Source organism: Streptomyces sp. SAS_270, from assembly GCF_052543295.1.
In genome coordinates, this window is the sequence record NZ_JBMNDS010000084.1 from 1 (window position 1) to 43,433 (window position 43,433).

Consider the following 43,433-nt stretch of genomic DNA (forward strand, 5'->3'; position numbering starts at 1 on the left):
GTCTGGTCGATGACGTCATCGACCCCGCCGAGACCCGCGAGGTGCTGATCAAGTCCCTGGCGATGCTCCACACCAAGCACGCAGAACTGCCCTCCCGCAAGCACGGCAACCCCCCGCAGTAACCCAGCGGATCCTTCGCGGTACCCCCGCGGAAACCTCTCTCACGGAGACTGAGACCTATGAGTACCCCTGACATTCGTGTCGAGAAGGGCCACGCCGAGCCCGAGGAAGTCGCCGCCATCACGGCGATCCTCCTCGCCCGTGCGGCGACCCAGCCCTCCGCCCCGGCCCACCGCGGCCGCCCGAAGGCCGGCTGGCGCCGCCTGGAGCGCGAGCCCGGCTTCCGCGCACCGCACTCCTGGCGCTGAGTCCGTAGCGACCGCAAGGGCCCGCCTCCACCGGAGGCGGGCCCTTGCGGTTCATCACCGTGCCGGACTAAGCGATGGTCCACTGCTCCGGCCCGCATGTCTGGTGCGTGCCCTCGACGATGCACAACCGGACCGCGAGGTACGTGTTCTCCGTCATGTTGTCCGTGATGTCCCCAGTGCAGTACCCGGCGCTGTGGCCCCGGGTGGATGCCATGACCTTCCACGTCGCGGTGGAGCCGTTGAACTTCCGATGGACCTCGATGCCCTTGCCGTCGGCGTTTCTGTCGCACGCCGAGAAGGAGTCACCGGGAGCTCCGTTGACCGGGTCGGCTCTGAAGTAGCCCTGGCCACGCATGGAACCGTCACGGATCAGGTCCAGGTAGACGTCGTCCTGCAGCAGGTCCGTTCGCCACTGGTCGGCCGCGAAGGCCGGGCTGTTCGTGACGAGCACAAGGCCGAACGCTCCCGCGGCGGCCATCAACACCGTCGTCGTCGACCTGAGTGCGCGCTTCATGTGATCCCCTCCCTGGGCGGCGCAACAGCCGCCCTTCGAAGAGGGATCGTATGAGTGAGCGATTGCCGTGGCTAGAGTGATCACAGGGCAGTTGAGGCACCAACTGAGACGGAAGGGGCCCCTCCGAGCAGGAGGGGCCCCTTCCGTTCGTCCTGGCCGGCTTCTAGCGCAGACGCGCCATCAACGCGTGCTCCACCAGCGTGATCAGTGCCGACTTGGCGTCGGCGCGGTGCCGGGCGTCCGTCGTGATGATCGGGGTGTCGGGGCCGATCTGGAGGGCTTCACGGACCTCGTCCGGGTTGTACGGCTGGTTGCCGTCGAAGCCGTTCAGCGCGATGACGAACGGCAGGCCCGAGTTCTCGAAGTAGTCGACCGCGGGGAAGCAGTCGGCCAGACGCCGGGTGTCCACCAGAACGATCGCGCCGATGGCGCCGCGGACCAGGTCGTCCCACATGAACCAGAAGCGGTCCTGACCGGGGGTGCCGAACAGGTACAGGATCAGGTCCTGGTCGAGGGTGATGCGGCCGAAGTCCATGGCGACGGTGGTCGTCGTCTTGTCTCCGGTGTGGGTGAGGTCGTCGATGCCCGCGGACGCGGACGTCATGACGGCCTCGGTGCGCAGCGGGTTGATCTCCGAGACGGCCCCGACGAACGTGGTCTTGCCCACGCCGAAGCCGCCCGCCACCACGATCTTCGCGGACGTGGTGGAGCGGGAAGGCCCTCCGCTAGAGCTTGCGAAGTCCACTGAGCACCCTTTCGAGCAATGTCACGGCTGGCTGGCCGCCGGCGCTCTCGTCGCCGCCGGGCTGATGAATGGCGACCAGGCCCGCCTCCGCCAAGTCGGCGACGAGAATCCTGGCCACACCGAGAGGGATCGTCAGCAGGGCCGAGATTTCGGCCACCGACTTGATCTCCCGGCAGAGGTTGCAGATCCGCTGATGCTCGGGCAACTGGCCCTGCATCTGGTGCGGCTGTGCGGTCGTGTGCACCAGCGCCTCGATGGCGAGCTGGTAGCGGGGCCTGGTGCGGCCGCCCGTCATCGCGTACGGGCGCACCAGAGGGTTGTTCGACGAACCCGCGGGCGCGGCCTCGGGCGTACGTCGCTGCGGCTGCACGGGCTGGATACGCGGCGCCGGCGGCTGGTCGTACGGCGACGGGCCGGGGCCCTGCGGTGCGTACGGCTGCTGGCGACGGTGGCTCGGCGCGGAGGGGAAGTTGTACCGGTTCGGGTTCTGCGAACCGTCACCCTGGCCCTGGCCGGGGCCATAGGACCAGTTGCCCGAAGACGAACCGCCTGGGGGTGTTGCCACTTTCTCCTCCTCCGACTGTGCCGTGCACCCATCACTGTGGGTCCGCGTCCCGAAACCTTATGGCCTCGGGACGCCAAAACGCACCGTCTGTCTGTTAGTTGAGAAGGCTTCCCTGGAGCTCCGCACGGAGATCCGGGGTCAGGACCGTACCTGCACGGTCCACCAGAAGAGCCATCTCGTACCCGATGAGACCGATGTCCGCTTCGGGGTGTGCAAGGACTGCGAGCGAGGAACCGTCTGACACGGACATGATGAAGAGGAATCCCCGCTCCATCTCCACAACTGTCTGGTTCACGCTGCCACCCTCGAAGATGCGGGAGGCACCCGCGGTCAGCGAGGTCAGTCCGGACGCGACGGCCGCCAGCTGGTCGGCGCGGTCACGGGGAAAGCCTTCGGACATAGCCAGAAGGAGTCCGTCGGCGGAGACCACCACCGTGTGCGACACCCCGGGGGTGTTGTCCACGAAGTTGGTGATCAACCAGTTCAGGTTCTGTGCCGCCTGGCTCATCGGGCTCACACTAACGCTCCTGGTTGTAGGTGCTGTCAGAGCCGAAGCCCTGACCGTTCGTGTCACTGCTTGCATTGCGTCCCCGCTCCACGCCGCGACGCAGGTTGCTCAGCCTGCCCCGGACGTCCTCGGGAGCGCGGGAGACCTGTGGGCCCCCCTGGGGAGTCGACTCCGCGGTTCCCTCGACCAGGTTGGCCTTGGGCACCCGCCGCGGCAGACCGGAGGAGGTGACCCCGCCCGCCTTGGGCTTCTTGAGCTGCTCGGCGCGCTGCCAGCGGTCGTCGTTGGACGAACGCCAGTCGTCGCTGCCGCTGCCGTTGCCATTGCTCTCCGCGGTCGCCGGGGGAGTCTGCACTCCCCGGTCCGCGGGCCGCTGGCCGTTGCCGTTCACGGCGGCGGAGCCATTGCCGCTCGCGGTGGATCCGCGGCGGGGCAGCCCTGCGTCGGTCAGCGTGTGGCCGGCGGCGGGAGCGGGTCCCGGCCGGTCGAAGCCTACGCGGTCCCGCTCACCCACGTCAGCGACCTGCGCGGGTTCCGCTTCCGGAGCGTACTCGGACCGGTACGCCGTCTGGTACGTGTCCTGCTGCGGCCAGTCGTCCTGGTAGGACGGCTCTTCGAAGCCCGGATACGTCTCCGAGGCGGCACTCTGCGCCGAGGCGTGCTCCTCCTGGACCGGCTCCGCATAACCGGGCTCCGGGTAGCCGCCGTTGGACGGGAAGTACGTCTCGTCGTACGACGGCTGCCGGGGCTCCTCGTACGCCGTCTGCTGGTCGTACGCCGCAGGCTGCTCGGAGTAGGTGCCCTGGCCGTCGTCGTACGCGGGCTGCTGCTGCGCCCCGAAGTCGTCGCGGTAGCCGCTGGGGGCCTCCAGGGCCTCCTGCTGGGGGCCCGCCTGGGCCTCCAGGGCCTGGCGGCGCTCCTCGCGCATCAGCGAGCGGCCCACGGGGTCCAGCTCACGGATGTCGTCCGGGACCTCGTAGCGGCTGTCGTCGAAGCCGAGTTCGGCGGCCGTGCGCATCGGCTGCTGGGACGTGAAGCTCTCGGCCTGGAAGGCCGGCTGCTGCGGCTCGGGGACGATCTGCGAGACGGTGAAGTCGTCGCGCTGGATCTCGCCGCCGCCGCCACCGTGGGTGATGGCGTCGGGGAGCATGACGAGCGACGTCGTACCGGCCTGCTCGCCCGAGGGGCGCAGCTGGACGCGGATGCCGTGCCGGTCCGACAGGCGGCCGACCACGAACAGACCCATGCGCTGCGAGATCGCGGCGTCCACGGTCGGCGGGTTGGCCAGCTTGTGGTTGATGTCCGCGAAGTCCTCGGCGGTGAGACCGATGCCCTTGTCGTGGATCTCGACCATGATGCGGCCGTCGGGCAGCCGGGTCGCGGTGACGCGGACCTTGGTCTGCGGGGAGGAGAACGTGGTGGCGTTCTCCAGGAGCTCGGCGAGCAGGTGCACGAGGTCGGTCACGGCGCGGCCGTGGATCTCGGCCTCCGGGACGCCCGACAGCTCGATGCGCTCGTACTGCTCCACCTCGGAGGAGGCGGCACGCAGCACGTCCACGAGGGGCACCGGCTGGTCCCAGCGGCGGCCGGGCTCCTCGCCCGCGAGGACGAGGAGGTTCTCGCCGTTGCGGCGCATACGGGTCGCGAGGTGGTCCAGCCGGAAGAGGTTCTCCAGCTGGTCCGGGTCGGCCTCGTTGTTCTCCAGGTCGGTGATCAGGGTCAGCTGGCCCTCGATCAGCGACTGGTTGCGGCGCGAGAGGTTGGTGAAGATCGCGTTGATGTTGCCTCGCAGGAGGGCCTGCTCGGCGGCCAGTCGTACGGCCTCACGGTGGACCTGGTCGAAGGCGCGGGCGACTTCGCCGATCTCGTCCGTGGTGGTGATCGGGATGGGCTGCACACGGGTGTCGACGCGGCCCGGGTCGGTGCGCGAGAGCTGGTCGACCAGCATCGGCAGACGCTGCTCGGCCACGCCGAAGGCCGCGTTGCGCAGCTGGCGCATCGCGCGGCTCATCTGGCGGGCGACCATGCCGGCCAGGATGAACGCGGCGAGCAGGGCGACCACGACTACGGCACCGGTGACGAAGGTGGACTGCTTGGCGTCGTCGGCGATGCCGGCGGCCTCGGTCACGGCCTTGTCGGCGAGATCCGACTCGATCTGGCGGTAGGCGTTGTACTTGGCCGTGTTGACCGCCCACCAGTTGTCACGGGTGACGCCAAGGGTGGCGATCGCGGCGCGGTCCGCGGGAGCCGTCGTCTTGAGGCCCGCGAGGTACTTGACCATGGTGGCCGGGTCGGCGGGCGGCGCGACGTAGGACGGGTTGGCCTTCTTGGCGGCTGCCGCCTGGGCGGCGCCGTCCTCCTTGATCTTCAGCGCGGCGGCGTCGAGCTTGTCCGCGTCGGCCTGGGTGCCACCGCCGCGGTACTCCTCGATGGCGATGCCCTCGAGGTAGGCGTACGAGGCGAGGGCGGTGCGCTGGGTGGCGAAGCTGCCTTCACCGGGGCCGGGCTTGGTCAGCAGGTGCATACCGATGGACCGCTCCAGCGACAGGCCCGCCTTGGCGAGCGAGATCGCGTAGACGGTACGGCCGTAGCTGGTGATGTTTCCGGTGCCGAGTCCGAGCTCGTTGGAGAACTCCATCAGCGGGTGCTGGATGGCGACGTAGCCCTCTTCGGTCTGCACACCGGGAAGGTCGCTGGTGTACGCGCGCTTGCGGAGCGTGTCGAGGCCGGGCTCGACCTTGCGGAAGACGGCGAGACGCCGCACCAGGTTCGCCTTGTCCGGCATGCTCTGGGCGGCTTCGTCGAAGGCGTCGGCGGCCGCGTCCGTGGCCGCGCGGGCCTTGACGACGGTCGCGTTCTTCTGGCCCTTGCCCTCCAGCAGGGGAGCGGCGGTGATGTCACGCTCCTGGTAGAGGCGGTCGCCGTAGTCCAGGGCGGCGCGGACCAGGCGCGCGGTGTTCTCCGCGTCCTGCGCTTCCTGCCAGGTGTCGATCGAGCCCTTCACCTGGAAGCCACCCATGACAAGGCCGACCACCACGGGTATGAGCAGGATCGCGTTCAGCCGGGTCGGTACGCGCCAGTTGCGCGGGGAGAAACGGCTGCCGCTGGGCGCGGGCGCCGCCATGGGCTCCGGGCCGGGCATCTGTGCGGGCGCCGCTCCGCGCGGCGGCGGGGTGAAGTTGCCCCGTGCCGACGGCTCGGGACCGTTCTTGCTTCGCCTCACTCGACCAACAACCTCTCGGCGTCGGCACCTACGTTGTGCCGCGGTGTCTGCCAGCGCCCTTGTCTTCCGGGCCGATCAGCCGCCCTAGCTACTGGGCAGTTCAGCGCATTCCAGCACGTCAGGCGGCGCCGTTCCAAACACTCGGAACCGAGGATTCCGAGTGACGTAAGCCCTAGATAAAACGGTCATAAAGAGCGAGCCCCGCCAAAAGGCGGGGCTTTTGTGAGCACAGCGACACCGGGTGACCGCGATGCGTGTCTGTGCCAGTGAAATTCTCTGTCGAAATGTTATGAACACTGTGGCCGACCGTGTCAAACGACACAGCCGGCTCCAGTGCGTCTACGACAACTGCCGTATGGCGCTGCCGACTTGGCTGACGACTCGGACGAGAGCTGGGTGCGGGCTATCTCAGACGAGCCATGAGGGCGTGCTCGACCAGCGTGATCAGGGCACTCTTCGCATCCGCGCGGTGCCGGGCGTCCGTCGTGATGATCGGGGCGTCCGGACCGATCTGGAGCGCCTCGCGCACCTCTTCGGGGTTGTACGGCTGGTGTCCGTCGAAGCCGTTGAGGGCGATGACGAAGGGCAGGCCCGAGTTCTCGAAGTAGTCGACCGCGGGGAAGCAGTCGGCCAGACGCCGGGTGTCCACCAGGACCACCGCGCCGATGGCGCCGCGGACCAGGTCGTCCCACATGAACCAGAAGCGGTCCTGACCCGGCGTGCCGAAGAGGTACAGGATCAGGTCCTGGTCGAGGGTGATGCGGCCGAAGTCCATGGCGACGGTGGTCGTCGTCTTGTCTCCGGTGTGGGTGAGGTCGTCGATGCCCGCGGACGCGGACGTCATGACGGCCTCGGTGCGCAGCGGGTTGATCTCCGAGACGGCGCCGACGAACGTGGTCTTGCCCACGCCGAAGCCGCCCGCCACCACGATCTTCGCGGAGGTGGTCGCCCGACCTCCGTCAGAGCTTGCGAAGTCCACTGAGCACCCTTTCGAGCAGTGTCACGTCCGGTGCACCGCCGTTGTTCTCGTCGCCGCCAGGCTGGTGAATGGCGACGAGTCCGGCCTCGGCGAGGTCCGCGACAAGGATCCTGGCCACGCCCAGGGGCATGGACAGGAGGGCCGACACCTCCGCGACCGACTTCACTTCGCGGCAGAGATGGCAGATGCGCTGGTGCTCGGGGAGCAACCCCATCAGCTGGGCCGGGTCGGCCGTGGTGCTGATCAGCGCCTCTATGGCGAGCTGGTATCGCGGCCGGGTCCGGCCGCCGGTCATCGCATACGGACGTACCAGCGGCTGGTCGCCCTCATCCTCGTACGTATGCGCGTACGGATCATGAGAGGCGTTGGGCGGGGTCATGAATCCTCCGGGCGGGACAGCAAGTCGGTCAGTCGTGCCGTCTGTTGAGGCCGGTGGGGGGATTGTGGCGGCCGGACGGTGATTTCGTGCTGTGGGTAGAACCCAGGAGCGTCAGTGGAGCAGACTTCCCTGTAGTTCGGCGCGCAGGTCCGGCGTGAGCACTGCGCCCGCGCGGTCGACGAGCAGTGCCATCTCATAGCCGACAAGGCCGATGTCGCACTCCGGGTGGGAGAGGACCGCGAGGGACGATCCGTCCGAGACGGACATCAGGAAGAGAAAGCCGCGCTCCATCTCGACGACCGTCTGCGCCACCGTGCCGCCCTCGAAGATCCGGGAGGCCCCGGCCGTCAGCGAGGTCAGACCGGAGGCGACGGCGGCGAGCTGGTCGGCGCGGTCACGGGGGAAACCTTCGGACATAGCCAGAAGGAGTCCGTCGGCGGAGACCACCACCGTGTGCGACACCCCGGGGGTGTTGTCCACGAAGTTGGTGATCAACCAGTTCAGGTTCTGTGCCGCCTGGCTCATCTGGCTCAACTAACGCTCCTGCTGGTGAGTGGGGCTGGGGAAGCTGCCGGTCTGGCCGGTACCGGCCTGGCGACCCTGCTGGATGCCCCTACGGAGATTGGTCAGCCGGCCGCGTACGTCATCAGGCGCACGCGAGACCTGCGGACCGGGTTGGTGCTGTTGCTGCTGAGCCGTGCCGGCGACCAGGTTGGCTCGCGGGACTCGGCGCGGCAGGCCGGAGGTGGTGACTCCGCCCGCCGACGGCTGACGGACGCGCTCGGCCTGTCGGACGAGATCGTCGTTGGGCGAGGTGCGCCAGGAGGAAGAACCAGGACCGGCGCCGGGGGCGGCTGCCGGTGCGGCCGCCGGCCGCTGGGGAGCGACCGGGGGCGCCGACTGCTGGGGAGCCTGACCGGAGCCCTGCGCGCCGTTGTCCCGGCCGCCGTTGCCCTGGCTGCCGTTGCCCTGGCCGTGCTGAGCCTGGCCGTTCTGGCCCGGCTGACCGCCCTGGCCGTTCTGGCCGTGGAACCAGTTCGTCTCCAGGGTGTCGTACAGCGGCGTACGCCCGTCGCCGGGGCCCGCCGGCGGCAGTGCCTCGGGCTCCTGCGGACGCGTGGGCCGCTGCTGCGGCGCCTGCGGACGCTGCGGGGACGGCGGCCGGGGGGCGCCGAAGTCGGCCCCGTCCCGTGCGCCGTTGACCTGCGGACGCTCGAACTGGCCGGTGGAGGACGGATCCTGGCCGTTGCCGTAACCGGGCCGGGCGAACTGGCCGGTGGACGACGGGTCCTGGGAGGCGCCGTAGCCGGGCATCGCGAACTGTCCCGTGGAGGACGGGTCCTGGCTCGCCGGAGTGGAAGAGGGGCCGAAGAGGTCCGGACGGACGAACTGGCCGGTGTTCTGGCCGTTGTTCTGCCCAGGGTTGTTCCCGGAGTTGTGCGGTGCGTTCTGCGGCGGACGCGGGGCGTCGAAGTCCGGGCGGGCGAACTCGGACGTGGCGCCCGGGCCCTGCCGGTCGTCGATCCGAGGCAGCCGCGAGGTGGCGTCGGGCTCCTCGTGACCGCGAGGCGTGTCGAGAGAGGCACGCGGCACGGGCGGCAGCGCGTTGTCGTCGCTCCAGCTCGGCCGCGGCTGCGCGTCGGCACCCGGCAGCTCGGCGCGCGCGCCACCGCGTCCCGGAAGCTGCGGACGCCGGCGACCGCTCTTCTCGGCCGGACGCTGCGGCTGCTGCGGGGGCACGGCCGCGGAGGAGCCGTCACCGAAGCCGCCCTGACGCGAACCGGTGGTGCTGTCCCCGAAGCCGCCCTGACGCGGCGCGGAGCCCGCACGGTGCGAGCCGGTCGAGGAGTTGTCGTTGAAGCCCTGCGGTGTACCGGTCCCGGCGGCCTGGAGGCCCTGCGGGGCACCCGGCGCACCCTGGCCGAAGCCACCCGCGCCGGCACCGGCCGGAGCCGGCCTGCCCTGCTGGGGACCGGCCGGACCCTGCGGTCCACGTGCTCCGCCACCCGGCGCACCCGGGCGACCGCCCTGGTTGCTGCCCGGCAGCGCGGCCCGCGGACCCTGGCCCGAGCCGACCTGCCCGCGCTGCGGCGCGGCGCCGATGCGACCCGCACCACCGGCGGGAGCACCCGCACCGAGAGCCGGTCCACCCGCCTGGCCGTTGCCGCGACGCGCGGCGGCGACACCGGCCGAGGCCTGCGCGGCGGCCGGACCACCGATGCCCGGCGCGCCCTGGCCCTGACCCGGCTTGCCCGGAACGGGCTTCTTGCCGCCCTGGGCGACGTCGACGGGGAGCATGACCAGGGCGGTCGTACCACCGGAGTCGGACGGGCGGAGCTGAATGCGGATGCCGTGACGCTGCGACAGCCGGCCGACCACGAACAGACCCATGCGGCGCGAGACCGAGACGTCCACGGTGGGCGGCGAGGCGAGCCGCTCGTTGATCGCGGCGAGGTCCTCGGGGGAGAGGCCGATGCCGGTGTCGTGGATCTCGATCAGTACGCGGCCGTCGGGCAGCGCGTGACCGGTGACCTTGACCTTGGTCTGCGGGGAGGAGAACGAGGTGGCGTTCTCCAGCAGCTCGGCGAGCAGGTGCACGAGGTCGTTGACGACGCGTCCGGCGACCTCGGTGGCCGGGACCGAGGAGAGCTCGATGCGCTCGTACTGCTCCACCTCGGAGGCGGCGGCGCGCAGCACGTCGACCAGCGGGACCGGTCGGGTCCAGCGGCGGCCGGGCTCTTCACCGGCGAGCACGAGGAGGTTCTCACCGTTACGGCGCATGCGGGTCGCGAGGTGGTCGAGCTTGAACAGCGAGGAGAGCTGGTCCGGGTCGGCCTCGCGGGACTCCAGCTCGGAGATGAGCGAGAGCTGACGCTGGATGAGGCCCTGGGAGCGGCGCGAGAGGTTGGTGAACATCGCGTTGACGTTGCCTCGCAGGAGGGCCTGCTCGGCGGCGAGTCGTACGGCCTCGCGGTGCACGTCGTCGAAGGCCGCGGCCACCTGGCCGATCTCGTCCCGGGAGTGCACACCGACCGACTCCACGGACGTGTCGACGTCCTGCGGGTCGGACTCGGAGAGCTGCTTGACCAGCTCGGGCAGGCGGTCCTGGGCGACCTTGGTCGCGGTGTCCTGCAGCCGGCGCAGCGAGCGGATCATGGAGCGGGCCACGACGAAGGCGCCGACGAGGGAGACGCCGAGGACGAGGAGGATCAGGGCACCGGAGATGATCGCTTCGCGCTCGGACTCGTTGCGCAGCTCGCGGGCCTTCTGCTCCATCTCGTTGAGCAGCGTGTCCTCGATCCGGGACATCGTCTGGATCTTGGTGGAGTCGGCGTCGACCCAGTCGCGGTACGAGCGCTTGTCCTGCCCGCGCAGACCGGCCGAGTTGGCCAGCACGCGCTTGGCGTACTCGTCGGCCGACTCGATGATCGGGTTGCCCTCGTCGATGGGCTTGAGGAGCTCGGCCGCGGCGTCGTCGCCGTAGATGTTCCCGAAAGTGCTGAGCTCGGAGGTCTGGCTCTCCTGCGCGCCGAGCGCGTACAGCCGGTCGTTCTCCGACAGCTTGCCGTACGTCGTGTTGTTCGCCGGCAGCGCGGCGGCGATGACCGCGCGCTGGACGGAGGCGTACTCCTTGGCCGTGGAGAAGGCGGACAGCGCGCGCGTGCGCTGGATCATCTCCGGGTTGCTGGTGGCCTCGGCCATGTCCTGGGAGAGGTCGAGCAGCTGGGAGATGAGGCGGTGGTACGACTCGACCGTCTGCGAGGAGTTCTTGGGGTCCTCGTACGCGTTGCGGCGGATGTCGCTGAGGGTCTTGAGCTCGCTGGTGAGGCCGACCAGGCTCTCGCGGACGCCGGTGAGCTGCCCGTTGGCGCTGGCTTCCTCGATCTCGTCGGTGCCCTCGATGAAGGCCTGCGACGCCTTGTCCGTCTTGTCGCGGACGCCCTTGACCTGGTAGTCGGTCGCCGAGGCGCCGTGCACCAGCGGACCGGCCGACTGGTCGCGCTCCGCCTGGAGAGCGGCGGCGAGCTCGGTCGCCTGCTTGGTCATGTCCGTCAGCAGCTTCATGTTGTCGAGCTGCTGGATGTCGTCCATGGAGTCGCTGATGCGCAGTGCGCCGAGCGAGGTCGCTGCGACCACGGGGAGCGCGAGCAGCGAGACCAGGCGCGTCGAGATGCGCCAGTTGCGCAGCGCTATTCGGGAGCCGGAAGTGCCGGAGCCCTTGGACTTCGCAGCCGGCTTGGCCGGTGGAGTGGGAGCCGTGGCGCCGAGGCGTGCGGAACGGTCACCGCTGCCGCCGACCTCTGCCGGTCCCTGGTTCTGGGCGTGCTGGGGCGAGGAGCTGCCGGCCTTGGGGCCAGCCCCGCCGTGCGGCTCCGGCTCCGCCGAAGCACTGCCATCCCTCTTGAAACGTCCCTGCACTAGCGTCGCAACCTCTGGACCAGGCGCCTCTCCGCGTGAACGGCGAGACGGTGTCGGCGTCGTGGGAGCGCCCTGAATTCGCTCCCATGGTGGTCGTGAGTGACCGGCGCAGGCTCCCCCTTCCCGCCGCTACCCGGCGCTGCGTTGCGCCCCTTGCGCGCCGGTTCGATCCCGCGGCGGTCCGTGGAATTCCAGCACAGTGCAGGATCTCCAACAAGGCCCGTGGGCCAGGCTGTGACCACCGTGACACCTTGTGAGGGGTGCGTTACGAGACGTAGAAAGCGATCTCGTACATATCGGGCATAAAAGGGCGAGGCGTTGGGGTGCGGGGGGTGTCCCAGTCGCGATGATCAGGAGCGGAATGTTTGCTTCAGTGGAGCAATGTCCGTTTCGTCGGGTCGAGTTGACGGTCTGAATTGACCGGTTTGCCTACTAGTAAGTGAGCAAACTCACACGGTGATCATGGCGTCTTCACGGCTTCGCCCGGGAATTGAATGTTTAGCCTGACGCTTTACACCGATGGCGAATCCGACAACCCGCGTCCGCGTGAGGCCCTTTGAGCCCGCCGGATGCCCGTAAACGACAAGGTCACGGACAACAACAGTGAAGACGACGATGATGTTCCGCAACATAGCCAACCCGCGACGCACCACGCTGGCGCACCTCGAGGACGCCGACGACCTGCAGACGTCGCAACAGCCGGAGCACTCCGTCGACCTCCCCGCCCAGACCGCCAACCCGCGGCGCACCATCCTCATGGAGGTCCCGGTCGCGACCCCCGCCGGGAAGTAATACGCACGCCGGCCGCCCCACGCTCAAGCGCCCCCGCGCCGCTCAACCGCGAGGTGCCTGGCCCTTTGCCGCGTTAGCCTGGAGCGTCAGACTCCAGCCGGCTCAGCAGAGGGGCGCAACGAACCCGTGCGCATCGCCAGATTCTCCATCGACGGCAACGTCGCCTTCGGCGCGGTCGAGGGCGACAAGCCGGACGAGCTCGTCCTCGACATCATCAAGGGCATCCCGTTCGCGGACTTCGAGCTCTCCGGTACGAAGGTCCCCCTGAGCAAGGTCCGGCTCCTGCCGCCGGTGCTCCCGAACAAGGTCGTGGCCTTCGGCCGCAACTACGCGGCGCACGCGAGGGAGCTCGGCAACGAGGTGCCCGACGCCCCGTTCGCCTTCTTCAAGCCGTCGACCTCCGTGATCGGCCCCGGCGACGAGATCCAGTACCCGTCCTTCACCAGTGACCTCCACCACGAGGCCGAGCTGGCCGTGGTCATCGGCCGCATGTGCCGCGAGGTCCCGCGCGAGCGCGTCAAGGACGTCATCCTCGGCTACACCTGCGCCAACGACATCACCGCACGTGACGTCCAAAAGCGCGAGAAGCAGTGGGCGCGGGCCAAGGGCTTCGACAGCTCCTGCCCGCTCGGCCCCTGGGTGGAAACGGATCTCGACCCGAGCGACCTCACCATCCAGCTCACGGTCAACGGGCAGCAACGCCAGCTCGGCCGTACCAGCGAGATGATCCACACCATCGAGGATCTGATCGTGAACATCACCGAGGCCATGACGCTGCTCCCCGGCGACGTGATCCTCACGGGCACCCCGGCCGGAGTCGGGCCCCTCAACGTCGGCGACGAGGTCGCCGTCACCATCGAAGGCATCGGCACTCTCACCAACAAGGTGATCAAGCGTGGCTAACGCGAACGTCCGCGTACGTTTCTGTCCCTCCCCGACCGGCAACCCCCACGTGGGCCTGGTCCGCACCGCCCTGTTCAACTGGGCGTTCGCCCGGCACAACGAAGGCACCCTGGTCTTCCGCATCGAGGACACCGACGCGGCCCGCGACTCCGAGGAGTCCTACGACCAGCTGCTCGCCTCGATGCGCTGGCTGGGCTTCGACTGGGACGAGGGCCCCGAGATCGGCGGCCCCCACGCGCCGTACCGCCAGTCGCAGCGCATGGACATCTACCAGGACGTCGCCGCGAAGCTCCTGGACGCCGGTCACGCGTACCACTGCTACTGCTCGACGGAGGAGCTGGACACCCGCCGCGACGCCGCGCGCGCCGCAGGCAAGCCCTCCGGCTACGACGGCCACTGCCGCGAGCTGAGCGCCGAGCAGAAGGCCGCCTACGAGGCCGAGGGCCGGGCGCCGATCGTCCGCTTCCGGATGCCCGACGAGCCGATCACCTTCACGGACCTGGTCCGCGGCGACATCACCTACCTCCCGGAGAACGTGCCGGACTACGGCATCGTCCGCGCGAACGGCGCCCCGCTCTACACGCTGGTGAACCCCGTCGACGACGCCCTGATGGAGATCACCCACGTCCTGCGCGGCGAGGACCTGCTCTCCTCCACCCCCCGCCAGATCGCCCTCTACAAGGCGCTGACCGAGCTGGGCATCGCCAAGGAGACCCCGGCCTTCGGCCACCTCCCGTACGTGATGGGCGAGGGCAACAAGAAGCTGTCGAAGCGCGACCCGCAGGCCTCGCTCAACCTCTACCGCGAGCGCGGCTTCCTCCCGGAGGGCCTGCTCAACTACCTGTCGCTGCTGGGCTGGTCGCTGTCGGCGGACCGCGACATCTTCACCATCGACGAGATGATCGCCGCGTTCGACGTCGCGGACGTCAACCCCAACCCGGCACGCTTCGACCTGAAGAAGTGCGAGGCGATCAACGCCGACCACATCCGGCTGCTCGACGTGAAGGACTTCACCGAGCGCTGCGCACCGTGGCTGACGGCCCCCTTCGCCCCCTGGGCGCCGGAGGACTTCGACGAGGCGAAGTGGCAGGTCATCGCCCCGCACGCCCAGTCCCGCCTCAAGGTCCTCTCCGAGATCACGGACAACGTCGACTTCCTGTTCCTCGCGGAGCCGGTCTTCGACGAGGCGTCCTGGACGAAGGCCATGAAGGAGGGCTCGGACGCGCTCCTCGGCACCGCCCGCGAGAAGCTCGAAGCGGCCGACTGGACCTCCCCCGAGTCGCTCAAGGAGGCCGTCCTGGCCGCCGGCGAGGCCCACGGTCTCAAGCTCGGCAAGGCCCAGGCCCCGGTCCGGGTCGCCGTCACCGGCCGCACGGTGGGCCTGCCGCTCTTCGAGTCCCTGGAGATCCTGGGCAAGGAGAAGGCACTGGCCCGCATCGACGCGGCACTGGCGAAGCTCGCGGCGTAACGCGCGCATGCATGAGGGGCGGCAGCCGACGTGGCTGCCGCCCCTTCGCGTTCTCCTCGATCGCCGCCGCTTACGTCGATCGACACGGAGCGTTCATGATCGGTTCGCCGAGGCGTGACGCGCGCCTTCGACCCTCGTCGTCATGTCATCCCGGAGAACCACCCTGAGACTGGCCGTCCCCGCGGGCCTCGCCGCCCTGATGCTCGCCGTCGGTGGCGCCCTGTCCTACGCGTCCGCCGCCAACTGGACCTACAGGAACGACTACGAGGGCAACTGCCTCGCCTCCTCGACCACGACGGACAACGTCTGGTCGGCCCCCTGCGACGACTCCCTCGTGACCCGGAACTGGCACTGGGGCGCGCAGACGACGACCGCCTTCGGCTACACCTTCCGTCGGCTCGTGAGCAACGCGAACGGCGACTGCCTCACCACGGACTTCAAGACGCAGAACAACGCCGTGTGGACGAGCCCCTGCGGCAGCGGCGGCATGCAGTGGTGGAACGGCGACGACAACCGCCTCCAGAACACCTGGACGCACGAGCTCCGGACCTCGGCCAACGGCGACGCCGTCTACAGCAGCACGGCCGACGCCCGGATCGAGCCCGAGCGGTGGGTCTGGAGGGGCGCGCACGACTGACGCGTTCCACGGACACCTTCCGCCGCGTTACCGTCGACGGCATGGCGATCGAAGCCGTGGTCTGGGACGTCGACGACACCCTCTTCGACTACACGACAGCCGACCGCGCCGGTATGCGCGGGCACCTGGCGGCCGAGGGGCTGCTCGACGGGTACGACACCGTTGAGCAGGCCCTCGCGCGGTGGCGGGAGGTCACCGACCAGCAGTGGGGGCGGTACGCGGCGGGAGAGGCGTCCTTCGAGGGGCAGCGCCGCGACCGGGTCCGGGTCTTCCTGGGCGAGGAGCTGACCGACGCGGAGGCCGACACCTGGTTCCACCGCTACCGCGCCCACTACGAACGCGCCTGGGCCCTCTTCCCGGACGTACTGCCCGCCCTGGACCTCCTCGCCGCCAGCCACCGCCACGGGGTGCTGTCCAACTCCAGCATCCACGTCCAGGAGTACAAACTCCGCGCCCTCGGCGTGCGTGAGCGCTTCGAGATGGTCCTGTGCGCCGCCGAACTCGGCGTCTCCAAACCCGACGCCCAGGCCTTCCGCGCCGCCTGCGACGCCCTGGAGCTGGCCCCGCACCGGGTCGCCTACGTCGGTGATCACCCGGAGATCGACGGGCGGGGAGCCGCGGACGCCGGGCTCCTGTCGGTCTGGATCGACCGCGGTGGCATGTACGCCATGGTGGAGGCGCCGGTCGGCCCCCATCGGATCGCCTCGCTGGCCGAACTCCCCGCGCTGCTCGGCGCGGATACCCGTTTTGGAGCCCCGTCCACCTTCGGGTAATGTTCTTCCTGCGCCGCCGGAGAGCGGGCCGAAAGGCCGGAGACCCGGAGGCGCAAGCTAGAACAAGATCCCTACCAGGGATTGAGTTTCAGTGGCCTATGGTGTAATTGGCAGCACGACGGTTTCTGGTTCCGTTAGTCTAGGTTCGAGTCCTGGTAGGCCAGCTCGCAGAGCTTATCTGCACCGCAGAGATCCAGCTCTGCAAAGCCCCCGTTGTGTAGCGGCCTAGCACGCTGCCCTCTCACGGCAGTAGCGCCGGTTCGAATCCGGTCGGGGGTACAGATCCTTCCCAGGGGGACAGTCCGGGTCGCACCCGCTGCCTCTCATGCAGGATCGCTAGGGCCCCCGTTGTGTAGCGGCCTAGCACGCTGCCCTCTCACGGCAGTAGCGCCGGTTCGAATCCGGTCGGGGGTACGCAGTTGGTTTAAATCACCATGGGCTATGGTGTAATTGGCAACACTACGGTTTCTGGTACCGTCATTCTAGGTTCGAGTCCTGGTAGCCCAGCTCCGATCTGCGGAAACGCAAGATCTAGGCCCCCGTTGTGTAGCGGCCTAGCACGCCGCCCTCTCAAGGCGGTAGCGCCGGTTCGAATCCGGTCGGGGGTACGCGAAATGAAGGCTCTCCACTTCGGTGGGGGGCCTTCGTCATGTTCCCGCGCCGGCTACTCGAAGCCGTACCGCCGCGTCGTCTCCTCCTCCTGGGCCAGGCGGTGCAGGGCCTGCAGCGCCGGCTCGTTGATGATCGCCCCCAGGATCGCGAACTCGATCCGCTCCTCCTCCGACGAGTACGTCTCCAGGTTGTCCAGGTCGAGGACGGCAGTCCGGTACATCAACTCGGCGTACGGCGTGAGCAGTTCGTACCCGAAGTCGTAGCCGAGCCGACGGAGTGCGGCCACCGCCACCACCAGTGAGCGGTACGCGGGGGAGACGGGCGCGAGCTGCTTGGCGTTGTGCCAGCCGAGCCGGTCGAGGAGCGCGCTGACCTCCTGTTGGGCGGTCTGCACGTACTCGTCGTCCTCGTCCGGCTCCGGCACCTGTGGCAGCGCCCACATCGCCGCGCCGAGACGGATCGAGCGGCCCAGGGAGTCGTCGTCCACGTGCCCCAGCACCTCGCGCACCTTCGCCACCGGCACCCGGCCCACCTGGATCATCGCCCGCACGAGCCGCAGCCGGCGCAGATGCTCCTCGTCGTACTCGGCGGTGGTGGCGTTGATCTGGTGGCCGGGCGGCAACAGCCCTTCGCGCAGGTAGTACTTGATCGTCGCCGTGGACACACCGCTGCGCTCGCTCAGCTCCGCCAGCCTCATCTCTTGTGCCTTTCCTTGGGAAGTGCCACTATCTAACCATCGCCAGGAGGATAGTGGCGCTATCTGATGAGGGGGATCGGCATGTTCGCGAAGCCGGTGTCGGGTCGTACGACCGCGGCGGCCGAGGGTGATGTGGTGGTGCTGCTCATCGGGATGCGGGTCAACCACTTCTGGGCGGTGCACCAGTGGCTGCCGGTCATGCTGTCGATGTTCCGCATGCTTGGGGAGCTTGCGCGGGACCGTGACCGGGGGCTGCTGGGGCATGTGATGCTGACGGCCTCGCCGCGGACGTACTACGTCGTCCAGTACTGGGAGTCCAAGGAGAAGCTGTACGCCTACGCGTCGTCGCCGGAGATGTTCCACCACAGGGCCTGGGCGGTCATCAACCGCAAGGAGCGCCAGGGCAAGGCGCGCGGACATGTGGGCCTGTGGCACGAGACGTACGTCGCACCCGAGGGCTCGTACGAGTCGATCTACTTCGACATGCCGGCCTTCGGCCTGGCCAAGGCGCGAGGTCAGGTGCCGCTCGAGCAGCGGGGCAGGTACGCGAAGGACCGGTTCGCGCACCGGTCGGCGGTGGGGGCGGCCGACAAGGCCGGGTGACCAGGGGGGATCGGGGGATCGAGGAGGGCCTGCCGCGGCGTTGAGGCAGGCCCTCCTCTGATGTGTCCGAAGGATTGCGGCGGTGGTCAGCCCGTGCGGCGCAGGGCCTCGGAGAGGCGGCCGGCGGCGTCGATGACCGCCTGGGCATGCATGCGGCCCGGGTGGCGGGTCAGGCGCTCGATCGGTCCGGAGACCGAGACGGCGGCGACCACCCGGTTGGAGGGGCCGCGCACGGGCGCGGAGACGGACGCGACGCCCGGCTCGCGCTCGCCGATCGACTGGGCCCAGCCCCGGCGCCGTACGCCCGACAGGGCCGTCGCCGTGAAGCGGGCGCCCTGCAGACCGCGGTGCAGGCGCTCCGGCTCTTCCCAGGCCATCAGGATCTGGGCGGAGGAACCGGCCTTCATCGTGAGCGTGGAACCGACCGGGACCGTGTCCCGAAGGCCCGACAGGCGCTCGGCCGCGGCGACGCAGATGCGCATGTCGCCCTGGCGGCGGTAGAGCTGGGCGCTCTCGCCGGTGATGTCGCGCAGATGCGTGAGCACCGGGCCCGCCGTCGCGAGGAGACGGTCCTCGCCGGCGGCCGCGGCCAGCTCTGCGAGCCGGGGGCCGAGAATGAAACGGCCCTGCATGTCGCGCGCCACCAAGCGGTGGTGTTCAAGTGCCACGGCGAGACGATGTGCCGTGGGTCGTGCCAGCCCGGTCGCCGCGACCAGACCCGCGAGGGTGGCCGGACCGGACTCCAGAGCGCTCAGGACAAGGGCTGCCTTGTCCAGAACGCCGACGCCGCTACTGTTGTCCATGCAACGATACTCGCGTCTCACTCTGTGAAACGCAAGTTCAATTTCTCGTGGAACGCGCCACCCTGGTGAGTACAGCGGCCCGCGGACCAAACGGGCCCGGCGGCGACTGCCCGACACGAGGGGTAGGGACGTTGCCGCACCGAAATCTCTAGTTGGGCCGGCGCCACACAGGCCGGCCGGAGGGAAAGCGATGGGTAGGACACTCGCGGAGAAGGTCTGGGACGACCACGTCGTCCGGCGCGCCGAGGGCGAGCCCGACCTCCTCTTCATCGATCTCCATCTCCTGCACGAGGTGACCAGCCCGCAGGCCTTCGACGGCCTCCGTCAGGCCGGCCGGCCCGTGCGCCGTCTCGACCTCACCATCGCCACCGAGGATCACAACACCCCGACCCTCGACATCGACAAGCCCATCGCGGACCCGGTCTCCCGGGTCCAGCTGGAGACGCTGCGCAAGAACGCCGCCGACTTCGGTGTGCGCCTGCACTCGCTGGGTGACGTCGAGCAGGGTGTCGTCCACGTCGTGGGACCGCAGCTGGGCCTGACCCAGCCCGGCACCACGGTCGTGTGCGGTGACTCGCACACCTCCACGCACGGTGCGTTCGGCGCACTGGCGTTCGGTATCGGCACCTCCCAGGTCGAGCATGTGCTGGCCACCCAGACGCTGCCGCTGGCCCGCCCGAAGACCATGGCCATCACCATCGACGGCGAACTGCCCGAGGGTGTCACCGCCAAGGACCTGATCCTCGCCATCATCGCGAAAATCGGTACCGGCGGCGGCCAGGGATACATCCTGGAATACCGAGGCTCCGCCATCGAGAAACTCTCGATGGAGGCCCGGATGACCATCTGCAACATGTCGATCGAGGCCGGTGCCCGCGCGGGCATGATCGCCCCCGACGAGACCACCTTCGCGTATCTCAAGGGCCGCGCCCACGCTCCCGAGGGCGCCGACTGGGACGCCGCGGTGGAGTACTGGAAGACCCTGCGCACGGACGAGGACGCGGTCTTCGACGCCGAGGTCTTCATCGACGCCGCCTCGCTGTCGCCGTTCGTCACCTGGGGCACCAACCCGGGCCAGGGTGCGCCGCTTTCGGCGTCCGTCCCCGATCCCGCTTCGTACGAAGACGCTTCGGAGCGGCACGCCGCCGAAAAGGCCCTGGAATACATGGGGTTGACCGCCGGAGAGCCGCTGCGCGACATCAAGGTCGACACCGTCTTCGTAGGTTCGTGCACCAACGGTCGTATCGAGGACCTGCGTGCCGCCGCCGCGATCGTCGAGGGCCGCAAAGTCGCAGACGGCGTACGGATGCTGGTGGTCCCCGGGTCCGCGCGGGTCGGTCTGCAGGCCGTCTCCGAGGGCTTGGACGTCGTCTTCAAGGAGGCCGGCGCCGAATGGCGGCACGCGGGCTGCTCGATGTGTCTGGGCATGAACCCCGACCAGCTGGCCCCCGGTGAGCGCTCCGCGTCCACCTCCAACCGCAACTTCGAGGGCAGGCAGGGCAAGGGCGGCCGTACGCACCTGGTCTCGCCGCAGGTGGCCGCCGCCACCGCCGTACTCGGCCACCTGGCCTCCCCGGCCGACCTGTCCGACGCCCCCGCGCCCGCTGGAGTCTGAGAAGTCATGGAAGCATTCACCACGCACACCGGCCGGGCCGTCCCGCTGCGCCGCAGCAACGTCGACACCGACCAGATCATCCCCGCCCACTGGCTCAAGAAGGTGACGCGGGACGGGTTCGAGGACGGGCTCTTCGAGGCCTGGCGCAAGGACTCCTCGTTCGTCCTCAACCAGCCCGAGCGCAAGGGCGCCACGGTCCTGGTGGCCGGCCCCGACTTCGGTACGGGCTCCTCGCGCGAGCACGCCGTCTGGGCACTGCAGAACTACGGCTTCAAGACCGTCATCTCCTCCCGCTTCGCCGACATCTTCCGCGGTAACTCGCTGAAGAACGGCCTGCTCACGGTGGTTCTGGAGCAGAAGACCGTGGACGCGCTCCAGGAACTCACGGAGAAGGACCCGCAGGCCGAGATCACCGTCGACCTGGAGCGGCGCGAGGTGCGCGCCGAAGGCATCACCGCCTCCTTCGAGCTGGACGAGAACTCCCGCTGGCGGCTGCTGAACGGGCTGGACGACATCTCCATCACCCTCCAGAACGAGGGCGACATCGCCGCGTACGAGGCCAAGCGCCCCTCGTACAAGCCGAAGACACTCCCGGTCTGACACAAGGCTGGTTTCAGCCACCTGCAAAACCCCTCTGTACCCCCAATCGTGGACGGTTGGGGGTACAGCTGTGTCCGCTCCCCGAGGGGGTTTCGGGAGCCGGTCCGGAAGGCTCAACTCGCCTAGTTACAAAGGTCGTTACCGGGGTAGCCGAACCACAGTGCCGCGTCGTGCCGAGGCGCTCAGGAACCCCTCGGGGGACGGCAGTTACCCCCTGCGCAGGCGACAACTCGCCCCAGATGGCACAATCTGTGCATGGAACACGACGGCCAACTCGAGCTCTATACGGCGGTCGCGGCCCAACTCAAGGAAGCGCACACAAGAGTGCGCGCACTGCAAGTCCCGGAGGGCGTACGGATGGCGCTGACCCGGAAGCTGCTGGTCATTACGGCCGTGGCCAAGCACGATCTCGCCGATGCGACAAGGCGTCTGGAGCGCTTCACCACCGACCTCGACGAGGGTCAAATCCTCGAAGAGGACCGCTGAGGAACACACGCGACAGCCCGAGTTCGTTGCGGCACAAGGGTGATTAGCCCGTTTCGTGTTTGATTTGCGGTATATATCTGCCTAACGTGCGAAAAAGCTTGAACGCATTCGTTCGGGCAATGTCTCCGAAGGGGAAGACGTGAACAAGGCGCAGCTCGTAGAAGCGATTGCCGACAAGGTCGGAGGGCGTCAGCAGGCCGCCGACGCGGTCGACGCCGTACTGGACGCGATCGTCCGTGCGGTTGTCGGCGGGGACCGGGTCTCGGTCACCGGCTTCGGTTCCTTCGAGAAGGTGGACCGTCCGGCCCGTTACGCCCGCAACCCGCAGACCGGTGAGCGCGTCCGGGTCAAGAAGACCTCCGTGCCGCGCTTCCGCGCGGGCCAGGGGTTCAAGGACCTGGTGAGCGGTTCGAAGAAGCTCCCGAAGAACGACGTCGCGGTCAAGAAGGCCCCGAAGGGCAGCCTGACCGGCGGCGCCGCCTCGGCGACGGTCAAGAAGGCCGCGGCCAAGAAGGCCACCACCGCCAAGAAGGCGACGGCCAGGAAGGCCACGACCGCCGCCACGGCGAAGAAGACCACGGCGAAGAAGACCACCGCCAAGAAGACGACGGCGACGGCCAAGAAGACGACCGCCAAGAAGACCACGGCGGCCGCCAAGAAGACCGCGGCGAAGAAGACCACCGCCAAGAAGGCGACGGCCAAGAAGGCCCCGGCGAAGAAGGCGACGGCCAAGAAGGCCCCCGCCAAGAAGTCGCCGGCGCGAAAGACCACGGCCAAGAAGGCCACCGCCCGCAAGTAACCGGGGTACAGGGCCACTCACGCGCCGGGCCGGGCTCCCATCGGGAGCCCGGCCCGCGGCGTGTCCGGCCCGGATCTCCCGGCGTTCAGAACGTCTGCAGAGTGATCAGCGTGATCCGGCGGGCCTCGCCCTCGCCCGCAGTCTCGATGCGCACCCGCTGCCCCGGGCGCAGCAGCCTCAGCCCGCCCGCGTCGAACGCCGGGCCGTCGAAGGGCACCGGGGTGCCGTCGTCGAGCAGCACCTGGCCGCTGCGGGTCTCGGGGTCGTACGTGTACGCGGTCGCCTGCATGGCGGAAGCCTACTGGCCGAGGCTCAGCACCCTCGCGGCCACCGCCGCCGTACGTGGTCCCACGCCCAGCGCCAGCGCCGCCCGCAGGTCGTCGCCGGTGTCCACGTCCTGGCGTACGGAATCCACCGCGTCCGGCGTGAGTTCCACGGCGCCCGACGCGCGATGGCGGGCCCGGGAATCCGTACCGAAAGCCGGGAGCAATTCCCATCCCGGTCCCGCGGCCAGCAGAGTGGTGCCGATTGCGGCCGCATCGGGAAGAAAAGCGCGGGGGAATTCGGCGGCCGCGTCGAGTACCCGGGCCAATTCCAGCGGGCGCAGCGCCGGGAGATCGGCGTTCAGGGCCGCGACCGCGCTTTCCGGTCTTCGCGAGCGCACGGCCGCGGCGCCGTGGGCCAGGGCGGTGTTGGGCCCGCCGGCGGGCTCCTCCGGGACGATCCGGGCGCCCAGCAGGGACAGCTCGCGGCCGGCGAGGGCGTCGTCCGTGACGACCGCCACATCGCGGACCGCGGGGCAGGCGAGCGCTGCCGCCACCGTGTCCTGCGCGAAGGCCAGGGCGAGTCCGGGGCGCAGTCCTTCGGCGGCGGTGTCCGACAGCCTGCTCTTGGCCCGCGCCAGGGGTTTGAGGGGTATGACCAAGGTCCACTGCACGAGCGTTGCGTCCCTCCCTTGTCGCGCCCATTGTGACCTGGACGCAATGGCAGCCGCGCCCTCGGGGCGTACGGTGTTCTCGACAGACCGACGGCCCGGGGCGACACTTGTGCGGCCCCCCAGGCCCTAGAGGAAGGTGTCCGCGTGCCCCGCCGCAGAATCGGCTTCTGGTACCGCTTCGCAGCGGTCCTCTGCAAACCGCCACTGGTGGTTCTGATCAAGCGGGACTGGCGGGGAATGGAGAACATTCCTGCCGAGGGCGGATTTATCACCGCGGTGAACCACAATTCGCACGTGGACCCCTTCGCGTACGCGCACTATCAGTACAACACCGGACGCGTTCCGCGATTCCTGGCCAAGGCCGGGCTTTTCCGGAAGGGATTCGTCGGCGCCGCGATGCGCGGCACCGGACAGATCCCCGTGTACCGCGAGAGCACGGACGCGTTGAGCGCCTTCCGCGCCGCGATCGCGGCCGTGGAGCGCGGCGAGTGCGTCGCCTTCTACCCCGAAGGCACCCTCACCCGCGACCCCGACGGCTGGCCGATGACCGGCAAGACCGGCGCCGCGCGCGTCGCCCTGCAGACCAGGTGCCCGGTGATCCCCGTCGCCCAGTGGGGCGCCAACGAACTGCTCCCGCCGTACGCCAAGAAGCCCAACCTCCTTCCGCGCAAGACCCACCGCGTGCTCGCGGGCCCGCCGGTGGACCTGACGCGCTTCTACGACAAGGAGATGACCCCGGACGTGCTGAAGGAGGCGACGGAGGTCATCATGGCCGCCGTCACCGCCCAGCTGGAGACGATCCGCGGCGAGAAGGCACCCGAGAAGCCCTACGACCCGCGCCAGGTGCGGATCGAGCAGCGCCGCAGGGCCGCGGCGCTGGAGAAGACGCCGGAAACGGCACAGCAGGAAGAGGGGCAGGGGAAGTGAGCAAGCCGGTCAAGGCGGCCGTCTTCGGGACCGGATCGTGGGGCACGGCCTTCGGCATGGTGCTCGCCGACGCGGGCTGCGAGGTCACGCTGTGGGGGCGCCGCGCCGAACTCGCGGAAGCGGTGAACTCCACGCGGACGAACCCGGACTACCTGCCGGGCGTCGAACTCCCCGCGAACCTGCGGGCCACCACCGACGCCGCCGAGGCCGCGCGGGGCGCCGACTTCACCGTGCTCGCGGTGCCCTCGCAGACGCTGCGCGGCAACCTCGCCGAGTGGGCGCCGCTGCTCGCGCCGGACACGGTCCTGGTGTCGTTGATGAAGGGCGTCGAACTCGGCTCCGCGATGCGGATGAGCGAGGTCGTCGAGGACGTCTCCAAGGTCGGCGCGGACCGGATCGCGGTCGTCACCGGACCCAACCTGGCGCGCGAGATCGCCGCCCGGATGCCGGCCGCCGCCGTCGTCGCGTGCAGCGCGGAGCCGGTCGCCCAGCGCCTCCAGGCCGCCTGCCACACGCCGTACTTCCGCCCGTACACGAACACCGACGTGGTGGGCTGCGAACTGGGCGGCGCGGTGAAGAACGTCATCGGCCTCGCCGTCGGCATCGCGGACGGCATGGGCCTGGGCGACAACGCCAAGGGCTCGCTCATCACCCGCGGCCTCGCCGAGACCACCCGGCTCGGCCTCGCGATGGGCGCCGACCCGCTGACCTTCTCCGGCCTCGCGGGCCTCGGCGACCTGGTGGCCACCTGCTCCTCGCCGCTGTCGCGCAACCACACCTTCGGCACCAACCTCGGCAAGGGCATGACCCTGCAGGAGACCATCGCGGTCACCAGGCAGACCGCGGAGGGCGTCAAGTCCTGTGAGTCCGTGCTCGATCTGGCCCGTCGGCACGGCGTCGACATGCCGATCACGGAGACGGTCGTCGCCATCGTGCACGAGGGCAAGCCGCCGGTCGTTGCCGTCAAGGAGCTGATGTCGCGCACCGCCAAGCCGGAACGGCACTGAGCGCGACGCGTGTTGCGGCGCGGACGGCCGGGTTCCACGACGCTGAGCGACCGTACGTACGACGCTGAGCAACCGTCCGCGCGACGTTCGGCGACGGCCGCCGCGGGGCGCTGACTCACCGCCGTACCAACGGGTACTCTCAACCCGATATGAGCACTGAGAACCTCCCCCAGAGCCCCGGGCAGCCGCCTCGCAAACCGCGTGTGGCCGTCGTCTTCGGCGGTCGCAGCTCCGAACACGGGATCTCCGTGGTCACGGCCGGCGCCGTCCTGCGCGCCATCGACCGGACGAAGTACGACGTGCTGCCGATCGGCATCACGCGCGACGGCCGGTGGGCGCTCACCTCGGACGACCCGGATCGGATGGCGATCAGCGACCGCCGCACGCCCAGCGTCGAGGAGCTCGCAGAGTCGGCCGAGGGCGGCGTGATCCTGCCCGTCGACCCGGCCAACCGCGAAGTCGTCTACAGCGAGCCCGGATCGGTCCCCAAGGCGCTGGGCGAGGTCGACGTCGTCTTCCCCGTGCTGCACGGCCCCTACGGCGAGGACGGCACCCTCCAGGGTCTCCTGGAGCTGTCCGGGGTGCCGTACGTGGGCGCGGGCGTGCTCGCCTCGGCCGTCGGCCAGGACAAGGAGTACATGAAGCGGGTGTTCACCTCCTTCGGGCTCAAGGTCGGCCCGTACGTGGTGATCCGGCCGCGCGAGTGGGAGCGCGACGAGTCCGCCGCCCGCAAGAAGATCATCGAGTTCGCGGGCGAGCACGGCTGGCCGCTCTTCGTGAAGCCCGCGCGCGCGGGCTCCTCCATCGGCATCACCAAGGTCGACGAACTCGCCGGTCTCGACGAGGCGATCGAGGAGGCCCAGCGGCACGACCCGAAGATCATCGTGGAGGCCGCGCTGCGCGGCCGCGAGATCGAGTGCGGCGTCCTGGAGTTCGAGGACGGGCCGCGCGCCTCGGTGCCGGCCGAGATCCCGCCGCCGGACGCGCACGCGTACTACGACTTCGAGGCGAAGTACATCGACTCGACGCCGGGCATCGTGCCCGCCCCGCTGACGCCCGACGAGACGGCCGAGGTCCAGCGGCTCGCGGTGGACGCCTTCGAGGCCGCGTCCTGCGAGGGTCTGGTGCGCGCCGACTTCTTCCTCACCGAGGACGGCGAGTTCGTGATCAACGAGATCAACACCATGCCGGGCTTCACGCCGATCTCCATGTACCCGCAGATGTGGCAGGCCAGCGGAATCGGCTACCCCGAGCTGGTGGACCGCCTCGTGCAGGCGGCGCTGCACCGCTCGACGGGACTGCGCTGACCCACCGGCGGTGACTCAGGAGGCGATCCCCTTGGGGATCGCCTTCTTCACAGCTGGGGCCAGTTCGACGAGGACGGCGGAGCTGTCCCCGCGTTCGGCCGGCTTCTTGGGCAGGGTCACCTCGACGTACGCCTCACGCAGGGTCGTGGTGAAGCGGTACGACCCGTCGCCCTGCTTCTCCATCAGCCAGCCCACGCCGTTCACACCGCCGCCGACCGCGTCAGGGTCCCCGCCCTCCGCCACCTTCGGATCGACCATCTTGGGCGGCCGGGTGACACCGCAGCGCAGTATGATCGCCGGGCTTCCCCAGCCCGCCGTCAGCGCGGACCGGGGCTGGGGATCCTTCCGGTCGAGACCGTCCACCTTCCGCGGCAGCGCCTTGTCCAGGTTCTGACACAGCTTGGTGACCTTCGTGCCCGGACTGGGAACCGCGGTCGCGGCCTCGTCGTCTGCTGAGGAGCAGCCCGTGGCAACGATCAACAGTGCGAGCGCGGGCAGCCCGAGAACAGTGCGGTGCCGGGGACGGAAGAAGTTCACCGGCCAAGGGTAGACGGGGGCTAGAGGTGCACCACCGGGCAGGTCAGAGTTCGGGTGATGCCGTCCACTTGCTGGACTTTGGCGACCACCATGCGGCCGAGTTCGTCGACAGTGTCGGCTTGGGCGCGCACGATCACGTCGTACGGTCCGGTCACGTCCTCGGCCTGGATCACCCCCGGGATCTTGCCGATCGTCTCGGCGACGGTCGACGCCTTGCCGACCTCCGTCTGGATCAGGATGTACGCCTGTACCACGGAACCTCCAGGGCGGCCACGAGGATCATGTGGGGAAAAGGAACGCCACGGTATCGCGTCGCTGCTCGCCGCGGGGAGACCCGCGGGGACCGGGACTCGCGCGCCGGGGTGCAGGGACCGCACAAGTTGACGGTCGACTCGACCGTACCGAGGACCGGGACGGCTCGCGACCGGGCGTATACAGGCACAGAAGGGGCAATACGACGATGAAGGGCACCGTTGGCGAGTTGGGGGAGTTCGGGCTCATCCGAGAGCTCACCTCGCGCCTGACCACCACTCCCGCGGTCCGGGTCGGCCCCGGCGACGACGCGGCCGTGGTGGCCGCCCCCGACCGCAGGGTCGTGGCGAGCACCGACATCCTCCTTGAGGGGCGGCACTTCCGCCGGGACTGGTCCACGGCCTACGACGTGGGCCGCAAGGCGGCCGCGCAGAACCTCGCGGACATCGCCGCGATGGGCGCCGTACCGACGGCGCTGCTGCTCGGTCTGGTCGTCCCGGCGGAACTCCCGGCCACCTGGCCGTCCGAGATGATGGACGGGCTGCGTGACGAGTGTCAGGTCGCGGGCGCGGCGGTGGTCGGCGGCGACGTCGTACGCGGCGACACGATCATGGTGTCGATCACCGCACTCGGCGATCTGCGCAACCACGAACCGGTCACCCGGGGCGGGGCCCAGCCCGGTGACGTGGTCGCCGTGACGGGCTGGCTGGGCTGGTCGGCGGCCGGATTCGCGGTGCTCTCCCGCGGCTTCCGCTCGCCGCGCGCCTTCGTGGAGGCGCACCGGCGCCCCGAGCCGCCGTACCACGCGGGTCCGGCCGCGGCCGGACTCGGGGCGACGGCGATGTGCGATGTCAGCGACGGCCTGATCGCGGATCTGGGGCATATCGCCGAGGCGAGCAAGGTGCGTATCGATGTGCGCTCCGGCGCGATCGACATTCCTTCGCAGATGAACGACATCGGGCAGGCCGTCGGCGTCGATCCCCTTCAGTGGGTGCTCACCGGAGGCGAGGACCACGCGATCGTGGCGACCTTCCCGCCGGACGTGAAGCTGCCCGCCCGCTGGAAGGTGATCGGCGAGGTCCTCAACCCCTCGGCGCTGCCTCAGGTGACCGTCGACGGGGCGCCGTGGACCAGCAAGGGCGGCTGGGACCACTTCGGGGACATCGAGTCGTGAGCGGGGCCGGTGACGTGAGCGTGCCCGGTGGCGTCGGTGCGCCGCCGAGGGTGCTGACCGTCGCGGGCTCCGACTCGGGCGGAGGCGCGGGCATCCAGGCCGACTTGAAGACGATGCTCGCGCTCGGCGTGCACGGCATGAGCGTCGTCACGGCCGTCACCGCACAGAACTCCCTCGGCGTACAAGGCGCCTGGGAGCTTCCGGTGGAGGCCGTGCGCGCCCAGTACCGCAGTGTCGTCGACGACATCGGCGTCCAGGCGGTCAAGACCGGCATGCTCGCCTCGGCCGAACTGGTCGAGGCGGTGGCCGAGTTGATCGCCGCAACGGACGCTCCGAGCGTCGTCGACCCGGTGGGCGTCTCCAAGCACGGGGACTCCCTGCTCGCCGAGTCCGCGCTCGACGCCGTACGCACCAGGCTGCTTCCTGCCGCGACCGTCGCCACGCCCAACCTCGACGAGGTCGCCCGGCTGACGGGCGTACGCGTCGAGTCGGAGGCGGACATGCGGCGCGCGGCGGAGGCCGTCCTCGCCCACGGGTCCCGGTGGGCCCTCGTGAAGGGCGGCCACCTGCCCGGGGGCGCCGATGCCGTGGATTTCCTCACCGACGGCTCCGAGGAGCACTGGCTGCGCGCCCCGCGCCACGACAACGGGCACACCCATGGCACGGGCTGCACCCTCGCCTCGGCGATCGCCTCGCAACTCGCCAAGGGGCGGACCGTGCCGGAGGCCGTGGCGGACGCCAAGGCGTACGTCACGGGGGCGATCGCGGCGGGGTTCGCGCTGGGGGGCGGGATCGGGCCGGTGGATCACGGGTGGCGGTTCGATCGCGATCGCGGGCGGGGGTTCAGGGCGACGCCGTAGAAGGTGCGAAGCCGTGGAAGGTTCGAAGCCGTAGAAGGTGCCAAGGCAACAAAAAACCGGTCCACCCTCAGGTGGACCGGTTCTCTGAGCGAACCAGCAGTGGCCGCGCGCTACGTTCCGTCAGCGCGTGACCTTGCCGGCCTTGATGCACGAGGTGCAAGCGTTCACGCGCTTCGGCGTCCCGCCGACCACGGTACGGACGCGCTGGATGTTGGGGTTCCAGCGACGCGGTGTACGGCGGTGCGAGTGCGAGATGTTGTTGCCGAAGCCCGGCCCCTTGCCGCAGACGTCGCAGTTGGCAGCCACGGGTCACTCCAAAGACTTCAGATGCTCTTACGGTTGATCCCGGCATGCCGGGATCAAGATCTAGGATCTGAGTGGCGCTGCCAGGGGGAGAGCCCGATGTGATCGGGCAACCGGAGCAGCATACAACGACTGCGTCCGTAGAACGAAACTACCATGGCCGCACCGGGCTCCGTCCCGGCTCCCCAGGCCCTCCGACCGGCGGGAACACGCTCTGGGTCTACGCTGCGTCCCACGTCCAGCAGCTCAAGGAGGCGCAGGTGCCGCAGGTGCCGCAGACATTCGATGCTCTCGCGGTGCGCACCTGGTGCGGTCTCGCGCTGGAGGCGCTGGGGCGGGCGCGCGAGGAGATCGACGCGATCAACGTCTACCCGGTCGCGGACGGGGACACCGGCACCAATCTCTATCTGACCCTCGAATCGGCCGCCGCCGCGGTCGAGGCCGTCTTCGCAGGGCATGACGCCCTGTACGGCCGGGACCCCGCGGGGAGCGGAGCGGATCCCGGTGCGGCGCGGCCCACGCTCGCGGACGCCGTGCAGGCCATGGCCCACGGGGCGCTGATAGGGGCCCGGGGGAACTCCGGCACGATCCTCGCGCAGCTGCTGCGCGGCATGTCCCAGGTGCTCGCCGCCGACAGTGAGGCGGCTCACACCGACGGGCAGGGCCTGGGGCTCGCCCTCCGGCACGCCGCCGACTCCGCACGCCGGGCCGTCGCCCACCCCGTCGAGGGCACCGTCCTCACGGTCGCCTCCGCCGCCGCCGACGCGGCCGGCGGCGCCGAGGGCGACTGCGGCACGGTCGCGCGTGCGGCGTACGAAGGGGCCCGGGCGGCCCTCGCGGCGACCCCGCGACAGCTGGCGGTCCTGGAGCGGGCCGGGGTGGTCGACGCGGGTGGGCGGGGGCTCGTGGCGGTGCTGGCTGCGCTGGTGGAGACGTTCACGGGGGAGGCGCCGGGGGCGTTGGCGTTGGCGTGGGCTGGGGTTGAAGTTGGGGCTGGGGCTGAGACGGGTGCGGGTGCGGGTGCGGGGTCGGTGGTTGTGTCGGGGGGCGTGGACTCCGACGGGTGCGTGGACGGGCTCTCGGAGGGTGGCGGGCCCGCGTTCGAGGTGATCTACCTGCTGGAAGCCGAGGACTCGGCCGTGGCCAAGCTGCGTGACCGGCTCGACGGGATGGGGGACTCCCTCGTCGTCGTCGGCGGGGACGGGCTGTGGAACGTGCACGTCCACGTGGACGACGCGGGCGCCGCCGTGGAGGCGGGCGTCGAGGCCGGGCGGCCGCACCGGATCCGGATCACTCACTTCGGGCTCGGCGACGCGCACACCGCGGGCGCCCGGGGTGTGGTGCGCCCGCCCCGGGAGCGGGCCCAGCGGGCCGTCGTCGCCGTTGTGCCGGGGGAGGGGCTCGCCGGGCTGTACACGGAGGCGGGCGCGACGACCGTGCTCGCGCGTCCGGGGGAGCCGCCCGCGAGCGGGGAGCTTCTTGCCGCCGTCCATCGAGCCCATGCGCGCGAGGTGGTGCTCCTGCCCAACGACGCCGACCTGCGCCATACCGCTGCCGCGGCCGCCGAGCAGGCGCGGGTCGAGGGGGTCCGGGTCGCGCTGATCCCGACCCGCTCGGCGGTGCAGGGCATCGCCGCGCTCGCCGTGCACGAGGCGGAGCGGCGCTTCGACGAGGACGTCGTCGCGATGACCTCGGCGGCGGGCGCCACCCGCTATGCCGAGGTCGCGATCGCTGAGCGGCAGTCCTGGACCATGGCCGGCATCTGCCAGGCCGGCGACGTCCTCGGGCTCATCGACGGCGACGTCGCCGTGATCGGCTCCGACATCACGGCCACCGCCGAAACCGTCCTCGACCGGATGCTCTCCGCCGGCGGCGAGATGGTCACCCTCGTCCTCGGCGACGAGGCCCCGGACACCATCACCGACCGCCTGGAGGCGAGGGTTCGCGAGACGTACTTGGCGGTGGACACGGTGGTGTACCGGGGCGGGCGGCAGGGGGCGCTGCTGTTGATCGGGGTGGAGTAGTCGTGGGTCGGGTCCGTGCCGGTACGTCTGCCGGCGGGGGCGCGCTTCTGCGGGCAATCGTGCCGCCAGGGGCGGCACGGGTGGGCGCCGCGGCGCCCCGTGAACGCCGGGCTGCGTGACCCACCCCGGGTCACGTCTGCGTGGATGTGAGTTCCAGTAGGCGTTGCGCCTCCGCGCAGCGGGCGCCCGCGGTTTCGTCGGCTGCGGTGCCGTAGGCGGAAAGCACCGCACGCGCGCGTGCGGATGCGGCCGCGGGCCGGTGGAGGTCGGCCTCCAGCCGGCCGGCGGCGAGTTCGGCGCCGGTGCGGGAGTCGAGGAAGTCGTCGCCGAGGGAGGCGAAGACGGCGACCGCGCGCGTGAGGTGGGTGAGGGCCTCCTCGAAGAGGGGGCGGACCACGGCGAGTTCGGCGTCGTCGGGCGCGGAGCGGGCCACCAGGTCGCCGAACTGCTGGTGGGTGTGCCCGAGTTCGGCGACCAGGCCGTCACGGGCCTCGTCGTCCTCGGACGATCCGGAGGCCGCGGGCAGGGAGTGGACCGCGGCCTCGCACACGTGGACCGCCTCCGACATGAGCCTCCGTGCCCCGTCGAGTCCCGCCTCCGTCCGCGACGCCACCCAGGCGCGGGCGCGCAGCGAACGGATCAGACCGTGGACGTTGCCGAGTTCGCGCCAGAGCTCCCCGGCACGGGCGTAGGCCCGGTCGGACTCGGCGGGCAGCCCGGCGTGCCCGAGCGCCTCCGCGGCGAGATGCGCGAGCGTCGCGTGGTCGCCCTGCTCGGGCCAGTGGCGGGCGATGTCCGCGGCCCGCAACCAGTGCTCCGCGGCCTCCCGATGCTCACCGAGCTCGGTCAGGCAGTCCCCGAGCCACCACCGGGTCTGCACGATCGCGCCGTCGCCGTGCATCTGCGCTGTCAGATCGGGCAGCGCCGACTCCAGGACCTCCGCGGCCTCGGCGCAGCGCCCCTGGCGGAGCAGGAATCCGCCGAGCTGATGCCGGGCCCACGCGCCGAGCGCCGGCCCCTCACCCGCCTCGTCGGCCCAGTGCGCCGCCTCCAGGGCGTGGTCGGCGGCGGGCCCGAACCGGCCGGTGGCGCCCAGGAGTTCGGCGAGCTGGAGATGCAGCTGTGCCTGCCCGGTCGCCTCCAGGTACGGGCCCCCGTGCTCCAGCGCTGCCCGTACCGCCCGCTCCGCCTCCGACACGTCACCGAGCTGCCGGGCGATCCCGGCGAGCCGGGAGTCGTACTCGACCGCGAACCACGGCAGCCCCGCCGCCACGAACCCGTCCGCGGCCCGCGCGAAGGCCTCGGAGGCCGCCTCGGCGTCGCCGGCATGTGCCGCGAGCTCTCCGAGCATCGCGTGCGCCTCCGCCGCCCGTGAGGCCACCTGTGCGTCCGCGAGGTGCGGCTCGGCGAGGGCCAGCAGTTCCCGTGCGGCCTCCTCGGCGGCGGCCACGACCGCACCCCCGGGCTCCGCCTCGGACTCGTGCACCCGGTGCATCAGGATCCGGGCCCGTCCCACGAGCACGGACGCCGTCTGGCGTACGCCGGTGCGGTCCTCGGCGAAGAGGGCGCGCACCTCCTCGTAGAGCGCTGAGACGGCTGTCAGGGCCTTCTCGGTACCGCCACCGGACAACGCGCGTACGTAGGCCCCACGCGCGCGTGCCGCCAGTGCCTCGCCCGGGTCGCCCGCCTCCTCGTACAGCGCGGCCGCCCGCTCGAAGAGCTCGATGCCCTCCGGGCCGCGGCCCATCGCCGTGTGGTCGGCGATCTCCGCGCGGTCCCGGGCGCCCAGCTCATGGCCCTCGGCGGCACGGGAGACCGCCTCCCAGGCCTCGGCGGCATCGGGGTGCCGGACGTCCGCGAGACGCCGGGCCTCGGCCAGCAGGGCGGACAGATCCGGTGCGGAGGAGGACTCCGTCGCGGCGCGCGACATGGGCGCGGGAGCCGGCCGCTGTGCCGCACGTGGGGAGCGCACGCCGAGCGGCAGCCGGTCCAGCAGCGGGCGCCGGTCCATCCGAGCGCGGGCGCGCTCGCTGACGTACGACGTGCCGTTGCGCGCGTCGAAGCGCTCGGCCAGCGCGAGGGCCTCCACGCGCGCGTGGGCGGCGAGTTCGGTGGCGGTCCAGACGCGGCCGACGGGGCCGGGGACGGCCTGGCCGCCCAGTCCCCGCTCGGTGAGGCGGTCCATGAGGGCAGCCGTCACGGCCATGAAGTCCAGCTTGCTGCGCGGGTCCCCGGAGTCCGTGAAGTACGCGGGGCGCTCCGCGAGCAGCTCCAGGGCGCGCGCCTCGTTGCCGGAGAGCGCGCAGAACTCCACGTGGTCCGCGTACGCGCCGCGCATGCTCTCCATGACGCGCACCAGCCTGAAGCCCCTCAGATGGTGGGCGCGCGCCTCGTCCGGGCGGCCCAGGCGCAGCAGCGGCAGCAGGGAGGAGGCCAGCACGGTGTGCGGTTCGTGGGCGCAGGTGTGCTCGCCCTCCAGGACCGGGCGCCACAGCTCCAACGCCTCCGCGTCCGCGTCGCGCTCGGCTCGCCACCAGCCCTGGCTGTGCAGCTCGCACGCGTGGCAGTCGGCCATGCTGTCCCGGTCGGCGGCCAGCCAGGCGGCGAACGCCCGCTCGGCACGCCCCACGTCCCCGATGTGCGCGGCCACGCTGAACTCGGCGCCGCGCACCGCCCGTTCGGAGTGTCCGGCCAGCCGGTAGCGGCGCTCCATCTCGCCGAGCCACTTCTCTATGGAGGCGAGCGGGATGTGCGGCTGGTCCAGCATTCCGGCCGTCATCCACTTGAAGACCCAGTGCAGCGAGTGGATCTCGTACTCGTCGAAGTCCTCGGGGTGCTCGTCCCACATGCGCAGCAGGCGCGCGAAGGGGACGAACATCTTGTCCTTCTCGGAGCTGTAGTTGTAGACCTTCAGCTGGTGTCCGAGCGCCTCGATCACGGCGAGGGGGATGTCCAGCTTCTCGGCCTCGGTGAGCAGCTGCTCCGCGCGTGCGTTGCGGGCCGGCCCCTCCGGCTGCTCGCCGTTGTCCGCCATCGCCTCGCGCAGGCTGTCGAAGTCCATGGCCCGGCTCATCGGCGGCCGTCCTCCCCGGTGTCGGTGTGGGTGGCCCATGCGAGGAGGCCGATGAACGCGCGGTTCAGGAGCGCGGAGTCCGCGGGCCGCAGCGGGCGCTGCGCCATCAGCAGGGCCTGTCCGTAGAGGGACTCCGTGGCCGTGCCGATCAGGTCGGGATCGCGCAGTGAACTGATCCTTCGGATCAGTGGGTTGAGGTGGTTGAGCACCAGACGCGCGCGTGGGGCACTCCCGCGCAGCGAGCCGAGGATGCCCGCCCACAGGTCGTCGGCCTGCTCCTCGGCGTCCGCGCGGGCCTGCTCGTGGCGGGCCGAGCGGTCGTCCAGGTGCAGGGCGGGCACCGAGAGGGGGTGGAAGGCGCGCAGCACGACGTCGCAGCCCAGGGGGTCGAGTTTCGCCCGCGCCGCGGACAGGAAGCCCGCCAGAGCCAGTTCCTCGGCCGGGTCGACGGAGTCCAGGTGCGCGGTCACCGTGTCGGCGTCCAGCTCGGCGACGACCGTCCCGGGGCGTACGGACGGCAGCGCCTCCACCAGCTCGCTGTCGTACGTGTAACCGCCGTTGATCACCCCGACGCCCTGCGCGGACGCGATCGGCGCGACCTGCCGGTACTCCTCCACGGTCCGCGTGAAGTGCACCACCGGGTGCCGCTGTGCGAACTCCTCCAGGGACAGCCGTCCGTCGGTCGTCTCGAAGGGCAGCCACGGCAGCATCGTGCGCAGCATCTCCTTGTCGTGCCGCGCCAGGGACTTCACGCCCAGGTGGTGCACGGACAGGAAGGCCGTGAGGCGCTCGGGGTCGCCCGCCGCGAGTCCGGTCAGCCAGTCGCGGATCCGCTCGCCGAGCGCCTCGCGTACGGCCGCCAGGGTCTCGTCCTCGTACAGCGCCTCGCGTGACGCCGTGGGCCGCAGACTGTCCGTGTCCAGGACGCAGCGCACGAAGAACGCCCAGTCGGGCAGCAGCTGTTCGGCCCGGTCGGTCAGCAGCATGCCCTTGAGGTGCACCCGGTGTCCGGCGCGCTGGGCGGGGCTGACCGCGGACGGCAGGACATGGGCCACACCTCGGACACCGGCGAGCGGGACGTCCAGGTCGATCGAGTCCAGCGGCGTGAAGCCGAACAGGTCGTGGCAGTGCCGCGCCAGGGCCACCCTTCGGGTGGCGGGGCTCGGGTACGGGCGGTCCCAGGGCGCCGGAAGGTCCGTGACCGCCTCACCGCCCACGCGCACGTCGTACGGCAGCAGCGACCCGAAGTCCCGGGCCAGCGAGCGCACCCGCTCCTCGCTCAGCCACTCGCCGGCCCCGGCCCGCGCCACCAGGTGCACGGTGGTGCCCGGTTCGGTGCGGGCCTCGTCGGGCAGCGTCCGCACGGTGTACGAGCCGTCGTCGGCCGCCGTCCACTCCACGGGCGGGGCGTCGGGCGTCCGCGCGCTGCGGCTGACGACCCGGATGCGCTCGGCGACGACGAAGCAGGCCAGCAGGCCGATGCCGAACTGGCCCAGGAAGTCGGAGCGCGCGGACTCCAGGCCCTCACCCCGCTTGGAGCTGCGGCCGATGGTGGCGAGGAGGCTGTGCACATCGGACTCGGTGAGCCCCACGCCGGAGTCCTCGACGCGCAGGGCGCCGCCCTCGACGTACAGCCGCACCTCGGCGGGCGCGTCCGGCTGCTCGGCGCGCCGTGCCGTGATCGCGTCCACGGCGTTCTGCAGCAGCTCCCGCAGATAGACCTTGGGGCTCGAATAGAGGTGATGGGAGAGCAGGTCCACCAGACCACGCAGGTCGACCTGGAAGGTATGAGGCGGAAGAGGTGACTGAGGTGCCTGGGGTGACTGGGAAGTCTCAGAGTCCATCGTCGCAGCGCCGGAGGGGGGAACGGGCGACGGCGCGGGGTCGGGCGGTCCCGTCAGGCGGTGACCGCGAAAGGGCCGGAGCGCGTCATCCTAGGCCCGGACCGACCTGTCTGACCAGGGGAAAACCGTCGGCCCGGCCGACGAGAACGAGCCGCGCGACCAGCGGATTCGGGGGACGTATGCCGCATTGTCAGTGCGGTGGTGTGCAATGGATCTCGTGCCCGTGCTCGATGAACCACTGAAGAAAACGCTCGGACCCGCCACCGCGAAGGTGATGGCCGAGCACCTCGGCCTGCACACCGTCGGGGATCTGCTGCACCACTACCCGCGCAGATACGAGGAGCGCGGGCAGCTCACGCACCTCGCCGACCTGCCGATGGACGAGCACGTGACGGTGGTCGCCCAGGTCGCCGACGCCCGGCTGCTCACCTTCGCCTCCTCCAAGGCGCCCCGGGGCAAGGGCCAGCGGCTCGAAGTGACCATCACGGACGGCAGCGGCCGCCTCCAGCTGGTCTTCTTCGGCAGCGGCGTGCACAAGCCGCACAAGGAGCTCCTGCCCGGCACGCGCGCGATGTTCTCGGGCAAGGTCTCCGTCTTCAACCGCCGCCTGCAACTGGCCCATCCGGCGTACGAACCGCTGCGCGGCGACAGCGACGAGGCCGCCGAGAGCGTCGACAGCTGGGCGGGCGCCCTCATCCCGATCTACCCGGCGACCGCCAAGCTGGAGTCCTGGAAGATCGCCAAGTGCGTCCAGCTGGTGCTGCCGAGCGCCCAGGAGGCCGTCGACCCGCTGCCGGACTCCCTCCGGGACGGCCGAGGCCTGGTCTCCCTCCCCGAAGCCCTCCTGAAGATCCACCGCCCGCACACCAAGGCGGACATCGAGGACGCCCGCTCACGCCTCAAGTGGGACGAGGCCTTCGTCCTCCAGGTCGCCCTGGCCCGCCGCCGCCACGCCGACGCCCAACTCCCGGCCGTGGCAAGGAAACCCCGGCCCGACGGTCTCCTCACCGCCTTCGACGCCAAACTCCCCTTCACCCTCACGGACGGTCAGCAGAAGGTCTCGAAGGAGATCTTCGACGACCTCGCGACCGAGCATCCGATGCACCGGCTGCTCCAGGGAGAGGTCGGTTCCGGCAAGACGATGGTGGCCCTGCGCGCCATGCTCGCCGTCGTCGACGCGGGCGGACAGGCCGCCATGCTCGCGCCCACCGAAGTCCTCGCACAGCAGCACCACCGGTCGGTCACCGAGATGATGGGGGAGCTCGCCGAGGGCGGCATGCTCGGCGGGGCCGAGCACTCCACCAAGGTCGTGCTGCTCACCGGGTCGATGGGCGCCGCCGGGCGCCGGCAGGCACTGCTGGACCTGGTGACGGGGGAGGCCGGGATCGTCATCGGCACCCACGCGCTGATCGAGGACAAGGTGCAGTTCCACGACCTCGGTCTGGTCGTGGTGGACGAACAGCACCGCTTCGGTGTCGAGCAGCGCGACGCCCTGCGCGGCAAGGGCAAACAGCCCCCGCACCTGCTCGTCATGACCGCCACGCCCATCCCGCGCACGGTCGCGATGACCGTCTTCGGTGACCTGGAGACCTCCGTCCTCGACCAGCTCCCCGCCGGGCGCTCGCCCATCGCCAGCCATGTCGTCCCGGCCGCCGACAAGCCGCACTTCCTGGCCAGGGCCTGGGAGCGGGTGCGCGAGGAGGTGAGCAACGGCCATCAGGCGTACGTCGTCTGCCCGCGCATCGGCGACGACGCCGAGGAAGCAGCCGATTCCAGGAAGGGCAAGAAGAAGTCCCCCGAGGACGAGGCCGAGAAGCGGCCCCCGCTCGCCGTCCTCGACATCGCCGACCAACTCGCCAAGGGGCCCCTCCAAGGGCTCAAGGTCGAGGTGCTGCACGGTCGCATGCAGCCCGACGACAAGGACGCCGTGATGCGCCGCTTCGCCGCCGGTGAGACGGACGTCCTGGTCGCCACCACGGTCATCGAGGTCGGGGTCAACGTGCCCAACGCCACCGCGATGGTGATCATGGACGCCGACCGGTTCGGTGTGTCGCAGCTCCACCAGTTGCGCGGCCGGGTCGGCCGTGGCTCGGCGCCGGGCCTGTGTCTCCTGGTCAGCGAGATGCCCGAGGCGAGCGCGGCCCGCCAGCGGCTGAACGCGGTGGCGGCCACCCTCGACGGCTTCGAGCTCTCCCGTATCGACCTGGAGCAGCGCCGCGAGGGTGACGTCCTCGGCCAGGCCCAGTCCGGGGCCCGCACCTCCCTGCGGATGCTCGCCGTCATCGAGGACGAGGAGATCATCGCCGAGGCAAGGGAAGAGGCCGCGGCGGTCGTGGCGGCGGACCCCGAGCTGAGGGACCTCCCCGGCCTGCGGACGGCCCTGGACGCCCTGTTGGACGAGGAGAGGGAGCAGTACCTGGAGAAGGGGTGAGGGAGACTGCCCAAGGGGCGCGCGGCCGTAATCCCCATGCGGTTACCGCCACGAGGGCGCGACCAGCCACACTGAACGTGAAACCGTCCACGACCAAGGACCGAAGATGACCCGCGTGATCGCCGGCGCAGCCGGGGGACGTCGCCTCGCCGTGCCGCCGGGCAATGGCACCCGCCCCACCTCCGACCGGGCGCGCGAGGGCCTCTTCTCCACGTGGCAGTCCCTGCTCGGCGCCCCCCTGCAGGGCGAGCGCGTGCTCGACCTGTACGCCGGCTCGGGCGCCGTGGGCCTGGAGGCGCTCAGCCGCGGCGCCGGCCACGCCCTCCTCGTGGAGGCCGACGCCCGCGCGGCCCGGGTCATCCGGGAGAACGTGCAGTCGCTGGGGCTGCCCGGCGCCGAGGTCAGGTCGGGCAAAGCGGAGCAGATCATCCAGGGCGCGGCGCCCACGGCACCGTACGACCTGGTCTTCCTCGACCCGCCGTACGCCGTCTCGGACGCCGATCTTCGCGAGATTCTGCTCACACTCCGCACGCAGGGGTGGCTCGCGGGCGAAGCCCTCGTCACCGTGGAGCGCAGCACCAGAGGCGGCGTATTCGAGTGGCCGGACGGCTTCGACGCGATCCGGGCCCGTCGCTACGGCGAGGGAACGTTTTGGTACGGTCGCGCCGCCTCTACGTGCGAAGACGCACGATGACCGGACCGGAGAGCGAGGGAACTCAGTTGCGCCGCGCCGTCTGTCCCGGGTCGTACGACCCTGTGACCAATGGACACCTCGACATCATTGCCCGCGCCTCCAAGCTGTACGACGTGGTGCATGTCGTCGTGATGATCAACCAGGCCAAGAAGGGCCTGTTCACCGTCGAGGAGCGCCTCGACCTGCTCCGCCAGGTCACCGCCGACTACGGCAATGTGGAGGTGGAGTCCTTCCACGGACTCCTCGTCGACTTCTGCAAGCAGCGCGACATCCCGGCGATCGTCAAGGGCCTGCGCGCCGTCAGCGACTTCGACTACGAGTTGCAGATGGCCCAGATGAACAACGGTCTGTCGGGCGTGGAGACCCTCTTCGTTCCCACCAACCCCACGTACAGCTTCCTGTCGTCCTCCCTCGTCAAGGAGGTCGCGACCTGGGGCGGCGACGTGTCCCACCTGGTGCCGCCCCAGGTTCTCGAAGTACTCAAGGGACGACTGCGGAAGGACTGAGGCGCCCGCCGGGAGCTGACGGTCCGTCACCCGGTGTCGGGCGGGGCGGGAGTGGTCGTACAGTCGACCCGTCCGTCTCCATCACAGCTGTAGAGAGTGGCGAGCACACGGTGGACGTGCAGAAGAAGCTCGATGAGATCGTCGCGGCGGTGTCCGGCGCCCGGTCGATGCCCATGTCGGCCTCGTGCGTGGTCAACCGCGCCGAGCTGCTCTCGATGCTCGAGGAAGTGCGCCAGGCGCTGCCCGGCTCCCTCGCCCAGGCCCAGGAGCTCATCGGCGACCAGGCGCACATGGTCGAGCAGGCCCGGCTGGAGGCCCAGCGGATCATCGAGGGCGCACACGCCGAACGCGGCTCCCTGATCTCCGACACCGAGGTCGCCCGCCGCTCGCAGAACGAGGCCGACCGCATCCTCACCGAGGCCCGCCAGGAGGCCGAGGAGGTCCGCGCGGAGGCCGACGACTACGTCGACTCCAAGCTCGCCAACTTCGAGGTCGTCCTCACCAAGACCCTCGGCTCCGTCGGCCGCGGCCGCGAGAAGCTCCTGGGCACCGGCCCCGGCACCGACGAGCAGGGCTACGAGGACGAGGACGCCCCGGAGCGCAGCCACGACCCCGAGACGCTGCGCCGCAACGCCGACGACTACGTCGACGTGAAGCTCGGCGCCTTCGAGGCCGTCCTCGCCAAGACCCTGGACGCGGTCGGCCGCGGCCGTCAGAAGCTGCACGGCCGGATCGCCAGCGACGACCTGAGCGATCTGAGCGACCTCGCGGACGACGGGACCTCCGGCGCGCACACCAGCGACGCCGACTACCTGGCCGGCCTCGCGGACCTCGCGGACACCCCCGCCCCCGCCGAACAGCCGCAGGACCCCTACGGCTACCAGCAGCAGGCCGCCCCCCAGCAGGTGGACGCCTACGGCTACCAGCAGCAGTACGCCCAGCAGGACCCCTACGGCTACCAGCAGACCGATCCGTACGCCGCGTACGCGCAGCAGGGCTACGACCAGCAGCAGGGCTACGACCAGAACGCCGTGCACCAGGGGCAGCAGGTCTACGCCCAGCCCGAGCAGCAGCAGCCGCAGACGCAGGCTCTCGACGAGACCAGCCTCTTCGACACCGGCATGATCAGTGCGGAGCAGCTGAGGGCGTACGAACAGGGGCGCGGCGGTCACTGAGGGCCCCGGCGCACACCGGATTGGGCCGAGAGGGAAAGGTCCAGTATCCTGGCTCTTCGGTCGCGCGTACGTCCGCGATCACAGCTGCCCGGGAACGCCAGGGGCAGCACCCCTTTGAGCTTCGAGGATCGAAAGCAGGAATGGCTCTGAACGCCCGCCTTGACCACCGCAACCCTCTCGTGTTCGACACACACGAGCTGGGACGGCGTCCTGGCGCGCTGCAGCGCCTGAACCGCACGGTCGACGCCCCCAAGGACTTCGGTATCGAAGGGGTCATCGGAGTGCCGGAAGGCGCCCCGGTGGAGCTGGAGCTCCGGCTTGAGTCGGTCATGGAAGGGGTGCTCGTCACAGGCACCGCCCGTGCACTGGCCAAGGGGGAGTGCGTAAGGTGTCTGGAGCCGCTCGGGCTGGAGCTCGAAGCGGAATTCCAGGAGATGTTCTCGTACCCTGACGCCGACGACCGGGGCCGCCCCAAAGCGGAGCCGGCCGACGACGCCGAGGAAGACGAGGACACGCTCTTCATCGAGGACGGCCTGTTCGACCTCGAACCCGTGCTGCGTGATGCGGTGGTGCTCGCACTGCCGATGCAGCCGGTGGATCAGGACGACTGCCCCGGCCTGTGCTCCCAATGCGGAGTCCGGCTTGCGGACGACCCGGACCACCACCACGACGCCGTCGACATCCGTTGGGCGGCACTGCAGGGACTCGCTGGTTCATCCGGAGACGGCGAGAAGGACGAGTTGAGCGGCGGCGCGCTTCCATCAGCGCACGCCGACGAGAAGCAGGAGAAGTAGCCGTGGCTGTTCCGAAGCGGAAGATGTCGCGCAGCAACACGCGCCACCGCCGGTCGCAGTGGAAGGCTGCGGTCCCCACCCTGGTTGCGTGCGAGCGCTGCCACGAGCCCAAGCTGCAGCACATCGCGTGCCCTGCTTGTGGCACCTACAACAAGCGCCAGGTCCTCGAGGTCTGAGCGGCTGGTGAGAGGTCTGATGTCTGACGCCAAGGCGGAATCAAACGCCAAGAAAAAGGCGGACAACACAGCCTCGTCCCACACGCTTCTGGAAGGGCGGCTCGGGTACAAGCTCGAGTCCGCCCTTCTGGTGCGTGCGCTGACCCACCGTTCGTACGCATACGAGAACGGCGGTCTGCCGACCAACGAGCGCCTGGAGTTCCTCGGGGACTCCGTCCTCGGCCTCGTGGTAACGGACACGCTGTACCGCACCCACCCCGACCTGCCTGAAGGCCAACTGGCCAAGTTGCGGGCCGCGGTGGTCAACTCGCGTGCGCTGGCGGAGGTCGGTCGCGGTCTCGAACTGGGCTCCTTCATCCGGCTCGGCCGGGGTGAAGAGGGCACAGGAGGCCGGGACAAGGCGTCCATCCTCGCCGACACCCTTGAAGCGGTGATCGGCGCTGTCTATCTCGACCAGGGTCTCGACGCGGCGGGCGAACTCGTCCACCGTCTCTTCGACCCACTGATCGAGAAGTCCTCGAATCTCGGTGCCGGCCTGGACTGGAAGACCAGTCTCCAGGAGCTCACCGCGACCGAGGGGCTCGGGGTTCCCGAGTACCTGGTCTCGGAGACCGGCCCGGATCACGAGAAGACCTTTACTGCTGCCGCCCGCGTCGGAGGCGTCTCGTACGGCACCGGCACCGGCCGCAGCAAGAAGGAGGCGGAACAGCAGGCCGCGGAGTCCGCGTGGCGTGCGATCCGTTCCGCCGCGGACGAGCGCATCGAGTCGGCCCGGGCCGCCGAGCAGGCAGCCCAGGCTGCCGAGGCGTCGGCCCAGGTCACCGAGGGGACGGTCGACACCCCCTCGGCTCCGACGAGCGACCCGGCCACGGCCTGAATCCTTCATCACGCAGGCGAAGTATCCGAACCCCGGCGCACCGCACC

42 protein-coding genes, 5 tRNA genes and 1 pseudogene are annotated in these 43,433 nt (G+C 70.3%); 30 read left to right on the forward strand and 18 right to left on the reverse strand.

What is annotated here, in order from left to right:
- Together ACN6LB_RS37490 and ACN6LB_RS37495 are read left to right on the forward strand one after the other, a co-directional pair.
- A partial coding sequence (locus ACN6LB_RS37490) for a carboxyl transferase domain-containing protein (protein ID WP_445029788.1) occupies nucleotides 1-122 on the forward strand: 122 nt, incomplete at its 5' end.
- 57 nt (nucleotides 123-179) lie between these two features.
- Nucleotides 180-368, forward strand: coding sequence for an acyl-CoA carboxylase subunit epsilon (locus ACN6LB_RS37495; protein ID WP_445029767.1), 189 nt, complete (start codon nucleotides 180-182; stop codon nucleotides 366-368).
- Between the two features lie 67 nt (nucleotides 369-435).
- Here ACN6LB_RS37495 and ACN6LB_RS37500 read toward each other — a convergent pair whose 3' ends face one another.
- From ACN6LB_RS37500 to ACN6LB_RS37540, 9 genes are all read right to left on the reverse strand, one after another.
- Nucleotides 436-882: a hypothetical protein gene (locus ACN6LB_RS37500; protein WP_356148764.1), complete on the reverse strand. Its 447-nt coding sequence runs from the start codon at nucleotides 880-882 to the stop codon at nucleotides 436-438.
- Between the two features lie 163 nt (nucleotides 883-1,045).
- Nucleotides 1,046-1,627 carry a GTP-binding protein gene (locus ACN6LB_RS37505; protein WP_026248371.1) on the reverse strand — a complete coding sequence of 194 codons (582 nt, stop codon included), beginning with the start codon at nucleotides 1,625-1,627 and terminating at the stop codon, nucleotides 1,046-1,048.
- Entirely contained in the window at nucleotides 1,608-2,192 is a 585-nt protein-coding gene (locus tag ACN6LB_RS37510; RefSeq protein WP_445029768.1) for a DUF742 domain-containing protein, read from the reverse strand. Before ACN6LB_RS37510 ends, ACN6LB_RS37505 begins: the two co-directional genes overlap by 20 nt.
- A gap of 94 nt (nucleotides 2,193-2,286) precedes the next feature.
- Nucleotides 2,287-2,700 (reverse strand): roadblock/LC7 domain-containing protein, encoded by a 414-nt coding sequence (locus tag ACN6LB_RS37515; RefSeq protein ID WP_005479603.1) that lies wholly within the window; start codon nucleotides 2,698-2,700, stop codon nucleotides 2,287-2,289.
- Between the two features lie 10 nt (nucleotides 2,701-2,710).
- Nucleotides 2,711-5,923 carry a sensor histidine kinase gene (locus ACN6LB_RS37520; RefSeq protein WP_445029769.1) on the reverse strand — a complete coding sequence of 1,071 codons (3,213 nt, stop codon included), beginning with the start codon at nucleotides 5,921-5,923 and terminating at the stop codon, nucleotides 2,711-2,713.
- 403 nt (nucleotides 5,924-6,326) lie between these two features.
- The gene (locus ACN6LB_RS37525) at nucleotides 6,327-6,902 is read right to left on the reverse strand and encodes a GTP-binding protein (protein ID WP_028802395.1); all 576 of its coding nucleotides are present in this window, start codon (nucleotides 6,900-6,902) and stop codon (nucleotides 6,327-6,329) included.
- Complete coding sequence (locus ACN6LB_RS37530) at nucleotides 6,883-7,281, reverse strand: DUF742 domain-containing protein (protein WP_356148776.1); 399 nt, start codon at nucleotides 7,279-7,281, stop codon at nucleotides 6,883-6,885. Before ACN6LB_RS37530 ends, ACN6LB_RS37525 begins: the two co-directional genes overlap by 20 nt.
- A 111-nt stretch (nucleotides 7,282-7,392) precedes the next feature.
- A complete protein-coding gene (locus tag ACN6LB_RS37535) occupies nucleotides 7,393-7,806 on the reverse strand; it encodes a roadblock/LC7 domain-containing protein (RefSeq protein ID WP_010984127.1) in 414 nt (137 codons plus the stop codon).
- 9 nt (nucleotides 7,807-7,815) lie between these two features.
- Nucleotides 7,816-11,700 carry a nitrate- and nitrite sensing domain-containing protein gene (locus ACN6LB_RS37540; protein WP_445029770.1) on the reverse strand — a complete coding sequence of 1,295 codons (3,885 nt, stop codon included), beginning with the start codon at nucleotides 11,698-11,700 and terminating at the stop codon, nucleotides 7,816-7,818.
- Between the two features lie 603 nt (nucleotides 11,701-12,303).
- On the opposite strand from ACN6LB_RS37540, the gene ACN6LB_RS37545 reads away from it, so the two are divergent.
- The 10 genes from ACN6LB_RS37545 (at nucleotide 12,304) to ACN6LB_RS37590 (ending at nucleotide 16,881) form a co-directional block, all read left to right on the forward strand.
- On the forward strand, nucleotides 12,304-12,492 hold the full coding sequence (locus tag ACN6LB_RS37545; RefSeq protein ID WP_356141955.1) for a hypothetical protein: 189 nt from the start codon (nucleotides 12,304-12,306) through the stop codon (nucleotides 12,490-12,492).
- Nucleotides 12,493-12,618: 126 nt separating this feature from the next.
- Nucleotides 12,619-13,395, forward strand: coding sequence for a fumarylacetoacetate hydrolase family protein (locus ACN6LB_RS37550; protein ID WP_356141957.1), 777 nt, complete (start codon nucleotides 12,619-12,621; stop codon nucleotides 13,393-13,395).
- Nucleotides 13,388-14,863: a glutamate--tRNA ligase gene (gltX, locus tag ACN6LB_RS37555; protein WP_445029771.1), complete on the forward strand. Its 1,476-nt coding sequence runs from the start codon at nucleotides 13,388-13,390 to the stop codon at nucleotides 14,861-14,863. The genes ACN6LB_RS37550 and gltX overlap by 8 nt, the downstream gene beginning before the upstream one ends.
- A gap of 142 nt (nucleotides 14,864-15,005) precedes the next feature.
- Complete coding sequence (locus ACN6LB_RS37560) at nucleotides 15,006-15,500, forward strand: hypothetical protein (RefSeq protein ID WP_445029773.1); 495 nt, start codon at nucleotides 15,006-15,008, stop codon at nucleotides 15,498-15,500.
- 41 nt (nucleotides 15,501-15,541) lie between these two features.
- Complete coding sequence (locus tag ACN6LB_RS37565; RefSeq protein WP_445029774.1) at nucleotides 15,542-16,273, forward strand: HAD family hydrolase; 732 nt, start codon at nucleotides 15,542-15,544, stop codon at nucleotides 16,271-16,273.
- 92 nt (nucleotides 16,274-16,365) lie between these two features.
- Nucleotides 16,366-16,437 (forward strand) — tRNA-Gln (locus ACN6LB_RS37570).
- Between the two features lie 42 nt (nucleotides 16,438-16,479).
- Nucleotides 16,480-16,552, forward strand: a tRNA-Glu gene (locus tag ACN6LB_RS37575).
- 62 nt (nucleotides 16,553-16,614) lie between these two features.
- Nucleotides 16,615-16,687: transfer RNA gene (locus ACN6LB_RS37580), tRNA-Glu, on the forward strand.
- A 21-nt stretch (nucleotides 16,688-16,708) separates the two neighbouring features.
- Nucleotides 16,709-16,780: transfer RNA gene (locus tag ACN6LB_RS37585), tRNA-Gln, on the forward strand.
- 28 nt (nucleotides 16,781-16,808) lie between these two features.
- Nucleotides 16,809-16,881 (forward strand) — tRNA-Glu (locus ACN6LB_RS37590).
- A gap of 56 nt (nucleotides 16,882-16,937) precedes the next feature.
- Here the strand turns inward: ACN6LB_RS37590 and ACN6LB_RS37595 are convergent.
- Nucleotides 16,938-17,582: a MerR family transcriptional regulator gene (locus ACN6LB_RS37595; protein ID WP_445029775.1), complete on the reverse strand. Its 645-nt coding sequence runs from the start codon at nucleotides 17,580-17,582 to the stop codon at nucleotides 16,938-16,940.
- A gap of 81 nt (nucleotides 17,583-17,663) precedes the next feature.
- On the opposite strand from ACN6LB_RS37595, the gene ACN6LB_RS37600 reads away from it, so the two are divergent.
- Nucleotides 17,664-18,185, forward strand: a complete 522-nt coding sequence (locus tag ACN6LB_RS37600) for a DUF4188 domain-containing protein (RefSeq protein WP_445029776.1) — start codon at nucleotides 17,664-17,666, stop codon at nucleotides 18,183-18,185.
- A gap of 86 nt (nucleotides 18,186-18,271) precedes the next feature.
- On the opposite strand, the gene ndgR is transcribed toward ACN6LB_RS37600, so the two are convergent.
- Nucleotides 18,272-18,988 carry an IclR family transcriptional regulator NdgR gene (gene ndgR / locus ACN6LB_RS37605; RefSeq protein WP_329221393.1) on the reverse strand — a complete coding sequence of 239 codons (717 nt, stop codon included), beginning with the start codon at nucleotides 18,986-18,988 and terminating at the stop codon, nucleotides 18,272-18,274.
- 190 nt (nucleotides 18,989-19,178) lie between these two features.
- Between ndgR and leuC the strand changes: the two genes are divergently transcribed.
- The 4 genes from leuC (at nucleotide 19,179) to ACN6LB_RS37625 (ending at nucleotide 22,488) form a co-directional block, all read left to right on the forward strand.
- Entirely contained in the window at nucleotides 19,179-20,603 is a 1,425-nt protein-coding gene (gene leuC, locus ACN6LB_RS37610) for a 3-isopropylmalate dehydratase large subunit (RefSeq protein ID WP_356141968.1), read from the forward strand.
- 6 nt (nucleotides 20,604-20,609) lie between these two features.
- Nucleotides 20,610-21,203: a 3-isopropylmalate dehydratase small subunit gene (gene leuD / locus ACN6LB_RS37615; RefSeq protein WP_356141970.1), complete on the forward strand. Its 594-nt coding sequence runs from the start codon at nucleotides 20,610-20,612 to the stop codon at nucleotides 21,201-21,203.
- A gap of 255 nt (nucleotides 21,204-21,458) precedes the next feature.
- Nucleotides 21,459-21,689 carry an SCO5555 family protein gene (locus ACN6LB_RS37620; RefSeq protein ID WP_356141972.1) on the forward strand — a complete coding sequence of 77 codons (231 nt, stop codon included), beginning with the start codon at nucleotides 21,459-21,461 and terminating at the stop codon, nucleotides 21,687-21,689.
- A 139-nt stretch (nucleotides 21,690-21,828) separates the two neighbouring features.
- The gene (locus ACN6LB_RS37625) at nucleotides 21,829-22,488 is read left to right on the forward strand and encodes an HU family DNA-binding protein (RefSeq protein WP_356141974.1); all 660 of its coding nucleotides are present in this window, start codon (nucleotides 21,829-21,831) and stop codon (nucleotides 22,486-22,488) included.
- A gap of 85 nt (nucleotides 22,489-22,573) precedes the next feature.
- Here ACN6LB_RS37625 and ACN6LB_RS37630 read toward each other — a convergent pair whose 3' ends face one another.
- The gene (locus tag ACN6LB_RS37630; protein ID WP_356141977.1) at nucleotides 22,574-22,777 is read right to left on the reverse strand and encodes a hypothetical protein; all 204 of its coding nucleotides are present in this window, start codon (nucleotides 22,775-22,777) and stop codon (nucleotides 22,574-22,576) included.
- 9 nt (nucleotides 22,778-22,786) lie between these two features.
- A complete protein-coding gene (cofC, locus tag ACN6LB_RS37635; RefSeq protein ID WP_445029777.1) occupies nucleotides 22,787-23,425 on the reverse strand; it encodes a 2-phospho-L-lactate guanylyltransferase in 639 nt (212 codons plus the stop codon).
- A 144-nt stretch (nucleotides 23,426-23,569) separates the two neighbouring features.
- Here cofC and ACN6LB_RS37640 point away from each other — a divergent pair, with 144 nt between their 5' ends.
- From ACN6LB_RS37640 to ACN6LB_RS37650, 3 genes are all read left to right on the forward strand, one after another.
- Complete coding sequence (locus ACN6LB_RS37640) at nucleotides 23,570-24,352, forward strand: lysophospholipid acyltransferase family protein (protein WP_445029778.1); 783 nt, start codon at nucleotides 23,570-23,572, stop codon at nucleotides 24,350-24,352.
- Complete coding sequence (locus ACN6LB_RS37645) at nucleotides 24,349-25,359, forward strand: NAD(P)H-dependent glycerol-3-phosphate dehydrogenase (protein WP_356141983.1); 1,011 nt, start codon at nucleotides 24,349-24,351, stop codon at nucleotides 25,357-25,359. The genes ACN6LB_RS37640 and ACN6LB_RS37645 overlap by 4 nt, the downstream gene beginning before the upstream one ends.
- 149 nt (nucleotides 25,360-25,508) lie before the next feature.
- On the forward strand, nucleotides 25,509-26,666 hold the full coding sequence (locus ACN6LB_RS37650; RefSeq protein ID WP_445029779.1) for a D-alanine--D-alanine ligase family protein: 1,158 nt from the start codon (nucleotides 25,509-25,511) through the stop codon (nucleotides 26,664-26,666).
- A 15-nt stretch (nucleotides 26,667-26,681) separates the two neighbouring features.
- Here ACN6LB_RS37650 and ACN6LB_RS37655 read toward each other — a convergent pair whose 3' ends face one another.
- On the reverse strand, nucleotides 26,682-27,203 hold the full coding sequence (locus ACN6LB_RS37655) for a DUF3515 domain-containing protein (RefSeq protein WP_356141988.1): 522 nt from the start codon (nucleotides 27,201-27,203) through the stop codon (nucleotides 26,682-26,684).
- Nucleotides 27,204-27,223: 20 nt separating this feature from the next.
- The gene (locus ACN6LB_RS37660; RefSeq protein WP_037625030.1) at nucleotides 27,224-27,457 is read right to left on the reverse strand and encodes an Lrp/AsnC family transcriptional regulator; all 234 of its coding nucleotides are present in this window, start codon (nucleotides 27,455-27,457) and stop codon (nucleotides 27,224-27,226) included.
- A 206-nt stretch (nucleotides 27,458-27,663) separates the two neighbouring features.
- On the opposite strand from ACN6LB_RS37660, the gene ACN6LB_RS37665 reads away from it, so the two are divergent.
- The gene (locus tag ACN6LB_RS37665) at nucleotides 27,664-28,629 is read left to right on the forward strand and encodes a thiamine-phosphate kinase (RefSeq protein ID WP_356141991.1); all 966 of its coding nucleotides are present in this window, start codon (nucleotides 27,664-27,666) and stop codon (nucleotides 28,627-28,629) included.
- Nucleotides 28,626-29,489 (forward strand): bifunctional hydroxymethylpyrimidine kinase/phosphomethylpyrimidine kinase, encoded by an 864-nt coding sequence (thiD, locus tag ACN6LB_RS37670; protein WP_445029780.1) that lies wholly within the window; start codon nucleotides 28,626-28,628, stop codon nucleotides 29,487-29,489. Before ACN6LB_RS37665 ends, thiD begins: the two co-directional genes overlap by 4 nt.
- Before the next feature lie 120 nt (nucleotides 29,490-29,609).
- On the opposite strand, the gene rpmB is transcribed toward thiD, so the two are convergent.
- Complete coding sequence (gene rpmB, locus ACN6LB_RS37675; protein WP_037625034.1) at nucleotides 29,610-29,795, reverse strand: 50S ribosomal protein L28; 186 nt, start codon at nucleotides 29,793-29,795, stop codon at nucleotides 29,610-29,612.
- Between the two features lie 257 nt (nucleotides 29,796-30,052).
- Between rpmB and ACN6LB_RS37680 the strand changes: the two genes are divergently transcribed.
- On the forward strand, nucleotides 30,053-31,816 hold the full coding sequence (locus ACN6LB_RS37680; protein ID WP_445029781.1) for a DAK2 domain-containing protein: 1,764 nt from the start codon (nucleotides 30,053-30,055) through the stop codon (nucleotides 31,814-31,816).
- Nucleotides 31,817-31,946: 130 nt separating this feature from the next.
- Here ACN6LB_RS37680 and ACN6LB_RS37685 read toward each other — a convergent pair whose 3' ends face one another.
- A complete protein-coding gene (locus ACN6LB_RS37685) occupies nucleotides 31,947-34,889 on the reverse strand; it encodes a tetratricopeptide repeat protein (protein ID WP_445029782.1) in 2,943 nt (980 codons plus the stop codon).
- Nucleotides 34,886-36,733 (reverse strand): HSP90 family protein, encoded by a 1,848-nt coding sequence (locus ACN6LB_RS37690; RefSeq protein WP_445029783.1) that lies wholly within the window; start codon nucleotides 36,731-36,733, stop codon nucleotides 34,886-34,888. Before ACN6LB_RS37690 ends, ACN6LB_RS37685 begins: the two co-directional genes overlap by 4 nt.
- Before the next feature lie 208 nt (nucleotides 36,734-36,941).
- On the opposite strand from ACN6LB_RS37690, the gene recG reads away from it, so the two are divergent.
- The 7 genes and pseudogenes from recG to rnc all read left to right on the forward strand — a co-directional run bounded on the left by recG (nucleotide 36,942) and on the right by rnc (nucleotide 43,386).
- Nucleotides 36,942-39,164 (forward strand): ATP-dependent DNA helicase RecG, encoded by a 2,223-nt coding sequence (recG, locus tag ACN6LB_RS37695; protein WP_445029784.1) that lies wholly within the window; start codon nucleotides 36,942-36,944, stop codon nucleotides 39,162-39,164.
- 103 nt (nucleotides 39,165-39,267) lie between these two features.
- Nucleotides 39,268-39,858 (forward strand): annotated as a pseudogene (rsmD, locus tag ACN6LB_RS37700) (16S rRNA (guanine(966)-N(2))-methyltransferase RsmD); the annotation flags it as partial.
- Nucleotides 39,859-39,884: 26 nt separating this feature from the next.
- The gene (gene coaD / locus ACN6LB_RS37705) at nucleotides 39,885-40,364 is read left to right on the forward strand and encodes a pantetheine-phosphate adenylyltransferase (RefSeq protein WP_445029789.1); all 480 of its coding nucleotides are present in this window, start codon (nucleotides 39,885-39,887) and stop codon (nucleotides 40,362-40,364) included.
- A 110-nt stretch (nucleotides 40,365-40,474) separates the two neighbouring features.
- The gene (locus ACN6LB_RS37710) at nucleotides 40,475-41,539 is read left to right on the forward strand and encodes a cell division initiation protein (protein WP_445029785.1); all 1,065 of its coding nucleotides are present in this window, start codon (nucleotides 40,475-40,477) and stop codon (nucleotides 41,537-41,539) included.
- A gap of 140 nt (nucleotides 41,540-41,679) precedes the next feature.
- Nucleotides 41,680-42,333 (forward strand): YceD family protein, encoded by a 654-nt coding sequence (locus tag ACN6LB_RS37715; RefSeq protein WP_356142005.1) that lies wholly within the window; start codon nucleotides 41,680-41,682, stop codon nucleotides 42,331-42,333.
- A gap of 2 nt (nucleotides 42,334-42,335) precedes the next feature.
- A complete protein-coding gene (gene rpmF, locus ACN6LB_RS37720) occupies nucleotides 42,336-42,509 on the forward strand; it encodes a 50S ribosomal protein L32 (protein WP_006139588.1) in 174 nt (57 codons plus the stop codon).
- A 19-nt stretch (nucleotides 42,510-42,528) separates the two neighbouring features.
- The gene (rnc, locus tag ACN6LB_RS37725; RefSeq protein ID WP_356142007.1) at nucleotides 42,529-43,386 is read left to right on the forward strand and encodes a ribonuclease III; all 858 of its coding nucleotides are present in this window, start codon (nucleotides 42,529-42,531) and stop codon (nucleotides 43,384-43,386) included.
- Nucleotides 43,387-43,433: the final 47 nt, after the last annotated feature.

Bases quoted from the DNA above. Each gene is read 5' to 3' on its own strand.
- ACN6LB_RS37495 (WP_445029767.1), top strand. From the start codon at position 180: ATGAGTACCCCTGACATTCGTGTCGAGAAGGGCCACGCCGAGCCCGAG.
- ACN6LB_RS37500 (WP_356148764.1), bottom strand. From the start codon at position 882: ATGAAGCGCGCACTCAGGTCGACGACGACGGTGTTGATGGCCGCCGCG.
- ACN6LB_RS37515 (WP_005479603.1), bottom strand. From the start codon at position 2,700: ATGAGCCAGGCGGCACAGAACCTGAACTGGTTGATCACCAACTTCGTG.
- ACN6LB_RS37530 (WP_356148776.1), bottom strand. From the start codon at position 7,281: ATGACCCCGCCCAACGCCTCTCATGATCCGTACGCGCATACGTACGAG.
- ACN6LB_RS37535 (WP_010984127.1), bottom strand. From the start codon at position 7,806: ATGAGCCAGGCGGCACAGAACCTGAACTGGTTGATCACCAACTTCGTG.
- ACN6LB_RS37560 (WP_445029773.1), top strand. From the start codon at position 15,006: ATGTCATCCCGGAGAACCACCCTGAGACTGGCCGTCCCCGCGGGCCTC.
- ACN6LB_RS37565 (WP_445029774.1), top strand. From the start codon at position 15,542: ATGGCGATCGAAGCCGTGGTCTGGGACGTCGACGACACCCTCTTCGAC.
- ACN6LB_RS37595 (WP_445029775.1), bottom strand. From the start codon at position 17,582: ATGAGGCTGGCGGAGCTGAGCGAGCGCAGCGGTGTGTCCACGGCGACG.
- ACN6LB_RS37600 (WP_445029776.1), top strand. From the start codon at position 17,664: ATGTTCGCGAAGCCGGTGTCGGGTCGTACGACCGCGGCGGCCGAGGGT.
- ndgR (WP_329221393.1), bottom strand. From the start codon at position 18,988: ATGGACAACAGTAGCGGCGTCGGCGTTCTGGACAAGGCAGCCCTTGTC.
- leuC (WP_356141968.1), top strand. From the start codon at position 19,179: ATGGGTAGGACACTCGCGGAGAAGGTCTGGGACGACCACGTCGTCCGG.
- leuD (WP_356141970.1), top strand. From the start codon at position 20,610: ATGGAAGCATTCACCACGCACACCGGCCGGGCCGTCCCGCTGCGCCGC.
- ACN6LB_RS37620 (WP_356141972.1), top strand. From the start codon at position 21,459: ATGGAACACGACGGCCAACTCGAGCTCTATACGGCGGTCGCGGCCCAA.
- ACN6LB_RS37630 (WP_356141977.1), bottom strand. From the start codon at position 22,777: ATGCAGGCGACCGCGTACACGTACGACCCCGAGACCCGCAGCGGCCAG.
- ACN6LB_RS37650 (WP_445029779.1), top strand. From the start codon at position 25,509: ATGAGCACTGAGAACCTCCCCCAGAGCCCCGGGCAGCCGCCTCGCAAA.
- ACN6LB_RS37665 (WP_356141991.1), top strand. From the start codon at position 27,664: ATGAAGGGCACCGTTGGCGAGTTGGGGGAGTTCGGGCTCATCCGAGAG.
- ACN6LB_RS37685 (WP_445029782.1), bottom strand. From the start codon at position 34,889: ATGAGCCGGGCCATGGACTTCGACAGCCTGCGCGAGGCGATGGCGGAC.
- ACN6LB_RS37690 (WP_445029783.1), bottom strand. From the start codon at position 36,733: ATGGACTCTGAGACTTCCCAGTCACCCCAGGCACCTCAGTCACCTCTT.
- recG (WP_445029784.1), top strand. From the start codon at position 36,942: ATGGATCTCGTGCCCGTGCTCGATGAACCACTGAAGAAAACGCTCGGA.
- ACN6LB_RS37715 (WP_356142005.1), top strand. From the start codon at position 41,680: ATGGCTCTGAACGCCCGCCTTGACCACCGCAACCCTCTCGTGTTCGAC.
- rnc (WP_356142007.1), top strand. From the start codon at position 42,529: ATGTCTGACGCCAAGGCGGAATCAAACGCCAAGAAAAAGGCGGACAAC.